We start from the raw sequence: 57671 nt of genomic DNA, 5'->3' as shown, positions 1-57671 counted from the left end.
TTACCGACGAAGAAGTCGAAGCAGCGACCTATGCTCATGGTTCTAAAGATATGCCAGAGCGGGATAAGGTTGAAGATATCAAGGCTGCTCAAGGTATTCTGGAACGCGGCGTTCAAGGGGCTGATTTGATCAAAGCCTTGGCTAATAATGGCTTCCCTGAAGTTGCCAATGAGCTGCTCAATTTGTTCAAGCAACGTGTAGCAGGGGATTTCCTGCAAACATCTGCTATCTTTGATCGAGATTGGAATGTTATTTCAGCGGTGAATTCACCGAATGACTATGTTGGTGTCGGTACAGGCCATCGTCTGGTCGGCGAAGAATGGGAAAAAGTCAAAGACATTCCTAAAGCGATTGACCCGCGTGATGTATAGGAGGAGCTAAGATGACAGAGATAAATGAAACTTTACTGCGCTCCATTATTGCAGAAGTGATGAAAGAGATGAGCGCCAATACCAACGAAACAGCTGCTGAAACAAGCGAAAAGCCTGTCACAAAGCCTGTGTCCAATGAAAAAGCTGTCATCCGTACAGTTGGTGTGGCTAAGCCTAGCCAGTCAACGGATGAAGTCGTTATTGCAGTTGGACCTGCCTTTGGAGAACAGCAGGTGAAGACGATGGTGGACATTCCTCATACGGAAGTGCTGCGTCAGCTGGTGGCTGGTATCGAAGAAGAAGGGCTCAAGGCTCGCATTGTCAAGGTCTATCGTTCTTCTGATGTTGCCTTTGTAGCGGTAGAAGGAGACCACTTGTCTGGTTCTGGCATTTCTATCGGTGTTCAGTCTAAGGGAACAACGGTTATTCACCAACGTGATTTGCCACCGCTCAGTAATCTGGAACTTTTCCCGCAGGCACCTTTGTTAACTCCTGAAACCTATCGTTTGATTGGTAAAAATGCTGCTAAGTATGCCAAGGGTGAAACACCAAATCCGGTACCAACCCTTAACGACCAAATGGCTCGTCCTAAGTATCAGGCCTACTCAGCTTTGCTGCATATCAAGGAAACGAAACTGGTTAAAAGAGGAAAACCAGCTGATGAATGTCAGGTGATTTGATGCATATGATGTCTACAAGGAGAAATCAGAATGAGTGAATCAGTAGAAACATTAGTAAAACAAATATTAGCCGAGCTAAGCGACAGCGGCTCAGCTAGTCAAGGAGCAGCCAATCGTCCGGTCAGTTCTGATGAAGCGACAGCGGCTGATTATCCTATTTCTAAAAAACATCCTGACTGGATAAAGGTTGGTCAGGATAAGAAATTCGAAGATATTACTCTGGAAAATATCTTGTCTGGCTATGTAAAAGCAGAGGATTTGCGGATTAAGCCAGAGATTTTGATCAAGCAAGGTGAAATTGCTAAGAATGCCGGCCGCGAAGCAATCCAGTATAACTTTTCTCGGGCTGCGGAACTGACCAAAGTTCCGGATGCGCGTGTGCTGGAAATCTACAATGCCCTGCGCCCTTACCGGTCTTCCAAACAGGAATTATTGGACATTGCCAATGAATTGGAAAACCAATATGGAGCTGTTATCTGTGCGGGCTTTGTCATAGAAGCTGCTGAAAATTATGAGCGCCGCAAGAAGTTGAAAGGCGACAACTAATCCGGTTTTACCAAGGCTATTTTGGGGTTGAAAAAATTATTGCCACTATTGTTGTAAAAGATTACTCAAAATAGCCTAATCTTGGTGGAGGTGAAAATGTGAAACGAATCATTGGAGTAGACATAGGAAATTCTTCGACCGAGTCTGCCTTAGCTGAAGTGCAAGATGATGGAAGCATTCACTTTCTTGCCTCAGCCATTGCGGATACAACAGGCATCAAGGGGACCAAGGAAAATGTCCACGGGATTTATCAATCTCTGAGAAAATTGATGGAGCAAACATCGCTTGAGTTGGGACAAGTTGATTTGATTCGGATCAATGAAGCGACGCCTGTTATCGGCGATGTTGCCATGGAAACCATCACAGAGACGGTCATTACTGAGTCTACCATGATTGGTCATAATCCCCGTACTCCAGGCGGTCTGGGTCTGGGGATTGGGCTCACGGTAGATATTCTCGACTTGGTTCATCATCCGATTGATGGGAAATACATCGTGGTAGTGCCGAAGATCATTGATTTTGACTTAGTTGCCCAGCTGATCAATGCCTATCTAGCCAAGGGCTATCAGATTACCGCTGCAATCTTGCAAGCGGATGATGGGGTTCTGGTCAATAACCGCATTAGCCAGAAGATTCCAATCGTGGATGAGATTCTCTTTATTGACAAGGTGCCTTTGGGAATGCAAGCTGCTGTTGAAGTGGTAGAGCAGGGGAAGGTGATTTCCCAATTGTCTAATCCCTATGGCATTGCTACGGTCTTTGGCTTGAGTGCAGAAGAGACGAAAAGCATCGTTCCCATTGCCCGTGCCCTCATTGGCAACCGCTCGGCTGTCGTGATTAAGACACCGGCAGGTGACGTTCAGGCTCGGACGATTCCAGCAGGCAGTATCCAAATTATCGGCAAGGAGCATACCTTAAAGGTGGATATTTCCAAGGGCGCCGATGAGATTATGGAAAAAATCGTCTACGCCGGCGAGATTAGCAATGTTGTCGGAGAAGCGGGCACCAATGTTGGAGGCATGCTGGAGAAGGTGCGCCAAACCATGGCTGACTTGACTGAGAAAGAGCCTTCCGACATTTATATCCGTGACTTACTGGCCGTCAATACTTTTGCTCCGATTTCTGTGCGCGGTGGTGTGGCTGGAGAATTTTCTATGGAGCAGGCTGTCGGCATTGCCTCTATGGTAAATTCTGACAAGCTGCAAATGTCCATCATTGCCCAAGAAGTCGAACGTGAGCTGGGGATTAGCGTGGAAATCGGTGGAGCAGAAGCTGAATCAGCTATCCTCGGGGCTCTGACTACACCAGGGACGGATCGCCCCTTAGCTATTTTGGATTTAGGAGCGGGCTCGACAGATGCTTCCATTATTGATAGCAGGGGTCAAATCTTGGCCGTCCATCTAGCTGGTGCCGGTGATATGGTCACCATGCTGATTAATTCAGAGTTGGGACTGGAAAATCATCATCTGGCAGAGGACATCAAACGATATCCTCTGGCCAAGGTAGAAAGTCTTTTCCATATCCGGCATGAAGACGGCACTGTTCAATTTTTTGACAAGCCGCTGTCTGGAGATTTGTTTGCCAGAGTCGTCATCGTCAAGGAAAATGATGAATTTGTTCCTATTGATGACGGAGACTATTCTATCGAGAAAATCAAACTCGTTCGGCAGTCAGCCAAGGAAAGAGTCTTTGTTACCAATGCGGTGCGAGCTCTCAAGCGTGTCAGCCCTACTCAGAATATTCGAGACATTCCTTTCGTTGTCATCGTGGGTGGCTCAGCTTTGGACTTTGAAATACCTCAGCTAGTGACTGAAGCCCTCTCTCAGAATGCCATTGTAGCTGGTCGAGGCAATGTGCGTGGCTTGGTAGGGCCTCGAAATGCAGTAGCGACCGGACTGATTTTGACCTATGTCAGAGAGAAATGGGGGGCCGACTATGGAATTAGCTTATACTAGAAAGCCCACCATTAGGCTGATAGCTACGGACAATGCTCCTGCGGATAAGGTGGCACAAATCGGCTACGGTATCGAAGAGGAAGGTATCCCTTTTAGTCTGGTCAGCCCAGATGAACTGAGTGATTCTGTATCACTAGCGCATGTGGCTGCAACTCAATCCCAGCTTTTAGTAGGGATTGCCTGTGACGGGCGAGACGCAGTCCTCCATTATCGTAACTTGCCGCTTGAAAAATTTATCTATCGTATCAAAGATTATTCTGCTATACCAGACCATGTCTTGCGCCTATTTGGCTCAAATGCAGCGCGTTTGGTCAAGGGAGTCCCGTTTAAAAAATCTGACCTGTTAGAAACATCTTTTTGACTTGTTCCGATCGATTCAAAAAGATGGCCGAGCTAACTACTGAAAAGAGGTGAAATGGATGGCTAGAGATAGAGAGAAAGACGAGCTCAGCAGTCCAGAACTATCAAGCTGGGAAGGAAACTCAGAATTTCAGGACATCATCATCCAAAAAGTCCTTGCCAGATGCCAAACCTTACTGGATAAAGAGCCTGTTCTTTTCACAAATATCTATCAGGATGCCTGGGAATTGGTAACAAGGGCCAGACACAAGGCTGAAGAGCTGGGACTAGCCGTCGTGATAACGGTGGTTGATCCAGCAGCACAAGTCGTGATGACCTATCGTATGGAAAATGCCTTGTTAGTGAGTAACGATATGGCTTATAAGAAAGCTTACACAGCTGTTGGCATGAGGATGCAGTCCAAGGATTTAGCACTTTTAACTCAGCCTGGCCAGTGGCTCTATCAGCTGGAAACGATGACTGACAATAAGGTTGTTAGTTTAGCTGGTGGCATTCCTGTTTATTGCCAGTCAGAGATGATTGGCGGTATCGGCGTCAGCGGAGGAAGTTCTGAGGAAGACCAGTCCATTGCTGAGTATGCTGTAGGACTGTAGAGAAGCAATCTAGCAAATTAAATAATATCAGAGGAGAGAATACCGCTTGCAATCCATGCTTTGGAGCTAGGGATTTTCTCCTATTTCACGAGCATATTTCTCTTATACTTTCTTAGACTCTATATTGCGCTGTAGAAGCAATATAGAGGAGAGAGTATAAAGTATTTCGAAATGAAGGAGTATGGAGTATGGAAAAATATCTAGGTGAATTTTTAGGCACCATGGTTCTGATGGTTTTTGGGAATGGAATCGGAGCGTCTATTAGTCTTAATAAGAGTCTTGCAAAAGGTTTCGCTCCCAATTGGTTTACCGTTGTATTTGGCTGGGGCTTGGCAGTGACCTTGGGTGTCTATACGGCAGGATTTTATAATACTGGCGGTCACCTTAACCCAGCTGTCACTATTGCCTTTGCGGTGGGTGGCATCTTCCCTTGGGAACAAGTGGTGGGCTATATCATCGCTCAGATTCTAGGGGCTTTTGTCGGAGCGGCTATTGTAGTGCTCTTCTATTATCCCCATTTCAAACAAACCAAGGCAGAAGAAGGCAACTCAGTTGGCGTATTTGCTACTGGACCAGCCATCCAGAATCCAGCATTTAATCTGCTCAGCGAAATCGTTGCGACTTTCTTCTTCATCTTTGCACTTTTAATGATAACGCACGGCGAAATCACGCCTGGACTCACTCCACTCTTAGTTGGCTTCCTCATTATGGCGGTCGGCTTGTCTTTGGGTTCGACGACAGGTTTTGCCCTCAACCCAGCTCGGGACTTCGGTCCGCGCCTTGCTTATGCCCTCTTGCCAGTTCCGAATAAAGGAGATGCAAACTGGGCTTATGCTTGGGTGCCAATTGTAGGACCGACTATCGGCGCTGTCTTGGCTGTCTTGGCAGTCAATGTTATGTAATATATAAAATAGTAAATAAGCTAGCCGACCAGTTGAAGCTAGCTTATTTATCTAACAAGTAGCAATGGAAAATTTCAGTTTTCAAAAAACGTTATTTGAAAAAATCACTGTTTTCATTGCTCAGGAGAAAAATATGTCTAAAAAAATTTTTGCGATTAATGCGGGCAGTTCGTCATTGAAATTTCAACTGCTCAGTATGCCCGACGAAAGCCTTTTGGTGAAAGGGATTTTTGAAAAGATTGGCTTAAAGGAAGGTATTTTTAAAATTGAATTTGAAGGTCAAAAAGAAAAGGAACTGTTGGTTATTCCTTCGCATCAATTTGCCGTGGATTACTTGCTGAACTTTCTTTTGGAGCGGAAGCTGATTGCTTCTCTGGACGAGATAGATGGAGTCGGTCATCGCGTAGCCCATGGCGGAGAATCCTTTGATGATTCTGCTTTGATAGACGAGCAAGTGCTATCCATCATTGAGAAGCTGTCCTTCTTGGCTCCTAGCCATAACCCTGTCAACTTGGTAGGGATTCGAGCTTTCCAAAAGGCCTTGCCGGAGATAGGACAAGTGGCTGTGTTTGATACAGCCTTTCATCAAAGCCTTTCAGAAGCTTATTATCTCTATCCCCTTTCCTGGGATTACTATCATAAATACGGTTTGAGAAAGTATGGTTTCCACGGAACGAGTCACAAGTATATTGCTCAAAAGGTACAGGAGATTTGGGAGGGCCAAGGAGAAGCTGCGGAGCATTTGAAGATTATCAACTGCCATTTGGGCAATGGTGCTAGTATCTGCGCCATTAAAAATGGTCGGTCTGTCAATACTTCGATGGGATTCACGCCCTTGGCTGGCCTGATGATGGGCTCCCGCTCAGGTGATATTGACCCTATGATTATCCCTTTCCTGCTAGAACAGGAAAAATTATCAGCTCAGCAATTAAGTGATGTCCTCAATAAAGAATCAGGCCTGCTGGCTGTCTCCCAACTTAGCAATGATTTAAGAGATGTTTTGGAGGCTTGTGACAGAGGCGATGAAAAAGCTAGTCTAGCAGTCAATATGTTTGTCAACCGTATCGCTCAGACCATTGCAAGCTTCATCACAGATTTAGATGGTCTGGATGCCTTGGTCTTTACCGCTGGAATCGGGGAGAATTCAGCCTTAATCCGCAGCTTGGTCGTTCAAAAGCTCAATTGCTTAGGACTTTCTTTAAATCCGGCAGCTAACGAGCAAGGTCAGCTCTTTATTCAAAATTCTCAGTCTCAGGCTAAAATTCTCATTCTTCCAACCAATGAAGAATTGATGATTGCCCAAGACACCATGCGCTTGCTGGAATTTAAGTAGCCAGAAGAGCGGTAGAGTGTCCAAGGAGTGATAGACACTATCGGAAAAAGGTCTCTTTATCAAAAAAACACTTGTTTATCCTTGTGCTGTTTGGACTCGAAAAGACAGAGTAAAACCTCTGCCTTTTCTTTTTTTAGCCTCTAATCTCCTGCCATCTCCCAGTTCTGTAAGCACAGTCTAATGAAGCTTTTTTGCTTTTTTCATTCTTGAAAGATATAGGAAAACATGCTATAATGAAAAGAACATTCTAAAAATCAGAAAGATTATTATATAGTAAGGAAAAAAATGGCGAATATTTTAAAGACTATCATTGAAAATGATAAAGGTGAATTAAGAAAATTAGAAAAAATGGCTGACAAGGTCTTGGCTTATGAAGACGACATGGCAGCCCTGTCTGATGAAGAACTTCAGGCAAAAACAGAAGAATTCAAGAAACGCTATGCTGATGGCGAAACTTTAGATCAGCTCTTATATGAAGCTTTTGCGGTTGTCCGTGAAGGAGCTAAGCGAGTGTTGGGCCTTTTCCCTTATAAGGTTCAGGTTATGGGAGGGATTGTTCTCCATCATGGTGATGTTCCAGAGATGCGTACCGGTGAAGGAAAAACCTTGACTGCGACAATGCCAGTTTACCTAAATGCCCTTGCAGGAAAAGGTGTGCACGTTGTCACAGTCAATGAATACCTGACTGAGCGTGACGCGACCGAAATGGGTGAACTCTACTCTTGGCTGGGGCTTTCTGTCGGTATTAATCTGGCAGCTAAGTCTCCATCTGAGAAGAAAGAAGCATATGCTTGCGACATTACCTATTCAACCAATGCTGAGATCGGCTTTGACTACCTGCGTGATAACATGGTAGTTCGTGCTGAAAACATGGTGCAGCGCCCACTCAATTATGCCTTGGTCGATGAGGTGGACTCAATCCTGATTGACGAAGCGCGGACACCGTTGATTGTATCAGGACCGGTTTCTTCAGATACCAACCAGCTTTATCATATGGCTGATCACTATGTCAAATCTCTGGATAAGGACGACTACATCATCGATGTTCAGTCTAAGACGATTGGTTTGTCTGACTCAGGTATTGACAAGGCAGAAAGTTACTTCAAGCTGGACAATCTCTATGATATTGAAAATGTTGCCCTGACTCACTTTATCGACAATGCCCTGCGAGCTAACTACATCATGCTCCTTGACATTGACTATGTGGTCAGTGAAGATCAGGAAATTCTGATTGTCGATCAGTTTACCGGTCGGACAATGGAAGGACGTCGTTACTCTGACGGTCTCCACCAAGCGATTGAAGCTAAAGAAGGTGTGCCGATTCAGGAAGAAACAAAGACTTCTGCTTCCATTACTTATCAGAACCTCTTCCGTATGTATAAGAAGCTGTCCGGTATGACAGGTACAGCTAAGACGGAGGAAGAAGAGTTCCGCGAAACATATAACATTCGTGTTATTCCGATTCCAACCAACCGTCCGGTAGCGCGTATTGACCATTCTGACCTGCTCTACCCAAGTATTGAGTCTAAGTTTAAGGCAGTTGTGCAGGATGTTAAAGAACGTCATGAAAAAGGGCAGCCAGTTCTGGTTGGTACTGTTGCGGTTGAGACTAGTGATTATATTTCTAAGAAATTGGTAGAAGCTGGGGTTCCTCACGAAGTTCTTAATGCGAAAAACCACTATAAAGAAGCACAAATTATCATGAACGCCGGCCAACGCGGTGCGGTTACTATTGCGACCAATATGGCCGGACGGGGAACTGACATCAAGTTGGGTGAAGGTGTCCGCGAACTGGGGGGACTCTGCGTTATTGGTACAGAGCGCCATGAAAGTCGCCGGATTGACAATCAGCTGCGCGGACGTTCAGGCCGTCAGGGTGATCCAGGTGAGTCACAATTCTACCTGTCACTGGAAGATGAGCTTATGCGTCGCTTTGGCTCAGAGCGCATTAAAGCCCTCTTGGATCGAATGAATCTTAGTGACGAAGATTCTGTTATCAAGTCTGGCATGCTGACCCGTCAGGTAGAGGCAGCTCAGAAGCGTGTCGAAGGAAATAACTACGATACGCGGAAACAAGTCCTGCAATATGATGATGTGATGCGTGAGCAACGGGAAATTATCTATGCTGAGCGCCACGATGTCATTACTGCTGACCGTGACCTCAGTCCTGAAATCCATGCTATGATTAAACGGACGATCAACCGTATCGTTGATGGTAGCAGCCACTCTGATCAGGATGATAAGATTGAAGCGATTTTAAACTTTGCTAAGTATAACTTAGTTTCAGAAGATTCTATTTCAGACAGCGATTTGGAAGGCAAGTCTGACCAAGAAATCAAAGATTATCTGTTTGAACGTGCATTGGAAGTCTACGACAGTCAGATTGCTAAGCTGCGAGACGAAGAAGCTGTGCGTGAATTCCAGAAGGTCTTGATTCTGCGCGTGGTGGACAGCAAGTGGACTGACCATATCGACGCCCTTGACCAGCTGCGCAATGCTGTTGGACTGCGCGGTTATGCACAAAATAACCCAGTTGTCGAATATCAAGCAGAAAGCTTCCGTATGTTCAACGACATGATTGGTTCTATTGAGTTTGATGTGACTCGTCTGATGATGAAAGCACAGATTCATGAGCAAGAGCGTCCTCGGACAGAGCGGGCTATCAGTACAACAGCTACCCGCAATATCTCTGCTAAGGCGCCAAATATGCCCGAGAATGTAGACCTGTCCAATGTAAAGAGAAATGACCCTTGTCCATGTGGTTCTGGCAAGAAGTTCAAGAACTGTCACGGCCGTAAAAAGTAAGCATAAAAGAAGGAGAATAGATGACCTTTAAAGCAACTAGTCAACCCATTGATGTGGCAGAAGTTCGCCAACTTGCTAAGCTAGAAGGCGACATGCTCGCTCGCAAGGAAAAGCGTGACCGAGAGTTAGAAGCAATTCTGCGTGGTCAAGATGACCGCATTCTCTTGGTTATCGGTCCCTGCTCTTCAGATAACGAAGAAGCGGTGCTAGAGTATGCCAAGCGTCTATCTGCTCTCCAAGAAGAAGTAAAAGACCGCATTTTCATGGTCATGCGGGTTTATACTGCCAAGCCTCGGACGAACGGAGATGGTTACAAAGGGCTTATTCATCAGCCCAATGCGACTGCCGCTCCTAGTCTGATTAACGGCATCAAGGCAGTCCGCAATCTGCACTATCGGGTTATTTCTGAGACAGGCATGACCACAGCTGATGAGATGCTCTATCCAGAAAATCTGCCTCTGGTAGATGATTTGATTTCTTACATGGCTGTCGGAGCTCGCTCGGTCGAAGACCAGCAGCACCGCTTTGTAGCTAGTGGGGCAGATCTGCCAACCGGCTTGAAAAACCCGACTTCTGGGAATCTCAATGTCATGTTTAACGGCATCTATGCAGCTCAGAACAAGCAGAGTTTCCTCTTTTCAGGTAAGGAAGTAGAAACATCTGGCAATCCTTTGGCGCATGCTATCTTGCGTGGTGCCTTGAATGAATACGGTAAGAATATTCCCAACTACTATTATGATAATCTGCTGGATACCATTGCCCAGTACGAAAAAATGGGCTTAGAAAATCCCTTTATCATCATTGACGCCAATCATGATAACTCTGGTAAGCAGTATCTGGAGCAGGTCCGTATCGTTCGCCAGACTCTGATTAACCGTGACTGGAATGAAAAGATTAAGGCTACAGTACGTGGCTTTATGATTGAGTCTTATCTGGAAGACGGTCGTCAGGACGAGCCGGAAGTCTTTGGCAAGTCCATTACTGACCCTTGTCTGGGCTGGGCTAATACAGAACAGCTAGTTCGTGAAATTTATGATACATTAGGAAAATAGTATGGCATTTATTGAAAAAGGTCAGAAGATTGACATTGAGCAGATTAAGTCCAGAACCAGGCTGACTGATCAGGCCTTGGCTCATAAAAATAAGCGAGATCAAGAACTAGCTGAGATTCTCAGTGGGGAAGACGAGCGTATTCTCTTGGTGATTGGTCCTTGCTCATCAGACAATGAAGAGGCTGTGCTGGAGTATGCCCGCCGTTTGTCAGAGCTGCAGAAGAAGGTCGCAGATAAGATTTTTATCGTCATGCGGGTCTATACTGCTAAGCCGCGGACCAATGGGGATGGTTATAAGGGCTTGGTTCACCAGCCGGATACTTCTAAAGCTCCTAGTCTTATCAATGGTTTGCAGGCAGTTCGTCAGCTGCACTACCGCGTCATTACAGAGACTGGTCTGACGACGGCTGATGAGATGCTCTATCCGTCCAATCTTGTGCTGGTGGACGACTTGGTAAGCTATCATGCTGTGGGTGCTCGCTCAGTTGAAGACCAGGAGCACCGCTTTGTGGCGTCAGGTATTGACGCTCCAGTCGGCATGAAGAATCCAACTTCTGGTAATCTGGGAGTTATGTTTAACGCTGTCTATGCGGCACAAAATAAGCAGACTTTCCTTTTTCATGGCCAGGAAGTAGAAACCTCTGGAAATCCTTTGGCTCATGTTATTCTGCGTGGGGCAACCAATGAATACGGTAAGAACATTCCAAATTTCTACTATGAAAATATGCTGGATGCCATTTCCTACTATGAAAAGATGGGCTTGGAGAATCCTTTCATCGTCATTGACACCAATCACGATAACTCTGGCAAGCAGTATCTGGATCAGATTAGGATTGTGCGTCAGACCTTGCTTAATCGGGATTGGAACGAAAAGATTAAGAGAGCGGTTCGTGGTTTTATGATTGAATCTTATCTGGAAGACGGTCGGCAAAATGAGCCTGAAGTCTTTGGTAAATCTATCACTGACCCTTGCCTGGGCTGGGACAATACTGTTCAGCTTATTGAAGAAATTTACAACACTTTAGATAAATAAGGAAAATTGAAAGGGACAGTCTTGACCTGTAAAGAGGACTAACTGTCGGGTGAAGACGAACTCAGCTGGCGGCCCAGCTGAGTTTTGTCGCCTTTCCAGAGAATGATATGATAAAAGGACACGGAATTGACATAGAAGAACTGGCTGCCATTGAGCGAGCCTATCTGAAAAATGCCCGTTTTGCAAAGAAGGTGCTGACCGAGGCGGAGCTTTCTCGTTTTGAGGAGTTATCCGGCAAGCGGAAAATCGAATTTCTAGCTGGCCGTTGGGCTGCCAAGGAGGCTTTTTCTAAAGCTTGGGGAACTGGTATCGGTAAGCTCAGGTTTCAGGACTTGGAGATTTTAAACGACCGTCAGGGAGCACCTTTTTTCAGCCGTTCACCTTTTGCTGGCAAGGTTTGGATTTCGATCAGCCATGCTGCTGGCCTAGTTACAGCCAGCGTTATTTTGGAGGAAAATGATGAAAGCTAGTCTGCATAGACCCAGCAAGGCAGTGATTGATTTAGCTGCTATTGCTTTTAATATTAGACAATTGAGTACCCATCTGCCTCAGACGACAGAGAAGTGGGCTGTCGCCAAGGCAAATGCTTATGGCCACGGAGCTATTGAGGTTTCTAGGCACATTGAGCCCCTTGTAGATGGCTTTTGTGTGTCTAATATCGATGAAGCTTTGGAGCTGCGCTCAGCTGGCATTGGCAAAAAAATTCTGGTGCTAGGAGTATCAAATCTGTCTGCGCTCCCGCTGGCTAGAAAGGGAAAGGTCTCTCTGACTGTAGCCAGTCTGGAGTGGTTGGATTTAGCTTTAGCTGCGGAAAAAGACTTAACAGGATTGAAGTTTCATATCAAGATTGACTCTGGTATGGGGCGGATTGGTTTTCGAGATAGTCAGGAAGCTCAGGAGGCAATCCATCGCTTGCAGGCTGCTGGGGCTGTCGCGGAGGGAATTTTTACCCACTTTGCAACGGCAGATGAAGCGGAGCACCATAAGTTTGAAGCCCAGCTGACTCGTTTTCATCAGATCTTATCTGAGCTGGACAGTGTTCCTCCTCTCGTTCACGCTAGTAATTCTGCTACCTCTCTCTGGCACAGTGAGACTGTTCTAAATGCCGTCCGGCTGGGTGACATCATTTATGGCCTCAACCCTAGCGGAACTGTTTTAGAACTTCCTTATGAATTCAAGCCAGCTCTGTCGCTGGTCTCAGAATTGGTGCATGTCAAGGAAGTTGAGGCTGGAGCAGATGTTGGCTATGGAGCCACCTACACCAGTAAGTCTCAAGAGTGGATTGGCACTATTCCTTTGGGTTATGCAGATGGCTGGACGCGCGATATGCAGGGCTTTGATATCTTGATTGATGGTCAGCGTTGTCCGATTGTCGGCCGCGTTTCCATGGACCAAATTACAGTGCGCCTGCCTCAGGCTTATCCCCTTGGCACGCCGGTTGTGTTGATTGGAAATAGCGGAGCGGAGACCATTACGGTGACAGATGTGGCAGAAAAGCGTGGCACCATTAACTATGAGGTAGTTTGCTTGATTAGCGACCGTGTACCGAGGGTATATAAAGACTAAGAAGATTAATGCAGGGAACCGCTTGAAGTATTTGATAATGCTCTAGCTTGGTCACCCTGTCTGTGATGCCAGCATCGCAGCAGTATCAGAACTGAAAGAGGAATTATGAATTTACACCAACCTTTGACGGTTCTGCCTGGTGTGGGACCGAAATCAGCAGAAAAATTTGCTAAGCTGGGTCTAGAGACCTTGCAGGATTTACTGCTTTATTTTCCTTTTCGTTATGAGGATTTTAAGAGTAAGAATGTCCTAGACTTGGAGGATGGAGAAAAGGCGGTTGTTTCTGGTCAGGTCGTAACCCCGGCCAATGTCCAGTATTACGGCTACAAACGCAACCGCCTGCGCTTTACCATCAAGCAGGGAGAAGTCGCTCTGGCAGTTAATTTCTTTAACCAGCCTTATCTGGCGGACAAGATTGAAGTAGGAGCGAATATAGCCGTCTTTGGCAAGTGGGACAAAGCCAAGGCCAGTCTGACTGGCATGAAACTGCTGGCTCAGGTAGAGGACGACTTGCAGCCTGTCTATCGGCTGGCTCAGGGAATTAGTCAGGCCAGTCTGGTCAAGCTGATTAAGACTGCCTTTGACCAAGGACTGGACTTGCTCTTAGAGGAAAATCTGCCCCAGCCCCTGTTGGAACGCTACCAGCTAGTGAGCAGAGTTGAGGCTGTGCGGGCTATGCATTTTCCAAAGGATTTGGCGGACTACAAGCAGGCTTTGAGGCGGGTCAAATTTGAAGAACTCTTTTATTTCCAAATGCAGCTGCAGGTCTTAAAGAGAGAAACCAAGGCTGTCAGCAATGGATTGAAGATTGATTGGCAGTTGGATGCTGTGGCCGAGAAAAAGAAGAGCTTACCTTTTGAACTGACTTCAGCTCAGGAGCGCAGTCTGACAGAGATTTTGCAGGATTTGCGATCGCCTGGCCACATGAATCGCCTGCTGCAGGGCGATGTGGGAAGCGGAAAGACAGTAGTCGCTGGTCTGGCTATGTATGCTGTTTATACAGCTGGCTTTCAGTCAGCTCTGATGGTTCCAACAGAAATTTTGGCTGAGCAGCATTTTGACAGCCTAGCTCAGCTATTTCCAGAATTGAATCTGGCCCTGCTAACTGGTGGGATGAAAGCAACAGAACGCAGAGAAACCTTGGCAGCGATTGAAAACGGTCAGGTGGACATGATTGTCGGAACCCATGCCCTGATTCAGGAAGGAGTCCGTTACCATGCATTGGGCTTGGTCATTATTGACGAGCAGCATCGCTTTGGGGTGGAGCAGCGCCGGATTTTACGGGAAAAGGGAGACAATCCTGATGTCCTCATGATGACGGCGACGCCTATTCCCAGAACCCTTGCAATTACAGCATTTGGTGATATGGATGTATCTATTATTGACCAGATGCCTGCGGGACGCAAGCCTATTATCACCCGCTGGGTCAAGCATGAGCAGCTGGAAGTCGTCCTGGACTGGCTGAAAAAAGAGCTCCACAAGGGCGCTCAGGTCTACTTTATTTCTCCTTTGATTGAGGAATCAGAAGCGCTGGATCTTAAGAATGCCATTGCCTTAGAAGAAGAACTGACAGCCTATTTTGAACAGCAGGCCAAAGTGGCTCTGCTTCATGGCAAGATGAAGAGTGAGGAAAAAGAGGCGATTATGCAGGACTTCAAGGAAGGACAGACTGATATTCTGGTCTCTACCACGGTCATTGAGGTCGGAGTCAACGTCCCTAATGCTACGGTGATGGTCATCATGGATGCGGACCGCTTTGGACTCAGCCAGCTTCATCAGCTAAGAGGCCGTGTTGGCCGAGGGAGCAAGCAGTCTTATGCCGTCCTTGTTGCCAATCCTAAGACGGAGTCGGGCAAGCGCCGCATGAAAATCATGACTGAGACGACCGACGGTTTCCTGCTGGCTGAGGAGGATCTGAAAATGCGAGGCTCTGGAGAAATCTTTGGCACTCGGCAGTCTGGTATTCCTGAGTTTCAAGTGGCAGACATCGTAGAAGATTATCCGATTTTAGAAGAAGCCAGAAAGGTTGCCAGCCAGATTACAGCTGATCCGAACTGGCGGACAGATCCTAATTGGCACTTGATTGCTCTTCATTTGGACAAGAAAGATTACCTAGATTAAGAGTTCTTTGGATTAAGTTTCCTGCAAGTTATTTATAAGTAGGCTTTAAGTTTGAGGGATTATACTATTGTCATATCAAAGAAGGAGGTAGGACCAATGACAATGTAAACATCCCTTAAAATCCTGTAACCAAAGCTTGAAGATTAGAAGACCTGCGAGGTATGAGCCACTCAAAGAATAAGAATAATTTAGAATTTTTTCATCATAAATCTCCTAACAAATCACAAGCTTCACCCAATCGGTGAAGTTTTTTTTGTATTTGGTTGAAAAGACTTGTTCGTTTCAAATAGTAGATAGGGATTGCTGCCGGATTTCTTTGACTATAAGCTTTCCCTAAGAAATCTATAAGAGATTCTTAAGTTTAGGGCTGTATCCTTATATCCAAGTAAGAACAAAAAGATTAGGGACCAAACTTGAGGTCAAACACTCCAAGAGATTCGTTTTTGCTCTTAAAGAATGAATGATAAGCGAGGTAAAAGTTATGAAAGTTACAATCAAAGTCCACTATCCGAAGACATTTAAGCAAGCTCAGAAAATGGAGGTGACCTATGGTAAGTGATTATATTTTTGAAATTCTAGAGTCTCTGTTTGAGGTTATCTTCTAAGTCCAGCGATTCAATGAAGTTTGCCCAGCTTTAGAATACGAAAGAGTCAAAAAAGTGCTAAGCAGTCTTAGCACTTTTTGATTTAAAAAACATAAATAGGAACTTTTTCTCTCAGCCTTCCATATAATCTCGGAGTTCTTGACCTTTGAGTCCAGCATTCAGGGCGATGAGCAGTTTGATTCTGGCTTTTTGGGCATTGAGCTCCTTGACGAAGAAGATACCAGCCTGGTGCAGTTGAACGCCACCTCCTTCATAAGCATAGACTGGCTCAGCAATCCCGTTGAAGCAGCGAGAGACCAGAGCGATTGGCAGTCCGGCTGCTATCATATCAGCCAGCTTGTCAGCTACTTCCTTGGGGAGGTTGCCAGCACCGAATGCTTCTATGATGAGGCCGTCTATCTTGTCTAAATCCAGCATGTCCAGAAGATCTGTCTTCATACCGGCATAAGCTGGAATGATGGGCACCAGACCAGAAATGCTGTTCAAGTCAAAGCGGACCCGAGGCTCTGCTGTTTTAAAGTAGAGAATTTCCTGCTTCATAATCAAGCCAAGCGGTCCGTGAGTCGGCGTTTGGAAGGTGCTGACATTGGTCGTGTGGGTTTTGGTTACATACTTGGCAGCATGTGCCTCATCATTCATAACGACAAGCACGCCTTTATCACTGGCTTTTTCATCACTAGCTACCCGCAGGGCTGTCAGGTAGTTATAGACTCCGTCACTCCCCAGCTCATTGGAACTGCGCATAGCTCCTGTCAGAACGACCGGAATCTTTGGCAGCTGCATAGTATCCAGAAAGTAAGCCGTCTCTTCTAAAGTGTCTGTCCCATGAGTAATGACTACTCCGTCAAATTGGTCAGCACTGGCTTTGATTTTCTGGTAAAGTTTGAGCATGTGCTGGGGCGTGATATGAGGACTGGGAATATTAAAAAAGTCAACGGCTTCCGTCTCAATCCCCTCAAGCGGAACAGTCACATGGTTCATAGGGTTATCAGCATTGGTAACGACAGCCCCAGAGCCGTCAGCCTGCATGGAAATGGTTCCTCCTGTGTGCAGGACCAAGATTTTCTTTGTCATAAATCCTTTTTCTCCTTGTAGTCATGATGCAGATTCGAAAACTTACATTCTGTTTTCATAGAGTTTTCAATCCTGTTGCATAGGTATTACTCCAGCTTTTCTTTTCTGCAATTCATGTGATTGTATGTCATTTTTGTGTTATAATTTATTGTATCATAAAAGGAAAGAATGAGAAAATCAATGGAAGTAAAGGCCGTCTTTTTTGATATTGATGGGACACTGGTCAATGACAGTCGAACGGTTTTGAAATCTACAGAAAAGGCTATTCAGAGTTTAAAGGAGCAAGGAATATTAGTCGGTTTGGCAACCGGCCGCGGTCCTTTCTTTGTCAAACCTTTTATGGAGCAATTGGACTTAGACTTTGCTGTGACCTATAATGGCCAATACATTTTTTCAAGAGACAGGGTAATTTCTGCCAGTCCTATTGACAAGCAGAGTTTGCGGAATTTAATCGCCTATGCTAAGAAGCATCGGAAAGAAATTTCCTTGGGGACGGCTGAGGCTATGCTGGGCTCCAAGATTATGTCCTTCGGCATGAGCCCTTTCTCCCAGTGGACTAGCCGCTTCATCCCTAAGCGAATGGCGCGAACAGTCAGTCATGGATTTAATAAGGTCATCAGCAAGGCCTTGCCCCAGCATGAAAAGGATCTTCTACAGCTGATACAAGAGCCGATTTACCAAGCATTGATTTTGGCCAGCCCGGAAGAAAGCCGTAAGATTGAAGCAGACTTTCCTGATTTGAAATTTACCCGCAGTAGCCCCTATGCGGTCGATATTATCAATAAAGACACGTCTAAGCTAGAGGGGATTCGCCGAGTAGGCAAGGAATATGGCTTTGACATTCATCAGGTCATGGCCTTCGGTGACTCTGACAATGACTTGGAAATGTTATCAGGAGTTGGTCTTTCCATTGCTATGGGAAATGGAACCAGCTCGGTCAAGGAAGTGGCCAAGCACACAACTAGTAGCAATAGTCAGGATGGGATTCATAAGGCTCTGGAGCATTTTGGCATCTTAGCGAGGGAAAAGGTCTTTACCAGCAGCGACCATCACTTTAATAAGGTTAAAGAGTTCCATAGTGTTATGGATGAAAGCACTCAGGAAGAGCCAATTGCTTGGTCGCCTCAGGACGCTCGCTATCGGGCAGGCTTCAAGCTAGAAGAGCTGGTCGAGTTTCTGCGAGCAGCTAGTAACTCAGAGGAAGACTTTGATAGCTCTGTAGCCTATCTCCATCAGGCTCTTGACAAGGCTGCCGACAAGGTTCGCTCCAAGAGTCAGGCTGAGGTTTCTCTAGTCGGTCAGGTGGATGCCTTGATTGATACTCTATACTTCACTTATGGCAGTTTTGTCCTGATGGGAGTGGATCCAGAGCAGCTGTTCGATATTGTCCATCGGGCTAATATGGGCAAAATTTTCCCAGATGGAAAAGCTCACTTTGACCCCGTTACCCATAAAATTCTCAAACCAGATGATTGGGAAGAAAAATACGCTCCCGAAGGAGCTATCAAAGAAGAACTGGAACGACAGATTCAGGCCTACCAGCGTACCTTAGAGCAGAAAGAAGAAAACAAAGAATAAATACTTTAAGAGCAGACTGTTTCTTGGAAATTTTTTGCTCTTTTTTTATTTTATGGTACAATAAGAAAAAAATGTAGAGGAGAGGACGGATGGATCAATACCAAGTTAAGAGCGACCTATCAACAGCAGCCCGACATGCGACGGCAATCGGAGATGCAAATTTCCTGCAGATGATGGCTATTACTCGAGATTCGCAGACAACTGTTGCTGGAAATTCTAATGCAAATGCAGGGATTTCAAATGTTGAGAACCTACAAGGGCAGCTCGGGGCACACATTACAAGTATTATTCAGAATGTTCATAGTGTAGCAGCAGAGTTTGAGGATAAGGATGCTATGATTCGTCAAAGTCTGACTACTAACTATTTACCGCCTAAAAAGGAACCGACAGTCACTAAAAAAGATTTAGGTCTGAGTACCTTGACTGCTTTGGAGGAATAATCAATGCAGGAAGATAAGCGATGGACTGCCTTGTTGGCCAAGGAGCGGAGGCTTGCTGATCATGAATGGGAACTCTATCAAAAGTTGGGACAGGCAAAAGCTCAAGAAGAAGATGTATTATGTCAGTTGGATTCTATGGGGACGTGGTTTCATGATCTGTCTTATGATTTCGAAGGAAGCCGATATTACAGTAAGATAGCAGATTGTCAGCTAGATTTTTCTCATCGAAGCAGACAGCTAAAGCTTGATATAGAGGATCAGATACAAAAACTGCGGAAAGATCATCAAAACGCAGAAAATCAACTAGAGGAAGTCTACAAAGAGAAGTGTACTTTAGCTAGCGAGGAGTAAAGATGAGTATTGATATGTATCTAGAAGCTGCGCGAACGCAGGCTGAAAGCCTTGGTCGAGCGGTTGAACAATGTTTGGGGCAGAATCTTAAACTAATAAGCGTTTTATCAGCTTTTCATAATGAGGATGAACTAAAAGGTAAAGCGTATGATTCTGCCAAAAATCATGTTGTCGGAACGGTCATCCCGATTGTTCAGGGAGTCATTCTCTATCAGGAAGCGATAGCCGTAGCTTGTCAAAATTTTGTTAGTAACTACACGGCAGAAGTAGACGGCAAGAGCTGGCGCCAATCAGAACTGGAAGAGAAAATTCGTTTTGCAGAACAGCAACTGGCAGAGTTGGAACGCAAATCGCAACTCTATGCAAATAATAAAGGTATGTCTATTGTGGATTTCAGTGCTTCCATCGCTGTTGCAGAAAGTGCTAGGCAAGTCTTTCAAGAAATTTTGGATAATTTGCTTGCTTTTAATGAGAGTTCGCCAACTATCTTCGTGGAAGCAGAGACTTATTTAGTAGCCGCATCTACTGGCCTGTCTCAGGCAGCACAGAGCTGGGATGCATCTACTCAGACTTATCTTCCTCCTCGCCGAGATGCTGATCTCAGCTGGAAAGGTACCATCAATACCGGATGGACTAAGCGGCAGGAGAGAATAGAGGAGACGAAGAGTCAACAGTCTTTCGTGAAATATATTGACGAATTGTCATTTTCCGAGATGGAAGAGCGGTACGGTAAACTTATCAGTGAGTACGAAAGCTATCTCAATACTGGTTATAATTTTCCTCAAAGAGCCGATTTGACTGCAGAACAAATTAATTATATTTATTCTCGATATCAGTATTTGAGAGCAGGGGGAGGTGCGATATATATTGAAAGTGAAAGTTCAAAAAAAATGAAGGCAAATCTTCTAGCATCTGATAAAGAAGAAGTAGATGGTATGTCGTTAGTTGAGCTAGCGGATAAGTATCCAGAATTTTTACGTGGAAGAATAAGTATCGAATTTGACTATATCTTCATGTCAGATGAGGAAAAAGCAAAGAAAGATTATAGTTATGTTCGCTTCAACCAATTAATGAACGCTGAACCGATTGATTGGCGTGATCCAGATTACGCTGCAAAGCGGAATAAATATATTCTTGAAACAGGAAAAAATCCAAGTACTAATGAACCGGCTACAGAAGCTGAAATCATCACAGCAAAAAACTACGGATGGGTCAAAGCTATTCCAGATACGGTTGCTTGGACAGATATGATGGTTGGATCTTATGTGGGGCATCAAGTCTACAATGGGAAGCCTGTTTATGGAATTGATACAAATTTTGCAGGTGAGTTAAGGAATCCAATCGTAAGTAGTCAGACAGTTTTTGGTCCTCAACTTCCATCAAAGAATTGGACACTAGAATTGCCGAAAGTTGAAACTAAGACAATTATGGGAAGTCAGTCGATGGTGTCGGAGATTAATCCAGGAGGGAATACTGATGCTCCTGCTATAAACACTGGAGGCGTAGAAGTTTCCAATAATTTGAAGTTTAATTTGAATGATATAGATAGCTTTGATAACGCGAATATTAAAAGTGTTGAAGCTTTTTTAGACAATGAACTTCAAGGTTATAGGAAAGCGCCTTTGAAAAGGGGCGATGGAGTGAGATATTATGACGGTAAAGGAAATTCATGGCAATTAAATTATGGATATGAGAATGCGACAGATAATATACATGGAAAGCCATATTTGAAGACTACCTATAATGGGGAAATTGTTAGAATTCCATTACAAAAATAAAGGAAATTAAGATGGATAAAATAGATTTAATTGAATTACTACAATCATTTTTAGAAGAAGATGCAATAGTGAGTAGAATATTTTCATACTTTTGCCTAAAGAAAAATTATAACATTGCTTTATTGAATGATATTATCTCAATTGGATTGAGAGAGAATATACTTATTATTATTAATTCTAGCGATGAGCAAATTGAATACGACCGTATTGAATGGAAAAAAGATAATACTTATCAGGAAGTGGTTTTTAGAAATCCAGAAAAATATGTTCCAGTTTTGTTTTCAGAAGCTATTTTAATTCCTGAGCCTTTCTCACAATTTTTAAAGTCTTGTTGAGTGAATTGTATTTATGAAAGATAAGGGTGTCTTAGATACTTACTAATAAAGAGGTAAATTATGAACAAAACAGAATTCAAAAAAATTGTTGGCGAAATTTTGAAATCACATAGTTTTGCTTATGAAAATAAATATTATACATTTGAAAATACTGATTTAAAGGTATTTATTGGCTTTCAAAAATCTAACTTTGAGAACTCTTTCTATATCAATTACGGCTTTTTAATCAAAGGCATTTATGATGGGAAATTACCTCTATATAAACAAGGTTTGGAAGACTTTGGTGGTAGATTTGTTTATCAGAACCTAGATAGCTATAATCTAGAGAAGATAACCTCAGAAAGTTTAGTGGCTTCTATTAATAGTAATATCAAAATGTTGATTCATCCTGCCTTTGATGATGGACTAGCAAACTATTTTGAGTTGTACCCTCACTTCAAGTTTCTTTGTAAAAAACGTGTGAAAGAATATCTGGGCTTCTAATTTTTAATGAATAATACAGAATTCAAAAAAATTGTTGGCGAAACTTTGAAATCACAAAATTTTGCTTATGAAAATAAATATTATACATTTGAAAATACTGATTTAAAGGTATTTGTTGGCTTTCAAAAATCTAACTTTGAGAACTCTTTTTATATCAATTACGGCTTTTTTATAAAAAAGCTTCATGAAAAATTAGAGAAGTTGAGTCATGGCTTTGGAGATTTTGGAGGTCGCTTTGTTTACAATGATAACGACAAAATGCTTGGAGATTATAAACTATCTGATCTGACGAAGGAAAGTCTTTCAGAGAATACAGAGAAGTTTATTAAACCAGCCTTTGAGAAAGGGATTGATGACTATTTGGAAATGTATCCTCACTTAAAACGAAGACTTCCTTTGACAGTAAAGGAATATTTAGATTCCGCCTACAAATGAACAAAGCAGAATTCAAAAAAATTGTTAGTGAAACTTTAAAATCACAGGATTTTGCTTATGAAAATAAATGGAAGAAAAAATGCACAGAGGGGAAGATACTTTTCCTGTGATTTTAGAAGATTAATCTAGTATAAAGAATTTAGGGTAGGATGCTTTCCTTGCCCTTTTCGTATCATTGATTTGTTAAGCAAACACGATCCTAACTTCGAGCAAAAACGTTTTGAGTATATCGCTGAAATGGGCCTTGATCCAGTCACAGGCAAAGAGGCTGATGAGGAACTCCTGAATTATGCCACAAACTATACCAGGTACGCACCGAGTATAAAAGCGGGTTATGACTTCCTAATGGTAAGTGCAGCAGCTTGGAGTACTCGGGCTTATAATAAGGATTTACAAATACAAAGGGCTGATACCCAGATTAATGAGTATTATCAGATTAAGGATGCGGTAAGGACTCAGAGCGTGGTGCCGGCTGCTAAAGTGAATACTAGAGCTTTTACTGAAAAAACTGTTCCGGATTTTGTAACTCGAAACGATAACAATTTCTATGATACTCGAAATTATAAAGGAAACCCTAAAGCTTATATCAATGAGGATGGTTATCTAGTGTCAGTAAATCCTGAGGGAGATCTTCCTATCCATTCTCAAATACGAGGTGGTAATTCTGATCGTACACCTTATATTTCAACAACAGATCCAGAATTCAGTACAACTCCCAAAAATTATGGATCAGATAGGATAAGGATTGATTCCAAGCAAATTCAGCATGATATTGAGACAGGAAAACTTAAAAACGTAGAAGTTATAACACACCAAGAAATAGTTGACCATTTGCAAAAACGAGTTGTCCAAGCACAAGTGAGATATAATAAAAATCCAAATGATATAAATACGAGAAGGCTAAATGATGCTAAAAAAGATTTATTCAATACTAAACGTGATGGGGAAGTATTGATAAAAGGAAGTATTCCACCCGAATATTTTACTTTTGAATAAGGAGAAAAAATGACTAGAGAAGAACTTGATAATCTATTTTACAAAGTCCCTAATGGTGTAGACTACGCAGACTTGCTTGAAGAAGTTGACTTAGAAGATGTGCCAGAAGAAACGATTAACAAACTTATCTCTTTATTATCTAGCGATGATGATTTTTTGCGCTATAAAGCTTCTAGGCTTTTAACTATTTGGGGGCTGAAAGAAGGTTTTGATGTGTTGACTCAGATGTTTGTTGAAGGGAAATTGGAAGGCTACATTCCTCATCGGCTATATAGTTATGATGATACAAATCGAATTATATTAGATGCTCTTACTAGCTATTGGGCTAATCAATCAGATATTGGCAATGGTGATAAAGCAAGGCAAGACATATTCCCTTATGTCTGCAAAATTATAGAGCAGGCGGAAAAAGGTTATTATGATCTTTCATATTTTTACTATCTAGTTGAAGATAATGGCTTTTCTGAATATATCCCTTACCTAAAGCACTTTCTATCTGTTATTATGGATAAGCCAGAAGATAATTATTGGCGAATTCATGATACTTTGAAACTGTTTTTAGAGATAGAACCTGATTATGTGGAAAAACTTCTGGAGGAGAAGGATAAAACACTAGCTGATTTCGGATTGGAGGAAGAGAATGAAGGAAATTAAATTCTATAAGGTAAACGATGCTTACGGTTATATGTCCAATTTTGCTCCTTATCCTTTTTCGGATGGAAATAAAATCTGGCCTACATCGGAACATTATTTCCAGGCTCAGAAATTCTTGGTTCCAGAAATTCAGGAAAAAATTCGCCTGCTGGAGTCACCTATGGATGCTGCTTTGGAGGGACGCAATCGCCATAATCCGTTACGAAAGGACTGGGAAGATGTCAAGGATGATATTATGCGTTATGCTGTTCGTGAGAAATTCCGTCAAAACACAGTAATTATGGAAGATTTATTAGAGACTGGAGATAGTATCATCATTGAACATACGAAAAATGATAGCTACTGGGCTGATGGTGGCGATGGTACAGGAAAAAATATGCTGGGGAAAATTCTGATGGAAGTACGGGCAGAACTTCGTTAAATACAAACTACTAACAAAGACAATCTATTCAGTTAGGTTTTAAATTCCCCTAGTTCAGTCTGTAAAGATAAAAAAATCCCGATAAATAGATATATATGTGTTTGTTGTCGTAAAAAGTGAAAGGGCGAGATAAATCTTTTGCCCTTTTCCTCTAAGTTTAGAGCTGATTAGCCGCTATTTCACAGATAGTCTGCAGGTTTTGGGTTTAGCTATTCAAGGAGCGACGCAGCTTAGTCAGGTATTGGTAGGCAGTGAGGGTAATTACTCTACTGATGGCATAGATATGAGTTGGTCTGCTAAGATGAAGGCTCAAGAGATTCAGACTGTTTCAAAGAGTGATTGTCGGACACCACAAGAACATGCTATAGACAAGGCTGTCAATGATATGAAGTTATCCGGTGCTGCTGAAATCTATTATCGAAGTAAGCTCGCAGAGAATCTGTAGATACCATTAATGAGGCATATTCTAATAAAGTTTTAGCTTATGGAAACACATACATTGGAAAAAGTCATAATGGATTAAAGATTGGAATGTATATAAGAGAATCTGATGGAAAGATTATATCAGCATTCCCAATGGAGTAAAATGAGTTTAGAGGTAAGGTTAATGGAGAGAACATATTCAGTTTTGGTTTTTGGAAATGAAGAAAATGATATAATGTTAATTTTGAAGTTTACTGATCAAAAATTTCAATCATTGTCAGACTTTTTAAATTCTGAGGTTCATAATTTTTACACCCATATTCAAAAAGAATTAGAGGCAGTTGTTACTGGTCAAAAAGAAGAATCAGACTTTGGCGGTAATATGCTAAATATTGATATAGGTAAAGAAGAAACAGAAGTATACTATCAAATGGATGATGAAAGTCTTGGGGAACCTTGCTTTATTTCAACTGATGAACTATATAAATTGGTTTTAGAGTGGAAAGAAATGGAAGAAAAAATGCATAGAGGGGAAGATATTTTTCCTGTGATTTTAGAAGATTGATATAGTATAAAGAATTTTAGGGTAGGATGCTTTCCTTGCCCTTTTCGTCTCGTAGATTTGTTAAGCAAACACGATCCTAACTTCGAGTAAAAACGTTTTGAATATGACTCTAGGACAGGAAAATATTAGTATGTTAGAAACAGTTTTAAAAGCAATTGATGATTTGTTATCAATAATTGACAGATATAAGATTAAAAACGTTCATCCGCAAGTAGAGGATTTAAAATATTTAAAAAAATCTTTGAATACCAATGACGAGCTAAGTACAAGGGAAAAATTTACTCTTTATCAAGAACTTTTTCCACCACGCGGTGGTTTATCAGATATTCATTATTGGCATAACGACTTTGGAACAAGAAAAACAGTTAATGAAGTCATATCAGATTCAACGAAAACAATTGCTGATTATTTGCTGGAACAGTAACAAAATAATTTAATGGTGAATATTCTTAAAAAAATTAAAACTAAAGCCTATAAAAATAATGATTTAATAAATAATATAGATTTAAATCCAATTGTGTCTTATCACATAATAAGAGAAGTCGTTGATAGTGATATCTGTGATGTTGATGTTATAAATAAACTAAAAGAAATTTCAGTCAGACTTTCGATGGAAGATTCAGTTTTAGGTCCAATTTGTTTGGAGCATATGTCCTTAGCCGCATTAAGAAAATTAGGGATTGACTTAAGAGAAACAAAAAATAGTTCAGCTATTTCTGATTACGACTGGGGATAGTTGATAAATTTTATCACGAAAATGGGTGGTGAGTATATAAATTATTTTTTCAAACATGGAAATCAATTTAATAATTTACAGTCTAATTCTAAAAAATATTTGCAAAATGTAAACGAAGTCTTCAGAAATGGAATACAGATTAAGATAGATAAAAATACCTCGCATAAACGAAAAACTAGAGCAGTCATTGAACTGCTCTAGTTTTTATAAAGTCTTTTCTGGGTCTCTGACCACCAGCAAGTCAACCTTGGCGTGGCGCAGGATATATTCGGAGGAAGAACCGACTAGCAGCCGTTCAAAGGCATTGAGACCGGTAGCACCAACCATAATCAGATCTACCTTGTGCTCTTCTGGGATATCTGTAGCCAAGAGAGTCTTAGGATTGCCCATCTCAATGACAATGTCAACATATTTGATACCGGATTTTTGAGCCTTTTCTTTCAACTCAGCTGTCAGCTTTTTGGCATCTTCCTGCAAGTCCTCGTAGACATCTGCATCAAAGGTTGAGACACTTTGCAAAGCCCGGGTGTCAATGACGTGGGCGATAGTGAGACGAGAGCCGTTTCGGAGAGCTACGTTAACACCTTTTTCAAAAGCTAGTTCGGATTCGTGAGAACCATCCACAGCAACCATAATGTTTTCATATTTCTGAGTCATAGAGCTACCTCCTCTAAAATGGTCGGCAAAGGACGTCGCATCATTCACAGAATGATTGGGCTGACCAAAAATCAATCAGTCCATAACGTCCGAGTGATTTGCAACTATTTTCTTGTTTCTATTGTAACCCTTTTCAGAAAAAAAGTAAAGATAAAATGGAAATGCTGTCAGAAAATTGCAAGCAGAAAAAGATTCCTTTACTTTGAGGGGTTAGAAAAGGAATAGTGCTCTTTATCTTATAAATCGCTTCATAATCGCGTGAAAAGTGAGCTTATTTTTTTGTTGTCAATCGCTTTTTCTGGTGGTATAATGATAACATTCTGATGAATAGAGGAAAAATAAGAATGAAAGAATTTGACAAGTCCAGCAAGCTGGAACATGTTGCCTATGATATTCGCGGTCCGGTTTTGGATGAAGCTATGCGCATGCGGGCCAATGGTGAAAAGATTCTCCGCCTCAATACAGGGAATCCGGCTGAATTTGGTTTTACCGCTCCGGATGAGGTCATTCATGATTTGATTATGAATGCGCGTGACAGTGAGGGCTACTCTGACTCCAAGGGAATTTTTTCAGCCCGTAAGGCCATTATGCAATATTGCCAGCTTAAGAATTTTCCTAATGTAGATATTGATGACATTTATCTGGGAAATGGTGTCAGCGAGCTGATTGTCATGTCCATGCAGGGATTGCTGGATGACGGGGACGAGGTGCTGGTACCGATGCCAGACTACCCACTCTGGACGGCTGCAGTCAGTCTGGCTGGTGGGAATGCTGTTCACTATGTTTGTGATGAGCAGTCAGAATGGTATCCAGATATTGACGATATCAAGTCAAAAATCACATCTAATACCAAAGCTATCATTATCATCAACCCTAATAATCCAACAGGAGCACTTTACCCTAAGGAACTGCTGCTGGAAATTGTGGAAATTGCTCGCCAGAACAATCTCATTATCTTTGCGGATGAAATTTATGACCGCATGGTGATGGACGGCAATGTCCATACGTCTGTAGCTAGTCTGGCTCCTGATATCTTCTGTGTCAGTATGAATGGTCTTTCTAAGTCGCACCGAATCGCAGGCTTCCGTGTTGGCTGGATGGTATTATCTGGACCTAAGCACCATGTTAAGGGGTATATCGAAGGGTTAAACATGCTCTCCAACATGCGCCTGTGCTCCAATGTCTTGGCTCAGCAAGTCGTCCAAACCTCACTTGGCGGTCACCAATCTGTGGATGAACTGCTTTTGCCAGGTGGTCGTATCTATGAGCAGCGTAATTTCATCTATCAGGCTATTCAGGACATCCCGGGACTGTCAGCTGTAAAACCTAAAGCTGGTCTCTATATTTTCCCGAAAATTGACCGGAACATGTATCATATCGACGATGATGAGCAGTTTGTGCTCAATTTCCTCAAGCAGGAAAAAGTCCTTCTCGTCCATGGACGAGGCTTTAACTGGAAGGACCCAGATCATTTCCGAATCGTTTATCTGCCTCGAGTAGATGAGTTAGCTCAAATCCAAGAAAAAATGACGCGCTTCTTGCGCCAATATCGCCGTTAATAAGCGGATGCTACAAAAAGGCTGGACAAAGTTCCGGCCTTTTTCTTATCAATCTTACATATTTTTTAGTTTTATGGCTGTCTTTGAATTGCAAAAATAAAAAAATTAAGATGCTCTGGAAATTGAATTTGAGGTCGATTGGTAAAAATTATAGGTGGTTTTACCGACATTTTTTAGGATTTTGTCCAACATTTTTTATGTATCTGTCCAAAAATGCTTAAAAAAATGTGTTAGCGTCTTCCTTCCAGAAGACAAACATGGTAGAATGTGTTTGTCAATGTTTTTAACAATGATGAAAAAGTGGAGGAGATTATATTGACAATGAAAAAGACACTTAGTGCTTTTTCTGTCAGTGCAGCGGCATTGTCTTTGGTGCTCGCAGAAGGAGTTCAGGCTGATCAATTAGTTGATAATCAGTCTTATTCTGATGCGCCCGTTAGTCAAAGCCAACCACAGGCAGAAAACACACAAAAGGATGAATCTGTTTCGAAAGAACAGGTAGATGCTGCTCAGGCTCTTGTACAAGAAGCCGACAGCAATGTTGCACAAGGGAAAGCTGATTTGGCTCAAGCTCAAGCAAATACTGCTGCCGCTCAAAGTCAGGTCGAGCAAGCACAAGCTGAAGCTAACCGGGCACAGGAGGCAGCTGATAAAGCTGGTCCGGAAGCTATTGAAACAGCTAAGCAAGAAGAGAGCAATCAAAAAGCTCAAGTGGACAGCAACAAGTCAGAATTGGCTAAAGCTGACCAAGCAACTAAGACGGCTGAAGCTGAGCGCGATGCCCAGGCAGCCAAGACTAAAGAAGCTCAAGAGCAAGCGAAAACTCAAGAAGGACGTCTTGCTAAAGCTCAAAATGACGTGAAGGAAGCTCAGGCCAACCTAAGTGGGGACGCTACAGCTAAAGCAGAAAAAAATGTGAAAGCAGCCCAAGACAAGGTGGCAGCTGACCAGTCTGCTGTTGAAACAGCTCAAGCAAAAGTAGCTACAGCTCGTCAGACTGACAGTCAGAAGCAGGCTGAGGTTGCAAAAGCTCAGACCAACCAGACTCAAGCTAAGACGGCTCGTGATGCTTCTCAAAAGAACTTGCAGGAAAAAACTGCTGCGACTGAGAAGACACAGTCAGACTTGAACCAAGCTCAACAGGCTTTGCAAAAGGCTCAAGCTGGAAAAATTACTACTGAAGCTTCTAGCAATAAAAACCGTGTGTCTATGACGCCGGAATACATTGCAGCCTTGAGAGAGCTAATCGCACCGAATTTATCAAAGCAAAAAACTAATGAGATTCAAAATAGACTGGCTGCACTTAATGCCAGTGCTAAGGCTCTCAATCGTTATGTAGCAGATCCTACAGATAGCAAAGCTTTGATTGATACCAACAATATTCCACAGAATGTTCGTCAGGAACTTTCACAGTTTGCTTCAGAACTCATCAACCAGTTGCGTGCTCAGATGGGAACAGGCGAAGTAGTTGTGACACCGTCTTCAATTGATTTCGCTGATAAGGTGGCGACAGAATACCGCAAAGACAACTGGAACTGGGATTTGATGGAGAAATACCATCACGATGCTAAAGCAATTAACCGCGTAGCGCGTGAATATGGTTTAATGACCACAAGTGCTGAGCAAGAGAGCAAAGGTCTCCAGTATTATGAAAACGCTTATATTTGGAGAGAAAAAGCTGGCCAAATGAGTGTGGCTGAAATGAAGAGACGAATCTATGATTCCGTTGTTGAATTCATGTTTAATGGCTATGAATGGCTGCATGCTACATCTATCTCTGGTCTCAATACTGGTCGTCAGAAAAACTATCTGGGTGTTGATTTCTCAATGGAAAGCGACATCACTATGGCTCATTTCACTATGGTGTCAGAAGATCAGGTCAAATATGCCAGCAAAAAGAACTTCAATGACAGCCCGATTACAGGCAAAGCTGCAACAGCAAAAGTAGATCCGCAGGAAGTAGCTCAGGCTCAAACTGCCTATGACGCTGCCTTCAAGGCTAATCAACTGGCTCTGGCATCTAAAGGAGTTGCTCAAACCACTTACAATCGGAAGGCTGCAGCTCTAGAACAAGCCAACCAGCAACTGGCTCAGGCCCAAGCTCAAGCAGGTGAGTCAGCAACTGCTCAGGCTCAAGCAGCTCTTGCTGCAGCTCAAGAGAAGTTGGCAGCTGATCAAGCGGCTTTAGCAGTAGCACAAGTAGCCCTGCAAAACTCAAACTTGGATGACAAGACTAAAGCAGAAAAATTAACTCAGGCCCAAGAAGCTCTGACTGCTGTTCAAGCGACAGTTGCCGCAGCTCAAGAAGCTCTAAAAACTGAATCAGATAAGTTGGCTCAGCTAGACGCAGCTTTGAATGCAGCAAAAGAAAGAAAGACTACTCTTGAAAAAGCTGTTACAGATGCTGAAGCAGCTTTGCAAATGGCTAAAGAGTCATTGTCAAATCTTGAAAATGCAGAAGAAAACTTGGAACAAGCTAAAACTAAACTAGCCGCAGTTCAGGCTGCTTACCAAGCAGCTCTTACAGCCCAAACAGATCAAGAAGCAAAAGTAGCAGTTTTAACTGCAGTTCAAGCACAAGCTAAGGCGACATACGACTTGCTAGCTCAAACATATGCTGAGCAAAATAAGGAAGAAGATATTCGTTATTACCAATCTGTTTTGGCTCACACAGAGGAGCGTTTCGCTCGCTCTCCGCTTACTGGACAAGCAGGAGATCCTCAGCATACAGCTCTTGGAACTACTGGAAATGCTGGAAGTGCTGGAAGTGCTAGCCCTGGAAATCATAAGCAGGCAGCTGCTTCAGGTCATGCCTTGCCTAAGACAGGGGAAAACTCTTCTTGGCTCATTTTTGCAGGCCAAATGCTTCTGCTCATGGCTATGAAATTATTCTACAAGAAACGTTCTCTTGATTAGAAAGAACAAAAGCAATCAAAAACAGTCAAATTCTTGACTGTTTTTTGTTTAATATGGCTTGATATATCAAGTCATATACTTGAAAAATTCTTTATTTTATGGAATTGTATGTAATTGTTTTTCAATAAAAAATTTTCAGATAATTATTGAAATTTCACTGCTTTTATGTTACAATGAAGCTAATAAATATGAGGTAAAAATATGGCCGATTTACTAGAAAAAACACGAAAAATTACGTCTATTCTGAAACGCTCGGAAGAGCAGATGCAGGAAGATTTGCCCTATAATGCTATTACGCGCCAGTTGGCTGATATTATCCACTGCAATGCCTGCATTATCAATAGCAAGGGACGTCTTCTAGGCTATTTCATGCGCTATAAGACCAATAATGACCGCGTAGAAGCTTTTTTCCAAGATAAGAATTTCCCAGAGGAGTATGTCCAAGAAGCCAACCTGGTTTATGAAACGGAGGCTAATCTGCCGGTTACGCATGATTTGACGATTTTTCCGGTAGAGACCAAGGACGATTTTCCAGATGGCCTGACTACTATTGCTCCCATCCATGTTTCAGGGATTCGTTTGGGCTCATTGATTATCTGGCGCAATGACAAGGAATTTGCGGACGATGATCTGATTTTGGTTGAGATTGCCAGCACAGTGGTTGGTATCCAGCTGCTTAACTTCCAGCGGGAAGAGGATGAGAAAAATATCCGCCGCCGGACAGCTGTGACCATGGCGGTCAATACTCTGTCTTACTCAGAACTGAGAGCTGTTTCAGCAATTTTGGGAGAGCTCAATGGCAATGAAGGCCAGCTGACAGCATCTGTCATTGCTGACCGTATCGGGATTACCCGCTCAGTGATTGTTAATGCCTTGCGTAAGCTGGAGAGTGCAGGGATTATTGAAAGCCGCTCGCTGGGAATGAAGGGAACTTATCTAAAAGTCCTGATTCCGGATGTCTTTGATGAAATTAAAAAGAGGGACTACTAATGGCTAAAGCACTGATTTCCATTGATTATACAGTTGATTTTGTCGCAGATGAGGGCAAGTTGACAGCAGGAGCGCCCGCTCAGGCAATTTCTGAAGCCATTGCTCAAGTGACTGAGGCAGCTTTTGACAGAGGCGATTATATCTTCTTTGCTATTGATGCCCATGATGAGAATGATGCCTTTCACCCAGAAAGCAAGCTGTTTCCGCCTCACAATATCAAAGGAACTAGCGGTCGCAATCTTTATGGTCCTTTGGCTGATTTTTATGACAAGTATCAAGCAGATTCGCGGGTCTTTTGGATGGATAAGCGACATTATTCTGCTTTTTCTGGTACGGATTTAGATATCCGCCTGCGGGAAAGAAAGGTAGATACGGTTATTTTGACAGGGGTCTTGACGGATATTTGCGTCTTGCATACAGCGATTGATGCCTATAATCTTGGTTATCAGATTCAGGTGGTAGAGCCAGCTGTAGCTTCTCTGTCAGAGGAAAATCACAAATTTGCCTTAAACCACTTGCAAAATGTTCTGGGTTCGACTATAATAGATACAATTTAAGAGTAAAAGAGAAGCAGAGTAGGCTTGCTGACTTGCACAGAGAGTGCTGATAGCTGAGAGCAGTACCAAGAAAGCAAAAACCGAAGAACATGTTTCGTAATCTTTTGTGTGATTAAGCACAAACGTCGCTCACGTTACGAGTTCAGAGGCTGCCTTTTAGGGCGGCGAATAACAGTGGTACCACGGCTTTCGTCTGTTTTAGAGACGGAAGCTTTTTATTTTGCAGTAGGTCCAGTGAAGACGATGGGGAAATATAGCTAATATCCTGAACAATAGGGCGGAGCTACTAATTGTTTTGAAAGGGAAAGAACATGAAAGAAATTTTTATCGGAAACTATGGTTTAGAACAGGTCGGACAGACCATGACCGCAACTGGCTGGGTGGCCAATATCCGCAATCACGGTAAGCTGGCCTTTATTGAATTGCGGGATCGCGAGGGCTTGCTTCAGGTCTTCGTTGGCGGTGAGATTGAAGATTTTGCTAAGCTGGAAGACATTGGCAAAGAGGATGTCATTGCAGTGACGGGGCAAGTGGTTCAGCGGGAAGAGCGCTTTGTCAACAAGGCCATCAAGTCTGGCCAGATTGAGCTGAGGGCAGAGAAGATTGAGGTTATTGCTAGCAGTAAGGCCCTGCCTTTTGAGCTGGACCAGCATGCCCATACAGGGGAAGACCTGCGTCAGAAATACCGCTACCTGGACTTGCGGCGTGAGAAGATGACACATAACCTCAAACTGCGTCACCAGGTCACCTCAACCATTCGGGAATATTTGAACCGTTTGGACTTTTTGGAAGTGGAGACGCCTTATCTGACCAAGTCAACTCCTGAAGGAGCTAGGGATTTCTTGGTGCCTAGTCGGGTCTTTAAAAACCAATTCTACGCGCTGCCTCAGAGCCCTCAGATGCTCAAGCAGTTACTGATGGGCGCTGGCCTCGAGCGCTATTATCAGCTTGTTCGTTGTTTCCGTGACGAAGACCTGCGGGGGGATCGCCAGCCAGAGTTTACCCAGGTGGACTTGGAGCTGAGTTTTGCCAGCGAGGAAGAAATCCGAGCTCTGGTTGAAGCTATGCTCAAGGCTGTCGTCAAGAAAACTCACGGTTTAGAGTTGACAGAAGCTTTTCCGACTATCAGTTATGAAGAGGCTATGAGCCGCTTCGGCTCTGATAAGCCGGATACGCGCTTTGGTCTGGAGCTAAAGAATTTGACGGATTTATGCCAGTCCAATGACTCTCTTCTCATCAAGAAAGCCTTGGATAGCCAAGAGGAAGTGATGGGAATTTGTGTGCCGGATGCGGCTAGCGCTTTTAGTAAGAAACAACTGAGTCATTACTATCAGGAAATGAAGGAATTTGGCTGCAGTCGTTTTGCCAGCCTCAAGGTTGAAAATAGTCAGTTAGTTGGTGATTTGGCTAGCACCTTTGAGGCTGAGAGTCGGGATTTACTAGCACGTTTTGAGGCCAAGGATGGAGACCTCATACTGCTAGTCATGGCCAAGAAGCGTCGGGCTCAGGAAGCTTTAGGACATCTGCGTATAGAAGTCGCGAAAGCTTTAGATTTGATTGATCCGAGTCTGCTTCATTTTCTCTGGGTTGTGGATTGGCCGCTGCTGGAGTGGAATGAAGACCAAAACCGCTATCAAGCCATGCACCATCCTTTCACACAGGGCATTTTTGAAGAAGGTCAGGAGCCAGATCAATTCCGCAGTCACGCTTACGACATCGTCTTGAATGGCTATGAAATCGGCGGTGGGAGTCTACGGATTCATGACAGGAAGGCTCAGGAAGCGATGTTTGAGCTATTGGGCATGAGCCGGGAAGACTATGAGCGGGACTTTGGTTTCTTCCTGGAAGCCTTAGAATACGGCTTCCCACCACACGGCGGCTTGGCTCTAGGCTTGGATCGCTTGGTTATGATTTTGGCTGGGGAAGAAAATATCCGGCAAGTCATCGCCTTTCCGAAAAATGGTACTGGCTTTGACCCTATGCTGGAAAGTCCGAGTTTGGTAGACCAAAGACAGCTCAAAGAACTGCATTTGGAATTGAAGAATTAGCCTGAAATATGGTAAAATGAAATGATGCGAATTCCTGAAGAATAGCAGGAAGATGCTGAAGAAAAGGGCTAGCGGATGTCAAATAAATCAGCGTCCCTGGCTTGTCAAAGTAAAGGTGAGCTGAAGCTTGGAAATAAAGATGTCATCTAGAAATTGTTATTTTCAGTCGCTAAAGCTCACATATCTTATGAAAGGAATCAGAGATGAAGATTACTCAAGAAGAAGTAAGTCACGTTGCTAAGCTGTCAAAACTGGCTTTCTCACCAGAAGAAACGGCTGAGTTTGCGACGACCTTAACCAAGATTGTCGATATGGTCGAATTGCTCAATGAAGTGGACACGGAGGGTGTGCCTTTCACTTCCAATGTAGCTGCCAATATCAACTATATGAGAGAAGATGTGGCACAGCCAGGCTGGAATCGGGAAGAGCTTTTCCAAAATGTACCTGAAAAAGAGCGGGGCTACATCAAAGTGCCTGCCATCCTAGATGACGGAGGAGATGCCTAATGACTTTTAATCACAAGACTATTGAAGAGCTGCACGATTTGTTGGTCAAGAAAGAAATTTCTGCAGTAGAGTTAACTCAGGCAACTTTAGCAGACATCAAAGAACGTGAAGCGGCTGTGGACAGCTTCATTACTGTCAGCGAAGAGGAGGCTTTAGCTCAGGCTGCGGCTCTAGACGCCAAGGGCATTGATGCGGACAATCTTATGAGCGGAATTCCGCTGGCAGTCAAGGATAATATCTCAACCAAGGGGATTTTGACGACGGCTGCTTCTAAGATACTCTACAATTACAAGCCGATTTTCGATGCGACTAGCGTAGAGAAGCTTTACGGTAAGGACATGATTATCGTTGGTAAGACCAACATGGACGAGTTTGCCATGGGGGGTTCTAGCGAAAACTCTTACTTTAAGACGACTAAGAATGCTTGGGACAGCAGCAAGGTTCCTGGTGGATCATCTGGTGGTTCAGCGACAGCTGTTGCCTCTGGTCAGGTTCGTCTGTCACTGGGTTCAGATACGGGTGGTTCTATTCGTCAACCGGCTTCCTTTAACGGTGTAGTCGGCCTCAAGCCAACTTATGGACGGGTTTCGCGTTTTGGTCTCATTGCCTTTGGCTCTTCTTTAGACCAGATTGGGCCTTTCTCTCAGACAGTGAAGGAAAATGCCCAGCTTTTGAATGTTATTTCTGGTAATGATCCTAAGGACTCTACATCATCACAAGAAGCAGTACCAGACTTTACCAGCAAGATTGGCCAAGATATCAAGGGGATGAAGATTGCCTTGCCTAAGGAATACATGGGTGAGGGAATTGACAGCAAGGTCAAGGAAACGATTTTAGCAGCAGCGAAGCACTTGGAAAGTCTAGGAGCTATCGTTGAAGAGGTTAGCCTGCCTCACAGCAAGTACGGCGTGGCTGTTTACTATATCATTGCTTCCTCTGAAGCCAGCTCTAACCTGCAACGTTTTGACGGTATTCGCTATGGCTACCGCGCAGAAGGCATTGAAAATCTAGAAGATGTCTATGTCAAATCTCGTAGTGAAGGCTTTGGTGAAGAGGTGAAACGCCGCATCATGCTGGGAACTTTCAGTTTGTCATCTGGTTACTACGATGCTTATTTCAAGAAAGCTGGTCAGGTTCGGACCTTGATTATGCAAGATTTTGCTAAGGTTTTTGAAAAATACGACTTGATCTTAGGCCCAACTGCACCAACGGTTGCTTATGACTTGGGCAGTCAAAACCAAGATCCAGTGGCCATGTATCTGGCTGACCTTTTGACCATTCCAGTCAATCTGGCTGGCCTGCCGGGCATTTCAATCCCAGCTGGCTTTGTAGATGGTCTTCCTGTCGGCCTGCAGCTGATTGGGAACCACTTCGATGAAGCGACTATCTATCAAGCAGCCGCAGCATTTGAAGCGACGACTGACTACCACAAACAGCAGCCAGTTATCTTTGGAGGTGAAAAATAATGAACTTTGAAACAGTTATCGGACTGGAAGTCCATGTTGAATTGAAGACCAATTCAAAAATTTTCTCACCGGCTCCAGCTCACTTCGGTGAAGATCCAAATGCCAACACCAATATCATTGACTGGTCCTTCCCGGGTGTTCTGCCTGTTATGAACAAGGGTGTTATTGACTATGGTATCAAGGCTGCTCTGGCTTTGAACATGGATATTCACCAGAAGATGCACTTTGACCGCAAGAATTACTTTTATCCGGACAATCCAAAAGCCTATCAAATTTCTCAGTTTGATGAGCCAATTGGCTACAATGGCTGGATTGAGATTGAACTAGAAGATGGCACGACCAAGAAAATCCGTATCGAGCGAGCCCACTTGGAAGAAGATGCAGGAAAGAATACCCACGGCAGCGATGGCTACTCTTATGTGGACCTCAACCGCCAAGGGGTGCCGCTGATTGAGATTGTATCGGAAGCAGATATGCGCAGTCCAGAAGAAGCTTATGCCTATCTGACTGCCCTCAAGGAAATCATCCAGTACACGGGTATTTCGGATGTCAAGATGGAAGAGGGTTCCATGCGGGTTGATGCCAATATTTCTATCCGTCCTTACGGTCAGGAAGAGTTTGGTACTAAGACTGAGCTGAAAAACCTCAACTCTTTCAACTTTGTCCGTAAGGGTCTGGCATTTGAGGAAAAACGCCAAGCTGAAATCCTACGCAGTGGTGGCCAAATCCGTCAGGAAACCCGTCGTTATGACGAAGCGACTGGCGAAACCCTGCTCATGCGGGTCAAGGAAGGTTCAGCGGACTACCGTTACTTCCCAGAGCCTGATCTGCCTATCTTTGAGATTGAAGATGCTTGGATTGAGCAAGTGCGCAGCAGTCTGCCAGCCTTTCCAAAAGAACGACGTGCCAAGTATGTGGGAAACTACGGCCTGTCTGACTACGATGCCAAACAGTTGACAGCGACGAAAGCAGTTTCAGATTTCTTTGAAGCAGCTGTTGCCGCAGGAGGTGACGCTAAGGCTGTCTCTAACTGGCTCCAAGGAGATGTAGCCCAATATCTCAATGCCGAAGGCAAGACTATCTCTGAGATTGAGCTGACACCCGAGAATCTGACTGAGATGATTGCTCTGATTGCAGATGGCACGATTTCCTCTAAGATTGCTAAGAAGGTCTTTGTCCATCTGGCTAAAAATGGTGGCTCTGCTAAGGAATATGTACAAAAAGCAGGCCTGATTCAAATCTCAGACCCTGCCCAGCTTCTGCCAATCATCCAAGAAGTATTTGCCAACAACGAAAAAGCTATCAATGACTATAAGGGTGGCAATAAGAATGCGGCTAAGTCCCTGATTGGCCAGCTCATGAAGGCTACTAAGGGCCAAGCCAACCCACAAGTAGCACAAAAACTGCTCAATGAAGAGTTGGAGAAATTATAGAAATAAGTAGAAAACCAGTCGTGAGGCTGGTTTTTTATGTAGAAATCTAAAAAATTCAACTGTATAAAGCGTTGACCAAGTGACAACTTTGGATTATAATTAAGGAGTAAACACAAATAAAATTGTTTTTTAGGGAGGAAGATTATGGAAGGAAAAATTTTGTTGAAGGATATTCTAGATTTCGATGATAAAGAAATCTCAAGAGTTAAAATAAAGTTTAATAATTGGACAGGGGAGAATCCAGTTGAAACTTATTTAAGAGAGCCAGAATTATTAAATAGTTTCAATTTATTTTGGAGAAACCAAAGACGATATTATAATATAGATGACATTGCAGTTAATCTTGTTCAAATGAGTTATGATACTTGGCTTTTGACAACTATAAAAGAAGTCACTAAAGAATTGGGTGTTACATTTGGTCAAAATTATGAAGGAAGAGAGTTAATTAAATATTCTGGTTTATATGGACGTTTGATTGTTCGTTGCAAAAGGCCTAGTAGAGCACCTGTGTTTCATTTCAAAAATATCGTGGAAAAAATAGAAGTATTTCAAATTTTGCCGGATGTATATGGAGGTGATGATTTTCCTGGTTATGATAATATAAGTTTGTCCTACCATCAATTAGAAACAATTTTACGATTTAAAAAGAAAGATTGGATTACTGCTCTTTCAAATCAGAAAGCAGTATACTTACTTACTGATAAACAGAATGGTAAATTATATGTTGGTTCTGCAACAGGAGATAACGGAATGTTGCTACAAAGATGGCAATCCTATATTGATAGCATACATGGAAATAATAAAGAGCTTAAGGAGCTCGTCTCTCATGAAGGAGTTGAATATATAAAAGAAAATTTTCAATACTCGGTTTTAGAGAATTATAATGGTAAAGTTGATGATTCATTTGTGTTGAAAAGAGAATCTTGGTGGAAGAATATTTTGAAGTCAAGAGAATTTGGCTATAATGCAAATTAGGATAAAAATAAAACGGGAGATATTATAATGGGAAGTTACAATAATTGGGAAAGAGACATGCGTGAACAGGAGAGAAACGCAGAATTAAAACGGCAAGGTGATCTTTTACAACAACAAACAAACCTCCAACACACTCAATTGATATTGCAAGAAAGACAGGCTGAAAAAGAAGAAGAGAGATTCTATGAAGATAGAATTCATCAGTTACGTGTCCTCATGGCACAAACAGATAATCCTGAGAAATTGACGAAATTACAAAGTCTGCTTGATGATGCGGTTGAAGAATATAATGAAGTTGAAGCAAGAAATAGAAAAAAGGAGAGGTGGAGAAAAATTTACTTTCTAGTTCCTAGTGTAATAATGATATGTTTTGGAATTTATGCTTTTATAGCTATACAGCATGACTCTTCTAAAAATAATCAAAATGGGAAATCACCATCATCTGTGTTGAAAAGTTCTTCATCAAAGAAGGATTCAAAAATAGACAAGACAAAAAATATTAGTGCTCCAAGTGTAACTAATCAAAAAACATTTACTATGGAGAACTATGTTGGTCAAACAAGATCAGCCGTGGTTGAAAATCTGAAAACAAACTATAATGTTTCTGAGAAATTGATTGAGATTGTTGAGGAAGAATCAGACGAGTACGAGCCAGGTCAGGTGATTCGTCAGTCACCGGCAGCTGGTTCGACCTATGATTTGTCTTCTAATCATAAGATCAAGCTGACCGTAGCGAAAGAAGTGCCTAGTATGCTTATGCCTGACTTTGGCAGCATGCAGTACACCTATGCCAATGCTCGTAGTTACTTAATTCAAATGGGAGTTTCTTCGTCTCGGATTGAGCGGGTTGTTGATCGAAAGGTTACTTCGACACAAGCGGATTTGGTGACTTCTCAGTCGCCAAAGGCAGGTCAGAAAATTGACCTCAAGTCTAATAAAAAAATCACTCTTTACGTGACAGAAGCAACGACACCATCATCATCTAGCTCGTCATCATCATCTAGCAGTTCGAAAAATAGCTCATCATCTGATGATGAAAATCATTCTAGTAGTTCTAGTTCTTCCGACTATTGATATTTTTGCTATATCATAATTCCCTTATTTGTAGTCTCAAGTTTTCTATGTTAAAATAATAGAAAAAACAAAGGAGTCTTTTATGTCAGAAATTAAAATCAAACGCGAGACAGGTTTTGTAGGGATTATTGGTAAGTTTCCAGTCTTTATCGATGGTCAGAAAGTTGGCGCAATCAAAAACGGAGAAGAGGTTGTTTTTCCAATTGCGGCTAATGAAGCAGAAGTCCGTGCGGGATCTGCTCCTATGAAAACCAAGCCAGTGACAGTTAAAGCAGGCCAAACCTTGCTGATTGAAACTAATTTTACTAATTTTTCCGTTTATTTAGTAACTTTAGTGGTTGCGCTTCTATTTGGCGGATGGCTTCGTGTGATTCTCTTGATTCTGTGCATTAGCTTCCTCTTCCTTCTGCCTTTTTATACTGCTAGAATTGCAGAATAAGTCTATGACCAGCTGATGCTGGTTTTTTGTATGCTATTTTTTGAAAATGTAGCTAATCTTTTGACAAGATTTCTGAAAGGGTTTACAATAAAACTAATAAATTATAAAGCGAGGTATGTTTATGGCAAAAATGAATGCTGCGCGTTGGTATGGCGCTAAAGATGTTCGTATTGAAGAAGTGGATGTACCGGAAGTCCAACCGCATCAGGTCAAAATTGCGGTCAAGTATACAGGAATTTGTGGAACTGACTTGCATGAATATCTGGACGGACCGATTTTTATTCCGACAGAAACAGAGCACGTCTACTCTGGCCAGAAAGCGCCTGTAACTTTGGGACATGAGTTTGCTGGGGAAATTGTTGAGGTCGGCAGTGCTGTGACACGGGTCAAAGTTGGCGATCGGGTAACAGTTGAGCCCATTTTAGCTAAGCATAATCTTGTCGGTGACTATAATCTGGACCCTAATCTAAACTTTGTTGGTCTGGCGGCAGACGGCGGTTTTGCCAAATACTGTGTTTTGGACGGAGACATTGTTCACAAAGTTCCAGACAGCCTTAGCTATGAGCAGGCGGCCTTGACAGAACCAGCTGCTGTGGCTGTTTACGCGGTCCGTCAGTCGGCTCTTAAGACAGGCGATACAGCAGTTGTCTTCGGTTTGGGACCAATCGGACTCTTGATTATTGAGGCTTTGCGGGCAGCCGGTGCCTCTAAGATTTATGGAGTTGAATTATCTCCAGAACGCCAAGCCAAGGCAGAGGAGCTTGGGGCCATCATTGTGCGACCAGAAGAAGGCGAAGATGTGGTAGCTGCTATTCAGCGTTTAACTGGTGGCGGGGCAGATGTGTCTTATGAAGTGACTGGGGTGCCGGTTGTGCTGGGACAAGCTTTAGCTGCTGTCCACAAGGCTGGAGAATGTATGGTGGTTTCTATCTGGGAACGAGAAGCTAACATTAATCCAAATGAATTTGCCATTCAAGAGAAATCGCTTAAGGGCATTATCGCTTACCGGCATATTTTCCCTAAGGTGCTGGAGCTGATGGAGCAGGGCTATTTCTCTGCTGACAAGCTTGTGACCAAGAAGATTAAGCTAGAGGATATTGTGCAAGAAGGCTTTATCGAGCTGACTCAGGACAAGGCGCAGATCAAGATTTTGGTATCGCCAGAATAAAATCTTTGCTTAATCATGAGACGAAAATCAGTCAAAACTGGCTGATTTTTCTTTATGGTTTGTGCTGTAATAAGTAAAGTTTTAGAAAGAGGTTGGGATGTCAAAAGTTTTGAAAGGTTCATTTCATATTTTTCTGAAAGTCGCTTTAAGCTGATTCCTTGTTTTCTTAGTTCATAGATTCGAACTTTATCCTCATAAGTTAGTTTCATTTTAACCCCCCAAAAAGTTAGATTTTTTCTGTCTAACTTTTGGGGTGCGGTGCAATTCAACTTCTTTTCATTTGGAGACCATTTTCCAGAAAAAATCAATGATATAGGTCAATCCGTAGGTATAGATGACGAGAGTGATAGGCTTGCAGAGAAGGATAATCAGCATGTACTTTTTAAAAGTCATCTTGGTCAGGGCGGCCAGCATACATAGAAAGTCGGCTGGACTGATGGGCCAAATCATCATGAAAATAAAGAAGCGCTCAAATCGGTTGCCCTTATCCAGCCAGCTGATATATTTATCATAAGTACGCTTGCTGACAACAGACTGAACAAAAGCTGGACCGTAGGTGCGCGCCAGGTGAAATATAATGGCGCAACCAATGACAATACCGATATAGTTATAAATGGTGCCGATGATATGACCGTAGATGAAAACGCCAGCGACAGAGGTCAGGGCGCCAGGGATAATGGGCACGACTGTCTGTAGAATCTGCAAGAAGATAAAGAGGGGTGGACCCCAAATGCCCGCCTGCTGGATAAAGGCTGAGAGAGTTTCCTTGGACTGGAGGATGCCAGCGAAATAGGCCCAGAGACAAAAGGCTACCGTTCCTAGAGCGCCAATAGCGGACGACCAGTTGATAATCTTTTGCAAAAGAGGGGAAACAGCCTGCATCTGCCTGTTTTTTTCTGCCATACAAACCTCCAGAACATTTATACTATCACTACTATATCATCTTTTGCCCTTTTTGTAATCTTTGAGGCTGTAAGTGCCAAAAAGCCCATTTTATGCTATAATAATGAGAATACGAATTTTTGGAGAGAGATGTGGCGATTGAAGATTATATGCCGGACTTTGCGGTTGAGGCAGTTTACGATTTGACAGTAGAGAGTTTGAAAAGACAGGGGATCAAAGCGGTTTTGGTGGATTTGGATAATACCCTGATTGCTTGGAATAATCCTGATGGGACCCCAGAGATGAAGAAGTGGCTCCATGATTTGCGGGACGCGGGCATTCGGATTATCGTGGTGTCCAATAATAACCAAAAACGGGTCAAACGGGCTGTTGAAAAGTTTGAAATTGACTATATCTACTGGGCGATGAAACCCTTCACTTGGGGAATTGAACGGGCACTCAAGCTTTTTCATTTTGAAAAAAATGAAGTGGTCATGGTGGGTGACCAGCTCATGACGGATATTCGGGCAGCTCATCGGGCCGGGATTCGTTCGATTTTGGTTAAGCCACTGGTTGAGCACGACTCTATCAAGACTCAAATCAATCGGGCGCGTGAACGCCGTGTGCTCAAAAAAATCACTGAAAAATACGGCCCAATTCAATACAAAAAAGGAATTTAAGTATGGAAGAACTTCTCTGTATCGGCTGCGGTGCCACTATTCAGACAGAAGATAAGGGCAAGCTAGGCTACACGCCCCAGTCAGCTCTAGAAAAAGGCTTGGAGACAGGCGAACTCTATTGTCAGCGCTGTTTCCGCCTGCGCCATTATAATGAAATCAGCGATGTTCAGCTGACGGATGATGACTTTCTGCGGCTTCTCCATGAGGTTGGAGATAGCGACGCTTTGGTCGTCAATGTTGTCGATATTTTTGACTTTAATGGCTCGGTCATTCCTGGCCTACCTCGCTTTGTCGCAGGAAATGATGTTCTCTTGGTCGGGAATAAAAAAGATATTCTGCCTAAGTCAGTCAAGGATAGCAAGGTGACCCAATGGCTGACGGAGCGAGCTCACGAAGAAGGTCTGCGTCCAGTCAATGTGGTCTTGACCTCTGCTCAGAACAAGCAGGCAATCAAGGACTTGATTGACAAGATTGAGCATTGCCGCAAGGGACGTGACGTTTATGTAGTCGGCGTGACCAATGTGGGCAAGTCCACTCTGATTAACGCCATTATTCAGGAAATCACGGGCGATAAGGATATTATTACGACTTCGCGTTTCCCGGGTACAACTCTGGACAAAATCGAGATTCCTTTAGCGGACGGCAGTCATATCTATGATACGCCGGGCATTATCCATCGTCACCAGATGGCTCACTATCTTTCTGCTAAGAATCTCAAATACATCAGTCCTAAAAAGGAAATCAAGCCCAAAACTTACCAGCTCAATCCAGAGCAAACCCTCTTTTTGGGTGGCCTAGGCCGCTTTGACTTTGTGGCAGGTGATAAGCAAGGCTTCACGGCTTATTTTGACAATGAGCTCAAGCTCCACCGGACCAAGTTGGAAGGTGCCAGCGGCTTTTATGACAAGCATGTCGGCGGTCTCTTAGTGCCGCCAGTTGGCAAGGAAAAGGAAGAATTTCCAACCTTGGTCAAGCATGAATTTACCATCAAGGACAAGACGGATATCGTCTTCTCTGGTCTGGGTTGGATTCGCGTCAGTGGACCTGCCCGAGTAGCTGGTTGGGCGCCAGAGGGTGTAGCGGTTGTCACTCGGAAAGCTATTATATAATACTCAAGAAACCAAGGGGAATAAATCCCCTTAAAATAAGGAAGGAAAAGGCCGTGAACAGTGATGAGACAAGCAAGTCCCAACTGTCTCAAGCCTTATAGAAGAACATGACACTAACATCAAAACAACGGGCCTTTCTCAACAGTCAGGCACATAGTCTCAAACCTATCATTCAGATTGGGAAAAATGGACTCAATGACCAAATCAAAACCAGCGTACGTCAAGCACTGGACGCACGAGAACTGATTAAGGTTACGCTTTTGCAGAATACGGATGAGAATATCCACGAGGTCGCAGAGATTCTGGAAGAAGAAATCGGAGTGGATACGGTGCAGAAGATTGGCCGGATCTTGATTCTCTACAAGCAGTCCAGCAAAAAGGAAAATCGCAAACTCTCTGTCAAAGTCAAGCAAATTTAAGGAAAAATTTCTGTGGAGATGTCAGCCTATGGCTATTGAATTACTGACCCCCTTTACCAAGGTAGAATTAGAACCAGAAGTTAAAGATAAAAAACGCAAGCAGATTGGCATACTAGGTGGGAATTTCAACCCTGTCCACAATGCTCATTTGGTCGTGGCGGATCAGGTCCGGCAACAGTTAGGCTTGGATCAGGTTCTGCTCATGCCAGAGTACGAGCCGCCTCATGTGGATAAGAAAGAGACCATCGATGAAAAGCATCGGCTGAAAATGCTGGAGCTGGCTATCGAAGGCATTGAAGGCTTGGGAATTGAGCCCATTGAGCTGGAGCGCAAGGGAATTTCTTACAGCTACGACACCATGAAGCTCCTGACAGAGCAGCATCCAGATACGGACTATTACTTTATCATCGGTGCGGATATGGTGGACTATCTTCCCAAGTGGTACCGGATTGATGAGCTGGTTGAGCTGGTTCAGTTTGTCGGTGTTCAGCGGCCGCGCTACAAGGCGGGGACTTCTTACCCTGTCATCTGGGTGGATGTGCCGCTTATGGATATTTCCTCCAGTATGGTGCGGGATTTTCTTGCTCAGGGACGGACTCCAAATTTCCTGCTGCCTCAGCCAGTCTTAGACTATATCGAGAAAGAGGGGCTTTACCTATGACCTATGAAAGCTATATCAGCATGAGCCGTGAGGCCTTGCTGGCTAAGATGGAAACAATCATGTCTGATAAGCGCCTGCGGCATTGTCTAGGTGTGGAAAAGGCTGCCCGTGAATTAGCGGAGCGCTTCAGTCTTGACATCGAAAAAGCGGGTCTTGCAGGTCTTCTACACGACTATGCCAAAAAGGTCTCGGATGAGGATTTCCTATCCTTGATTGACAAATACCAGCTGAATCCTGACCTCAAAAATTGGGGTAATAATGTCTGGCATGGCATGGTGGGGATTTACAAGATTCAGGAAGATTTAGGAATCGAAGATGCAGAGATTCTCCGAGCCATCGAGATTCATACAGTAGGCAGTGGCACCATGTCTGAACTGGACAAGGTCGTCTATGTCGCTGACTATATCGAGCACAACCGAGATTTTCCGGGAGTAGACAAGGCCAGAGAGCTGGCTCAGCGGTCGCTTAATCAGGCTGTGGCCTACGAAACAGCAAGAACTGTGGAGCATCTAGCCCGTAAGGGGATGCCTATCTATCCCCAGACCTTGGAGACCTACAATGCCTTTGTAGGATATTTGAAGGAAATAGAAGAATGAAAATAGCTCTAATTATTATAGATGTACAAAATATCTTAGTGGAGACAGGTTTTCAGTCTGATAAAATGATGGATAAAATTTCCTTTCTGCAGCATCAGGCTAGGAGTAAAGGTGTCGAAATTATCTATATTCAGCATATTGAAAATCCAGAAGACAGTGCATTGGAAGATTGGCAGTTGTCTCCTCTCTTGAATAGAAAGTCAGACGAAAAGGTCTTTCAGAAGAAATATAATAGTATATTTAAAGAGACAGGTTTGAAGGATTACTTGGATAAAGAAGATATTGGTCGTCTAGTTTTATGTGGAATGCAGACGGAATATTGTGTAGATGCATCAGTTAAAGTTGGATTTGAATTTGATTATAAACTTGTCATTCCAGAAGGTGCTTTTACAACTTTTGATGGAGAAGACGCTTCGGCAGAAAAAATAAATACTTTTTACCAAACAATTTGGGACGGACGTTTTGCGGATGTTCTAGATTACAAAAACATTTTTAATTAAAGAGGAACTATGAAAGAACAAGAATTATTGGAACTGGTCGTGAAAGCGGCCGATGAAAAGCGTGCAGAAGATATTGTGGCGTTGGACCTGCAAGGTTTGACTACTGTGACAGATTACTTTGTCATCGTCAGCTCGATGAACAGTCGTCAGCTGGATGCAGTCGCTGAAAATATCCGTGAAAAAGCTGCTGCGGCGGGTGTGTCTGCTGGTCATGTTGAGGGGGATGCAGCTGGTGGCTGGGTGCTCTTGGACTTAGGCGGCGTGGTCGTCCATGTCTTTTCTGAGGAGATGCGTGCGCATTACAATCTGGAAAAACTCTGGCACGAAGCAACTGGTGTAGATGTTGCAGCCTTATTGGAAGAAAAAAACAAGTGATTTTTTGCCCTTGGGCAGAAAGCAGAATTCGGCTCAGTCAGCCTGCTGGCTGGGCTATTTTTGAAAGGAAAAGTATGGCAACTTATGAAACCTTCGCGTCGGTTTACGATGCGATTATGGATGATTCTTTGTATGAGAAGTGGACGGATTTCAGCCTGCGTCATTTTCCCAAGGATAAGAAAAAGCTGCTGGAGTTGGCCTGTGGTACGGGCATTCTGTCTATTTATTTTAAGCAGGCAGGTTTTGATGTGACGGGGTTGGACTTGAGTCAGGAAATGCTAGATTTGGCAGAGAAGCGCAGCAGAGAGGCCGGTTTGGACATTCCCTTTATTCAGAGCAATATGCTGGATTTGAGTGGCATAGGTCAGTTTGATTTGGTGACTTGTTATTCAGACTCAATTTGCTATATGGAGGACGAAGTGGATGTCGGTCAGGTCTTCACTCAAGTTTACCAGCATCTAAATGAGGGGGGGCGCTTTATCTTTGACGTACACTCGATTTACCAGATTGACGAGGTTTTTTCAGGCTATTCTTATCATGAAAATGCTGAAACTTTTGCCATGGTATGGGATTCTTATGCGGACGAACCGCCTCATTCTATTGTGCATGAGTTGACCTTCTTTGTCCAAGAGGAGGATGGGCGCTTCACGCGCCATGATGAGGTGCATGAGGAGCGGACCTATGAGATCCTGACCTATGATATCTTGCTGGAGCAGGCTGGCTTTAAGAATGTCAAGGTTTACGCGGACTTTGAGGACAAGGAGCCAACAGAAACAAGTAGACGTTGGTTCTTTGTAGCGGAGAAATAGAAGGAGCTTTTTATTATGTCAAATAATGATAGGATTTTATTTTGGCTAGTCATTTTGTATTTTCTGTTCTATTTAGTTAAATTTTATGTTAAAAACTGGAACAGAAAAAAAATAGAGAATTTTTTAAATTCACTGATAGATAAGTTGAAAGAAATATATTCAAGTGACTGGGATTTTATCAATAAATTACTTTCTGCAAAAATAGTAAAAAAATTTTTAGGGGTTATGCTAGGAGTAATTATTCTAATAGTATTACTCTGTTTATATTTAGTTAGGTTGATATTGGGATATCCAATTTCATTTTTTAATAAGATATTAGACGTAGAGAAAGAAAATGGATTTGAGTTGTTAAAATATATAATATTCCCTATTTTTTTAGCTTTTTGTTTTGTTAAATACTCAAAATCAGTAAAAATTAATAGCAAAGTGTTGGAATTAATTATAAAATTTTATGATGAAATTTTGATACTATTGTCAAATAATATGTTCTTGATATTCACTATTATCTCTCTACTTTTAATACCTAATCTACTTAAGTTTATCTTAAGAAAGGAACCACCGATAATAAGAGATATTTCTATTTATTTTTCTAAATGGATTCAAGCTGTTACAATTATACTATTATTTATTTTAATTGTCGGGGCTTATTTCCTTTTATTGGATGATTTAAATAATAATCAGGTTGATTCGTATACAATTATCCCTATGTTTATTGCAGGTTGTGTGATTTGCTCAAATATTATCATTAAATTATTAGCTGCTATACATAATGGTGAGACAGAATGACAGTTACCGGTATTATCGCAGAGTTTAATCCTTTTCATAATGGGCACAAATATCTGCTGGAGCAGGCTTCTGGTCTGAAAATTATCGCTATGAGCGGCAATTTTGTCCAGCGAGGCGAGCCGGCTATCGTGGATAAGTGGACTCGGGCACAGATGGCTTTGGAAGCTGGAGCGGATCTGGTTCTTGAGCTGCCTTTATTGGTCAGTGTTCAGGCGGCGGACTTTTTCGCTAAGGGGGCAGTAGACATCCTAGAGAGGCTGGGCATCGAACAGCTGACTTTTGGGACTGAGGAAGTGTTGGACTATGAGAGTATTTCGAGGGTCTATGGTCAAAAGGCAGAGCAGATGGAGGCTTATCTGTCTAGCCTGCCTGGTTCCCTATCCTATCCTCAAAAGACTCAGGCAATGTGGCAGGAGTTTGCAGGGCTCAATTTCTCAGGCTCTACGCCCAATCATATCTTGGGCTTGGCCTATGCCAAGGCTGTGACGGGAAAGGTTATAAAGCTGTGCCCGATTCAACGTCAGGGCGCTGGTTATCATTCCTTATCAGCTAATCAGGAATTTGCTTCCGCAACTGCCCTTCGTCAGAATCTGGACCAGCCAGACTTTCTCAAAAAATTCACCCCAGCCCATCACTTGCTGGAAACGGCTCCCAAGGTGATCTGGTCGGACCTCTTTCCTTATCTCCGTTACCAGATAGTGACCTGTCCGGATTTGACAGACTTTTATCAGGTCAATCAGGAGTTGGCCGTCAGGATTAGAGTGGCCTTGAAAAGCAGTGAGACCATAGAAGAGCTAGTTGAACAGGTGGCGACCAAGCGCTATACCAAGGCTCGGGTCCGGCGTCTGCTGACCTATATCCTGGTCGGAGCTAGGCAAGAAGAGCTTCCGTCAGGTGTTCATATTTTAGGCTTTTCCGAGCAGGGGCGTCAGCATTTGTCCCAGCTTAAGGGAAATGTTGAATTGGTCAGCCGTATCGGCAAGGAACCGTGGGACAGTTTGACCCAGCAGGCCGACAAGGTCTATCAGCTAGGCAATCCTGCACTTAGGGAACAGAATTTTGGACGGGTTCCGATTATGAAAGACAAGTAAGGCTGAATATTCAGCCTTTTTGCTTTGTTTGCGACGGTAAATAAAAAATGGTATAATAAACAAATAAACTTGTTTTCACTAAGGAGCATGATTTGCTTTTTAGTGGTTTGACTGTGGGTATGAAAGCTAGTATTCGGTCAATAAAACATTGCTGGGCTTGATTGAATGATTATCTTTCCTATCCATGTTTTAAAGGAGGAAGACTCATGAAATTCAAAAAGATTACCTTTATGGCCCTTACAGCTTTGCTTACGCTTAGTTTAGGTGCTTGTAGCTTGATTGGGCAGAAGCATTCTCAAAAGAATCAGGGTGGAACTGAGAATAGCTCCCGTGAGAGCCAAAAGAATACTTCTTCTGACGATATTGAAGAACTCTTGGAGAAAGCAGAAACTGCGAATGAAGATCTAACTTCAATGAAAATGAAGGTGAAATTATCTATCACTGTAGATGGTTCCAATAAAACTCAAACGATGAGCGGAGATCTTCTGTATGATAAAAGCACGGATGAGCTGGCCAAGGGGCATTTAGTCATAGATGGAAAAGAGAGCAGTCAGGAGAGTTATCAAGAAGCGATTATGCCAGGCGGAGAGGATAAACTTTTGTATACTCGTTCTTCTAAAAATGGAACATGGTCTAAGCAAGAAATGGGAAGCGGGGCAGATTATTATGTTCAGCCCGATTATTTCAAACTCATGGATGGCTTTTATCAAATGGCTGATGATGTCACTGTAAAGGAAAGCGGTGATGAATATATCTTTAAATTAAGCAGTAAAAACGCTGACTTGCTGGGGCTTTTTGGTGAAGAATTCAAACTAGAGCTAACAGGTGTTACTCAGGCTGATATGGATAAGAAGTTAGAAGTACGCTTGGATAAAAAGACCTTATTCTTAAAAGACTTCAAGCTAGGTCTATCTTATAAGGGTGAAGAAGGTAGTTTGGATGTTCAAACAGATACTCAATATTCTGACTGGAATAAGGTAGAGGAAGATGAGTTTAAGGCGCCTCAGTAAAGCATAAGCAAAACTATTAGCTGAGAAAGGAAAAGCCATGCCTTTATTGTTTGCTTTTCGCTATCGTAGAGGACTCTATTTGACCATAGTCATCTTGGCCTCTGTCTTCTTGGTCTCAGGCATCATTTTTGGCGCTTTAGCTTCCTTGCTCTTGTTTTCAATTGATAAAGCCATGCCTGGAGCAGGAATACGCTCGTTCAGTTTGCCTTTTATACTTGCTTTTTTCATGACTGCTGTAGTCGAAATCTTTGCAATAGTCCATGCGGGGCGCAAGCTGAGTAAAAATTGCTTTGTTCTTGCGGGAACAGAGTGGGGCTTGACCGTGCGAGGCGCTTTGTTGAAAGAGCATAGCTTTGCTTGGAATCAACTGGAAAGTGTTTTTTACCGGCCGGCTTGGGGCAGAACTTCTGATGGGCAGCCTTCTTTTCGATTGGGGGTCAGGTACTATCGGAGAGACTACTTATATGTCAAGCCTTATAATGGCAAGTCCGTTCGTGTAGATGTCACTTTTTTAGATGGCAGAATAGAGGATTTTTTTGCTTGCTTAAGCAGGTGCAAACCGGATTTGCCTATTGTGAAAAATTATCAGTGATATTTTTAATGGATTTTGATAAAGTTCTGCTATGACAGACCTGCCAGTTTCAGGAAATAGAATGTACCGTCCAGTTGCTTTTTTAGCGACTGGATTTTTTATGGAAGGAAAACTGAAATCAATTTTGTCTCGATTTCAGGCTAACAAGAGTTGAAGAATGCAAGCTGAATCTTCTAGAAGCTATCATTTTTTCTTAGTGATTTTTCTGATTCCCTGTGTTATAATAAGAAAGATTAAAAATGTAATTTATCAAAAGGAGAATCTCCAATGGGACGTAAATGGGCCAATATTGTGGCAAAGAAAACGGCCAAAGACGGCGCGAACTCAAAAGTATATGCTAAGTTTGGTGTGGAAATCTATGTAGCAGCTAAAAAAGGTGATCCAGATCCAGAGTCTAACACAGCTTTGAAATTTGTTATTGACCGAGCTAAGCAGGCTCAGGTGCCGAAGCATGTCATTGACAAGGCCATCGATAAGGCAAAAGGAAACACTGACGAAACCTTTACTGAAGGCCGCTATGAAGGATTTGGGCCGAACGGTTCTATGCTGATTGTCGATACCCTGACTTCAAATGTCAATCGGACTGCAGCCAATGTTCGTGCTGCCTTTGGGAAAAATGGCGGTAATATGGGAGCTAGTGGCTCTGTATCTTATCTTTTTGATAATAAAGGCGTGATTGTCTTTGCTGGGGACGACGCTGACAGTGTCTTTGAACAGCTGCTGGAAGCGGATGTGGATGTTGATGATGTTGAAGCAGAAGAAGGAAGCATCACTGTTTATACAGCGCCAACTGACCTTCACAAGGCTATCGTGGCTCTGCGTGAATCTGGCATTCAAGAATTCCAAGTAACCGAGCTTGAAATGATTCCTCAGTCTGAAGTAGAGTTGACCGGTGAAGACCTCGAAACCTTTGAAAAACTCTATAGCGTTTTGGAAGACGATGAAGATGTCCAAAAAATCTATACGAATGTAGATGGATTCTAAAGATACTTGACCTGTAGTTGGAGCTACAGGTTTTTCTGTGATGAGAAGTCTCAAACTGTATTTACCAATGCAGCTAAGTATGGTAAAATAGAAAGGTCATATTATTAAGTTATTAAGGAGACAATGATGAAAAAAGTATTTCAATACACAACCTTGCTTTTAGCAGGAATGAGCTTAACTGCCTGTGCCTTGCTTCCGACTTCAAATCAGGATATTCCAAGTAAGCAAAGTCAGGAGAAGAAGGACAAGAAAGCAGCCAGCAATGGGCAAGTAGAGGTCAAGATTAAGGAAGGCCAGTTTATTTTGCCAAGCAATGGGGCCGCTGATTCAAAATACTTAGCTTTGTCATTGGAAATTAAGAATAAAACGGATGAAAAAATCATGATTTCCTCTTCAGACATTGGCTTTTATGATTCAGAAGGTGAGAAAATCCAGCCGGTCGGAGTTTATGATGATGCAGAAAACTTTAAAATACTGAAATATGAAGATTTAGCTAAGGGAAAGACTCTTTCTGGTTATCTTGTATTTAAGGTTGAAAAGGATAAAAAATATGAGCTGCACTATGAGAAGAAAACTTATGATGCTGATGAGAAAACAGAAGAAATCAAGCTAAATGTTGATCCTTCTAGCTATCCTGATCAAGTCGAAGAGTCAAAGAAATTAGCTTCTGATTATCTGAATGATGTTTTCTTGGGTGGAGACGCCAAAAGCAAAGACAAGGCAAAGTCATCCAAGGGCAAGGAAGATTTTGTCTTAGGCGGTAATTTGGAGCAAGATAAAAATGACTTTAGAGCAGCTTTTGCTGAAGACTTTAAACGTAAATTGCATGACTATCCCTTTACTGATAAGGAAGTCAATACCTTTATCGATGCCTATGTGGAAAATAATGCAAAACGCTCCGAAATTTCTTATACAGTAGCCCAGTACATGCCGAATGAGATAGTGATCAAGATTAAACCGAGAACGGTCAGTCTAAGCAAAACCATCCTGAACTACAGTAAAGAGTTTTCTGATAAGCATCGTTCTGAGTATGCGAATCTTTCGGAATTCTATAAAGCACAAGATAAGAATTATGCTGATGACATGATGGCTGGATTGGACTCACGGCCGCTTCTCACCCCAGAACGAGATTATCAGCTGAAATTTGTCAAGACAGATGGCAAATGGGTCTTGGAGCGTGATTTTTCTTATGAATCCATTGTCATTTCTTTCGAAGGCGATATCTCATAATAGCAAAATTAGAGGGCTGATTATTGATTATTTGCTCTCTATTTTTGTGCCCTCGTCTTGCTTTGTGCTATACTGGATGGTAGATAGGTGTATTCGAGTAAAGGAGTCTGCCATGAAAAAATTTTATGATAAACTGATGCAAACGCGGCATTATCTTCATCAGCATCCAGAACTGTCTGGGCAGGAATTTGAAACGACAGCTTTCCTAAGAAGCTATCTGGAAGATTTAGAGATTAGGATTTTAGAATCCGGTCTGAAAACGGGCTTGGTTGCCGAGGTTGGCTCTGGCAAGCCGATTATTGCCCTGAGGGCTGATATCGATGCTCTGCCTATTTTGGAGCAGACAGGTCTGCCTTACGCCAGTCAGAATGCAGGCGTTATGCACGCTTGCGGCCATGATTTTCATCAGACCAGCCTTTTGGGGGCAGCGGAGCTGCTCAAGGCTATGGAAGGAGATTTGAGAGGGACGGTTCGTCTGATTTTCCAGCCGGCTGAGGAAACTTCTCTGGGAGCCAGTCAGGTACTTGCGACTGGTTTGCTGGACGATGTGTCTGCGATTATCGGCTTTCACAATATGCCCCAGCTTAAGGCGGGGCAGCTGGCACTTAAAGCTGGAGCCATGATGGCTGGGGTTGAGAAGTTCAAGGTTGAAGTAGAAGGTGTCAGCAGCCATGCGGCTAGACCGGATTTGGGGGTTGATACAGTATTGACCTTAACCAGTATGATTCAAAATCTGCAGGCTCTAGTGGCCCGCACAGTATCTCCTTTTGAAGCGGCTGTCTTATCTGTGACTCATATCGAAGCTGGAGCGACCTGGAATGTACTGCCGCAGTCGGGCTTTTTTGAAGGAACGATTCGCAGCTTCAATCCGACCTTGCAGCAGCGTCTCAAGGAAGACTTTATCCGAATTGTAGAGAATACAGCTGAGAATTTTGGAGCTCAGGTCAGGATTTCTTGGGACCATACTCCTCCAGTGACCTATAATGATCCCGAATTGGCTGAGCTGCTCTATGAGCACTCACGGAATCTGGCAGAGGTTCTGCCAGCCAATCCATCCTCGGCTGGAGAAGATTTTGCCTTTTATCAGGAGAAGCTTCCAGGTGTCTTTGCCTTTATCGGCTCAAATGGGGCAGAAAATGCTCCTGACCTCCATCACGACAGCATGGTCATTGACGACGAAGCTTTCAAAGTTTCCGTTCCTTACTATGTGGAGAGCGCCCTCTTTCTCCTGCAGCACTACAGGCAGAAAGTCGAGTGAATGACTGCCTCAAAGCTGATAAAGAAAAGCTATCACCTCCATAAAAAATATATAATGGTCAAGCTTCTCCTTATTTGATATGATAAAGAAAGACTTTTTAGGAGGAATTCGAAATATGAACCTGAAGAAAACCTTGAAATACTTCTCTTTGACAGCTGTCAGTGTCTTGGCCATTGGTGCCTTGGTGGCTTGCTCATCATCAAGTAATAAGAAAACAGAGAAAACAAAGGTAGAAGTCGGAACAGTAGGAACGACCAAACCATTTTCATACGAGGATAAAGACGGTAAACTGACTGGATATGATATCGAAGTCCTTCGTGCTATCTTTAAGGACTCAGACAAGTATGAAGTCAATTTCAATAAGACCAAGTGGGCTTCTATTTTCTCAGGTCTGGACAGCGACCGCTACCAGATCGGTGCCAATAATATCAGCTACTCTGAAGAACGAGCTAACAAATATCTCTATGCTAGTCCATATGCGAAAAATCCAACAGTTTTAGTTGTCCGTAAAGGTGAGGGGATTAAATCGCTGGATGACATTGGCGGCAAGTCTACTGAGGTTGTTCAGGGGACTTCAACAGCTCAGCAACTAGAGGACTACAACAAGGAACATAGCGATAATCCGACAAAAATCAATTATACGGACGGAACCATTCAGCAAATCTTGGCCAATCTGAATGACGGCCGTACGGACTATAAAGTTTTTGAGCGCATAACTGTAGAGTCTATTATCAAGGACCAAGGCTTGAAAAATCTGGAAGTGATTGAGCTTCCAAGTGATCAGCAGCCTTATGTCTATCCGATTATCGCAAGCGGTCAGGAAGACCTGCAAAAATTTGTCAACAAGCGAATCAAGGAACTCTATGAGGACGGTACGCTTGAAAAACTATCACAAGAATTCTTTGGCGGTTCTTACCTGCCAGATGCAAAAGACATCAAGTAAGAAATCCCATCAAGTCCAGTCTGCATTTGGCTGACTAGACTTTGATACAAGAAATACGATAAGGGCGGGGAAGCTTATTTCCCCAGCCCTTTATCTGCTGTTAATAGGAGTAACGCATGCCTTTCTCAACTGAGACTGAACAAATCAAGAAATTTGAAAACGACGAGGTGGCCCAGCACTATTTTGAAGTGCTGCGAACCTTGATTTCTAAAAAATCAATCTTTGCCCAGCGGGTTGGTCTGCAGGAAGTAGCCAACTATTTGGGAGAGATTTTTACAGCTGCAGGTGCCAAGGTCATGATTGACGACAGCTATACTGCTCCATTTATTTTGGCGGAGTTTCTTTCTTCAAATCCTGCTGCTAAGACTATTATTTTCTACAACCACTACGATACAGTGCCGGCAGACGATGACCAGCCATGGACAAATGATCCCTTTACACTGTCGGTTCATTACGGGGTTATGTATGGGCGAGGAGTGGATGATGACAAGGGGCACATTACCGCTCGTCTGACGGCCGTTCGCAAGTATATTCGAGAGCACGGTGATTTGCCGGTCAATATCATCTTTATGATGGAAGGGGCAGAAGAGTCCGCTTCAACAGACTTGGATAAATATTTGGCCAAGCATCGCAAACACCTGCGAGGAGCGGATTTGCTGGTCTGGGAGCAAGGCAGCCGCAACAATTTAGGTCAGCTGGAAATCTCAGGCGGCAACAAGGGAATTGTTACCTTTGACATGACGGTCAAAAGTGCAGATGTAGACATCCATTCCAGCTTCGGTGGGGTTATCAATTCAGCTTCTTGGTATTTGCTCAATGCTTTATCCAGCTTGCGCAGTCCAGACGGCCGCATTCTAGTTGAAGGCATTCATGAGCAGATTCAAGAGCCAAATGAACGAGAGCTGGCCTTGATTGAGGAATATGCCCTGCGGACTCCTGAAGAGTTGAGTCAAGTCTATGGCTTGAAATTGCCGGTTTTGTTGGGCGAACGGAAGGAATTTCTCCGTCGCTTTTACTTTGAGCCCTCGCTGAATATTGAAGGTTTCGGATCAGGCTATCAAGGCCAAGGGGTTAAAACCATTTTGCCTTCAGATGCCCAGGCCAAGATGGAGGTTCGTCTGGTGCCAGGTCTGGAACCACAAGATGTTTTGGACAAGATTCGTCAGCAGCTGGATAAAAATGGCTATCCAGCGGTTGAGCTGACCTATACCTTGGGAGAGATGAGCTATCGAAGCGACATGAGTGCACCTTCCATTCTCAATCTTATCGAACTGGCTAAAGATTATTACCAAGAGGGCATATCTGTTCTGCCGACTTCAGCTGGAACTGGTCCGATGCACACGGTCTATGAGGCCTTGGAGGTTCCTATGGCGGCTTTCGGACTCGGCAATGCCAATAGTCGAGATCATGGCGGAGATGAGAATGTGAAAATTGCTGACTACTATACTCACATAGAGCTCATTCAGGAGCTGATTGGCAGTTATCGTCGAGCTGACTAGCGGGAAAGGAAGGCTTATGCTATACTCTATAAGAAAAGACAAACTGAAGCAGGCTGGCTTCTTTTACCTCTTTTATTTCCTAGCCATGATCTTAGGCGTCTTGGTTGGGCTTCTATTTGACCGCTCAGGCAATATGTTTTACGCTCCAGCTTTTACAGCTTTCTTTGGCGGAGTTCTGTTCATCTTCTATACAGAGAAAATAAAGACCTTCGGTCTGATCAGCGGCTTAGGCTGTCTGCTAGGTTTCTTCTTTCTGCTCAGTCGACAT

Annotated in this window: 61 protein-coding genes and 2 pseudogenes (2 of these 63 cut by a window edge); 59 read left to right on the top strand and 4 right to left on the bottom strand. The window is 43.1% G+C overall.

Annotated elements, in window-relative coordinates:
* From J1C91_RS09050 to recG, 14 genes are all read left to right on the top strand, one after another.
* Window positions 1-371 carry the final stretch of a propanediol/glycerol family dehydratase large subunit gene (locus J1C91_RS09050; protein WP_002910470.1) on the top strand. It extends 1291 nt beyond the left edge of the window, so the window shows 371 of its 1662 coding nt (coding positions 1292-1662); its start codon lies off the left edge, out of view; its stop codon occupies window positions 369-371.
* 11 nt (window positions 372-382) lie between these two features.
* Window positions 383-1051 carry a propanediol/glycerol family dehydratase medium subunit gene (locus tag J1C91_RS09045; protein WP_002896346.1) on the top strand — a complete coding sequence of 223 codons (669 nt, stop codon included), beginning with the start codon at window positions 383-385 and terminating at the stop codon, window positions 1049-1051.
* A gap of 30 nt (window positions 1052-1081) precedes the next feature.
* On the top strand, window positions 1082-1597 hold the full coding sequence (locus tag J1C91_RS09040) for a diol dehydratase small subunit (RefSeq protein ID WP_002910469.1): 516 nt from the start codon (window positions 1082-1084) through the stop codon (window positions 1595-1597).
* A gap of 98 nt (window positions 1598-1695) precedes the next feature.
* Entirely contained in the window at window positions 1696-3552 is a 1857-nt protein-coding gene (locus J1C91_RS09035; protein ID WP_002910468.1) for a diol dehydratase reactivase subunit alpha, read from the top strand.
* Complete coding sequence (locus J1C91_RS09030; protein ID WP_125438332.1) at window positions 3533-3913, top strand: glycerol dehydratase reactivase beta/small subunit family protein; 381 nt, start codon at window positions 3533-3535, stop codon at window positions 3911-3913. Before J1C91_RS09035 ends, J1C91_RS09030 begins: the two co-directional genes overlap by 20 nt.
* A gap of 58 nt (window positions 3914-3971) precedes the next feature.
* Entirely contained in the window at window positions 3972-4505 is a 534-nt protein-coding gene (locus tag J1C91_RS09025) for a GlcG/HbpS family heme-binding protein (RefSeq protein WP_048774151.1), read from the top strand.
* 188 nt (window positions 4506-4693) lie between these two features.
* Entirely contained in the window at window positions 4694-5407 is a 714-nt protein-coding gene (locus J1C91_RS09020; protein WP_125438329.1) for an MIP/aquaporin family protein, read from the top strand.
* Between the two features lie 133 nt (window positions 5408-5540).
* On the top strand, window positions 5541-6740 hold the full coding sequence (locus J1C91_RS09015; RefSeq protein ID WP_125438326.1) for an acetate/propionate family kinase: 1200 nt from the start codon (window positions 5541-5543) through the stop codon (window positions 6738-6740).
* A gap of 285 nt (window positions 6741-7025) precedes the next feature.
* A complete protein-coding gene (secA, locus tag J1C91_RS09010) occupies window positions 7026-9545 on the top strand; it encodes a preprotein translocase subunit SecA (RefSeq protein ID WP_125438323.1) in 2520 nt (839 codons plus the stop codon).
* A gap of 20 nt (window positions 9546-9565) precedes the next feature.
* Window positions 9566-10597 carry a 3-deoxy-7-phosphoheptulonate synthase gene (locus tag J1C91_RS09005; protein ID WP_009659775.1) on the top strand — a complete coding sequence of 344 codons (1032 nt, stop codon included), beginning with the start codon at window positions 9566-9568 and terminating at the stop codon, window positions 10595-10597.
* A gap of 1 nt (window position 10598) precedes the next feature.
* Entirely contained in the window at window positions 10599-11630 is a 1032-nt protein-coding gene (locus J1C91_RS09000) for a 3-deoxy-7-phosphoheptulonate synthase (RefSeq protein ID WP_009659751.1), read from the top strand.
* A 107-nt stretch (window positions 11631-11737) separates the two neighbouring features.
* Window positions 11738-12100, top strand: coding sequence for a holo-ACP synthase (acpS, locus tag J1C91_RS08995; RefSeq protein WP_002903921.1), 363 nt, complete (start codon window positions 11738-11740; stop codon window positions 12098-12100).
* Window positions 12090-13196 carry an alanine racemase gene (gene alr / locus J1C91_RS08990; protein ID WP_009659698.1) on the top strand — a complete coding sequence of 369 codons (1107 nt, stop codon included), beginning with the start codon at window positions 12090-12092 and terminating at the stop codon, window positions 13194-13196. The genes acpS and alr overlap by 11 nt, the downstream gene beginning before the upstream one ends.
* A 105-nt stretch (window positions 13197-13301) precedes the next feature.
* Window positions 13302-15317: an ATP-dependent DNA helicase RecG gene (recG, locus tag J1C91_RS08985; RefSeq protein ID WP_125435118.1), complete on the top strand. Its 2016-nt coding sequence runs from the start codon at window positions 13302-13304 to the stop codon at window positions 15315-15317.
* A 716-nt stretch (window positions 15318-16033) separates the two neighbouring features.
* Here recG and J1C91_RS08980 read toward each other — a convergent pair.
* Window positions 16034-16996, bottom strand: a complete 963-nt coding sequence (locus tag J1C91_RS08980; protein ID WP_125435120.1) for an asparaginase — start codon at window positions 16994-16996, stop codon at window positions 16034-16036.
* A gap of 180 nt (window positions 16997-17176) precedes the next feature.
* Between J1C91_RS08980 and J1C91_RS08975 the strand changes: the two genes are divergently transcribed.
* The 15 genes from J1C91_RS08975 to J1C91_RS08905 all read left to right on the top strand — a co-directional run bounded on the left by J1C91_RS08975 (window position 17177) and on the right by J1C91_RS08905 (window position 26191).
* Window positions 17177-18574, top strand: a complete 1398-nt coding sequence (locus tag J1C91_RS08975; RefSeq protein WP_125438559.1) for a Cof-type HAD-IIB family hydrolase — start codon at window positions 17177-17179, stop codon at window positions 18572-18574.
* An 89-nt stretch (window positions 18575-18663) separates the two neighbouring features.
* Complete coding sequence (locus tag J1C91_RS08970; RefSeq protein ID WP_125438320.1) at window positions 18664-19014, top strand: TIGR04197 family type VII secretion effector; 351 nt, start codon at window positions 18664-18666, stop codon at window positions 19012-19014.
* Between the two features lie 3 nt (window positions 19015-19017).
* Complete coding sequence (locus tag J1C91_RS08965; RefSeq protein ID WP_125438317.1) at window positions 19018-19365, top strand: DUF3958 family protein; 348 nt, start codon at window positions 19018-19020, stop codon at window positions 19363-19365.
* Window positions 19366-19367: 2 nt separating this feature from the next.
* Entirely contained in the window at window positions 19368-21143 is a 1776-nt protein-coding gene (locus tag J1C91_RS08960) for a hypothetical protein (RefSeq protein WP_125445301.1), read from the top strand.
* Between the two features lie 11 nt (window positions 21144-21154).
* On the top strand, window positions 21155-21478 hold the full coding sequence (locus tag J1C91_RS08955; RefSeq protein WP_002898147.1) for a hypothetical protein: 324 nt from the start codon (window positions 21155-21157) through the stop codon (window positions 21476-21478).
* Window positions 21479-21538: 60 nt separating this feature from the next.
* Window positions 21539-21961 carry a DUF4304 domain-containing protein gene (locus J1C91_RS08950; protein WP_002910450.1) on the top strand — a complete coding sequence of 141 codons (423 nt, stop codon included), beginning with the start codon at window positions 21539-21541 and terminating at the stop codon, window positions 21959-21961.
* A 6-nt stretch (window positions 21962-21967) separates the two neighbouring features.
* Window positions 21968-22396: a DUF4304 domain-containing protein gene (locus J1C91_RS08945; RefSeq protein WP_002898143.1), complete on the top strand. Its 429-nt coding sequence runs from the start codon at window positions 21968-21970 to the stop codon at window positions 22394-22396.
* A 180-nt stretch (window positions 22397-22576) separates the two neighbouring features.
* Entirely contained in the window at window positions 22577-23392 is an 816-nt protein-coding gene (locus J1C91_RS08940; RefSeq protein WP_002910448.1) for a hypothetical protein, read from the top strand.
* Window positions 23393-23401: 9 nt separating this feature from the next.
* Window positions 23402-24046, top strand: coding sequence for a hypothetical protein (locus J1C91_RS08935; protein ID WP_125438311.1), 645 nt, complete (start codon window positions 23402-23404; stop codon window positions 24044-24046).
* Window positions 24033-24467: an NADAR family protein gene (locus J1C91_RS08930; RefSeq protein ID WP_002910445.1), complete on the top strand. Its 435-nt coding sequence runs from the start codon at window positions 24033-24035 to the stop codon at window positions 24465-24467. The genes J1C91_RS08935 and J1C91_RS08930 overlap by 14 nt, the downstream gene beginning before the upstream one ends.
* 199 nt (window positions 24468-24666) lie before the next feature.
* Entirely contained in the window at window positions 24667-24912 is a 246-nt protein-coding gene (locus J1C91_RS08925) for a hypothetical protein (RefSeq protein ID WP_002910442.1), read from the top strand.
* Between the two features lie 5 nt (window positions 24913-24917).
* Complete coding sequence (locus tag J1C91_RS08920; RefSeq protein WP_080556616.1) at window positions 24918-25052, top strand: EndoU domain-containing protein; 135 nt, start codon at window positions 24918-24920, stop codon at window positions 25050-25052.
* 22 nt (window positions 25053-25074) lie between these two features.
* Window positions 25075-25455 (top strand): hypothetical protein, encoded by a 381-nt coding sequence (locus J1C91_RS08915; protein WP_125342768.1) that lies wholly within the window; start codon window positions 25075-25077, stop codon window positions 25453-25455.
* A 130-nt stretch (window positions 25456-25585) separates the two neighbouring features.
* Complete coding sequence (locus tag J1C91_RS08910; RefSeq protein ID WP_032912520.1) at window positions 25586-25879, top strand: hypothetical protein; 294 nt, start codon at window positions 25586-25588, stop codon at window positions 25877-25879.
* Between the two features lie 12 nt (window positions 25880-25891).
* On the top strand, window positions 25892-26191 hold the full coding sequence (locus J1C91_RS08905; RefSeq protein ID WP_002910434.1) for a hypothetical protein: 300 nt from the start codon (window positions 25892-25894) through the stop codon (window positions 26189-26191).
* A gap of 204 nt (window positions 26192-26395) precedes the next feature.
* On the opposite strand, the gene J1C91_RS08900 is transcribed toward J1C91_RS08905, so the two are convergent.
* Window positions 26396-26848 (bottom strand): universal stress protein, encoded by a 453-nt coding sequence (locus tag J1C91_RS08900; protein ID WP_002896311.1) that lies wholly within the window; start codon window positions 26846-26848, stop codon window positions 26396-26398.
* Window positions 26849-27192: 344 nt separating this feature from the next.
* On the opposite strand from J1C91_RS08900, the gene J1C91_RS08895 reads away from it, so the two are divergent.
* The 12 genes and pseudogenes from J1C91_RS08895 (at window position 27193) to J1C91_RS08840 (ending at window position 41979) form a co-directional block, all read left to right on the top strand.
* Complete coding sequence (locus J1C91_RS08895) at window positions 27193-28407, top strand: pyridoxal phosphate-dependent aminotransferase (protein WP_032912518.1); 1215 nt, start codon at window positions 27193-27195, stop codon at window positions 28405-28407.
* A 321-nt stretch (window positions 28408-28728) separates the two neighbouring features.
* Window positions 28729-31323: an SEC10/PgrA surface exclusion domain-containing protein gene (locus J1C91_RS08890; RefSeq protein WP_080556583.1), complete on the top strand. Its 2595-nt coding sequence runs from the start codon at window positions 28729-28731 to the stop codon at window positions 31321-31323.
* A 201-nt stretch (window positions 31324-31524) separates the two neighbouring features.
* Window positions 31525-32313: a GTP-sensing pleiotropic transcriptional regulator CodY gene (codY, locus tag J1C91_RS08885; protein ID WP_002896308.1), complete on the top strand. Its 789-nt coding sequence runs from the start codon at window positions 31525-31527 to the stop codon at window positions 32311-32313.
* On the top strand, window positions 32313-32870 hold the full coding sequence (locus J1C91_RS08880) for a cysteine hydrolase family protein (RefSeq protein ID WP_002910427.1): 558 nt from the start codon (window positions 32313-32315) through the stop codon (window positions 32868-32870). The genes codY and J1C91_RS08880 overlap by 1 nt, the downstream gene beginning before the upstream one ends.
* 311 nt (window positions 32871-33181) lie before the next feature.
* Window positions 33182-34918 (top strand): aspartate--tRNA ligase, encoded by a 1737-nt coding sequence (aspS, locus tag J1C91_RS08875; protein WP_002910426.1) that lies wholly within the window; start codon window positions 33182-33184, stop codon window positions 34916-34918.
* A gap of 203 nt (window positions 34919-35121) precedes the next feature.
* On the top strand, window positions 35122-35424 hold the full coding sequence (gene gatC, locus J1C91_RS08870) for an Asp-tRNA(Asn)/Glu-tRNA(Gln) amidotransferase subunit GatC (protein ID WP_002896305.1): 303 nt from the start codon (window positions 35122-35124) through the stop codon (window positions 35422-35424).
* Window positions 35424-36890 (top strand): Asp-tRNA(Asn)/Glu-tRNA(Gln) amidotransferase subunit GatA, encoded by a 1467-nt coding sequence (gene gatA, locus J1C91_RS08865; protein ID WP_009659366.1) that lies wholly within the window; start codon window positions 35424-35426, stop codon window positions 36888-36890. Before gatC ends, gatA begins: the two co-directional genes overlap by 1 nt.
* Complete coding sequence (gatB, locus tag J1C91_RS08860) at window positions 36890-38323, top strand: Asp-tRNA(Asn)/Glu-tRNA(Gln) amidotransferase subunit GatB (RefSeq protein ID WP_009659360.1); 1434 nt, start codon at window positions 36890-36892, stop codon at window positions 38321-38323. The genes gatA and gatB overlap by 1 nt, the downstream gene beginning before the upstream one ends.
* A 144-nt stretch (window positions 38324-38467) precedes the next feature.
* The gene (locus J1C91_RS08855) at window positions 38468-39298 is read left to right on the top strand and encodes a GIY-YIG nuclease family protein (RefSeq protein ID WP_009659362.1); all 831 of its coding nucleotides are present in this window, start codon (window positions 38468-38470) and stop codon (window positions 39296-39298) included.
* Window positions 39299-39823: 525 nt separating this feature from the next.
* Window positions 39824-40372 (top strand): annotated as a pseudogene (locus J1C91_RS08850) (PASTA domain-containing protein); the annotation flags it as partial.
* Between the two features lie 82 nt (window positions 40373-40454).
* Entirely contained in the window at window positions 40455-40811 is a 357-nt protein-coding gene (locus J1C91_RS08845; protein WP_002907115.1) for a hypothetical protein, read from the top strand.
* 121 nt (window positions 40812-40932) lie between these two features.
* A complete protein-coding gene (locus J1C91_RS08840; RefSeq protein ID WP_009659357.1) occupies window positions 40933-41979 on the top strand; it encodes a 2,3-butanediol dehydrogenase in 1047 nt (348 codons plus the stop codon).
* A 104-nt stretch (window positions 41980-42083) separates the two neighbouring features.
* Here the strand turns inward: J1C91_RS08840 and J1C91_RS08835 are convergent.
* Together J1C91_RS08835 and J1C91_RS08830 are read right to left on the bottom strand one after the other, a co-directional pair.
* A pseudogene (locus J1C91_RS08835) lies at window positions 42084-42188 on the bottom strand (transposase); the annotation flags it as partial.
* 67 nt (window positions 42189-42255) lie between these two features.
* Window positions 42256-42882, bottom strand: coding sequence for a TVP38/TMEM64 family protein (locus J1C91_RS08830; protein WP_009659851.1), 627 nt, complete (start codon window positions 42880-42882; stop codon window positions 42256-42258).
* 131 nt (window positions 42883-43013) lie between these two features.
* On the opposite strand from J1C91_RS08830, the gene J1C91_RS08825 reads away from it, so the two are divergent.
* The 18 genes from J1C91_RS08825 to J1C91_RS08740 all read left to right on the top strand — a co-directional run.
* Entirely contained in the window at window positions 43014-43541 is a 528-nt protein-coding gene (locus J1C91_RS08825; RefSeq protein ID WP_185761341.1) for a YqeG family HAD IIIA-type phosphatase, read from the top strand.
* 2 nt (window positions 43542-43543) lie between these two features.
* Entirely contained in the window at window positions 43544-44650 is a 1107-nt protein-coding gene (gene yqeH / locus J1C91_RS08820) for a ribosome biogenesis GTPase YqeH (protein ID WP_125439134.1), read from the top strand.
* Between the two features lie 107 nt (window positions 44651-44757).
* Window positions 44758-45069, top strand: a complete 312-nt coding sequence (yhbY, locus tag J1C91_RS08815) for a ribosome assembly RNA-binding protein YhbY (protein WP_002896287.1) — start codon at window positions 44758-44760, stop codon at window positions 45067-45069.
* A gap of 28 nt (window positions 45070-45097) precedes the next feature.
* On the top strand, window positions 45098-45730 hold the full coding sequence (locus tag J1C91_RS08810) for a nicotinate-nucleotide adenylyltransferase (protein WP_125439136.1): 633 nt from the start codon (window positions 45098-45100) through the stop codon (window positions 45728-45730).
* Window positions 45727-46326 carry a bis(5'-nucleosyl)-tetraphosphatase (symmetrical) YqeK gene (gene yqeK / locus J1C91_RS08805; RefSeq protein ID WP_125439138.1) on the top strand — a complete coding sequence of 200 codons (600 nt, stop codon included), beginning with the start codon at window positions 45727-45729 and terminating at the stop codon, window positions 46324-46326. Before J1C91_RS08810 ends, yqeK begins: the two co-directional genes overlap by 4 nt.
* A complete protein-coding gene (locus J1C91_RS08800) occupies window positions 46323-46826 on the top strand; it encodes a cysteine hydrolase family protein (protein WP_125439140.1) in 504 nt (167 codons plus the stop codon). Before yqeK ends, J1C91_RS08800 begins: the two co-directional genes overlap by 4 nt.
* Before the next feature lie 9 nt (window positions 46827-46835).
* The gene (rsfS, locus tag J1C91_RS08795; protein ID WP_002901020.1) at window positions 46836-47201 is read left to right on the top strand and encodes a ribosome silencing factor; all 366 of its coding nucleotides are present in this window, start codon (window positions 46836-46838) and stop codon (window positions 47199-47201) included.
* 74 nt (window positions 47202-47275) lie between these two features.
* On the top strand, window positions 47276-48010 hold the full coding sequence (locus J1C91_RS08790) for a class I SAM-dependent DNA methyltransferase (RefSeq protein ID WP_125439142.1): 735 nt from the start codon (window positions 47276-47278) through the stop codon (window positions 48008-48010).
* Between the two features lie 15 nt (window positions 48011-48025).
* A complete protein-coding gene (locus J1C91_RS08785) occupies window positions 48026-48796 on the top strand; it encodes a hypothetical protein (RefSeq protein ID WP_125439144.1) in 771 nt (256 codons plus the stop codon).
* The gene (locus tag J1C91_RS08780) at window positions 48793-49887 is read left to right on the top strand and encodes a nucleotidyltransferase (protein ID WP_125439146.1); all 1095 of its coding nucleotides are present in this window, start codon (window positions 48793-48795) and stop codon (window positions 49885-49887) included. The genes J1C91_RS08785 and J1C91_RS08780 overlap by 4 nt, the downstream gene beginning before the upstream one ends.
* A 206-nt stretch (window positions 49888-50093) precedes the next feature.
* The gene (locus tag J1C91_RS08775) at window positions 50094-50897 is read left to right on the top strand and encodes a DUF6612 family protein (RefSeq protein ID WP_125439148.1); all 804 of its coding nucleotides are present in this window, start codon (window positions 50094-50096) and stop codon (window positions 50895-50897) included.
* Between the two features lie 226 nt (window positions 50898-51123).
* The gene (locus tag J1C91_RS08770) at window positions 51124-51489 is read left to right on the top strand and encodes a hypothetical protein (RefSeq protein WP_185761345.1); all 366 of its coding nucleotides are present in this window, start codon (window positions 51124-51126) and stop codon (window positions 51487-51489) included.
* A gap of 267 nt (window positions 51490-51756) precedes the next feature.
* Window positions 51757-52473, top strand: coding sequence for a YebC/PmpR family DNA-binding transcriptional regulator (locus tag J1C91_RS08765; protein WP_002901009.1), 717 nt, complete (start codon window positions 51757-51759; stop codon window positions 52471-52473).
* A gap of 123 nt (window positions 52474-52596) precedes the next feature.
* Window positions 52597-53703, top strand: coding sequence for a DUF4352 domain-containing protein (locus J1C91_RS08760; RefSeq protein WP_185761342.1), 1107 nt, complete (start codon window positions 52597-52599; stop codon window positions 53701-53703).
* Between the two features lie 112 nt (window positions 53704-53815).
* Window positions 53816-54961, top strand: a complete 1146-nt coding sequence (locus tag J1C91_RS08755; RefSeq protein WP_048772601.1) for a M20 peptidase aminoacylase family protein — start codon at window positions 53816-53818, stop codon at window positions 54959-54961.
* A 115-nt stretch (window positions 54962-55076) separates the two neighbouring features.
* Complete coding sequence (locus tag J1C91_RS08750) at window positions 55077-55904, top strand: amino acid ABC transporter substrate-binding protein (protein ID WP_048772603.1); 828 nt, start codon at window positions 55077-55079, stop codon at window positions 55902-55904.
* A gap of 116 nt (window positions 55905-56020) precedes the next feature.
* On the top strand, window positions 56021-57403 hold the full coding sequence (locus J1C91_RS08745) for a M20/M25/M40 family metallo-hydrolase (RefSeq protein ID WP_125439150.1): 1383 nt from the start codon (window positions 56021-56023) through the stop codon (window positions 57401-57403).
* Window positions 57404-57419: 16 nt separating this feature from the next.
* A protein-coding gene (locus J1C91_RS08740; protein WP_125439152.1) for an MptD family putative ECF transporter S component crosses the window boundary here: on the top strand, window positions 57420-57671 show its 5' end (the start). 342 nt of this gene lie beyond the right edge of the window; only the first 252 of its 594 coding nucleotides appear in the window; its start codon is at window positions 57420-57422; its stop codon lies beyond the right edge, outside the window.

The sequence above is a fragment of the Streptococcus sanguinis genome (assembly GCF_050222175.1).
Taxonomy (GTDB): domain Bacteria; phylum Bacillota; class Bacilli; order Lactobacillales; family Streptococcaceae; genus Streptococcus; species Streptococcus sanguinis_M.
Note: the sequence above shows the minus strand (reverse complement) of the source record. Positions and strands in the feature narration are given on the sequence as shown.

Coding starts and splice junctions, on each gene's coding strand:
- J1C91_RS09045 (WP_002896346.1), top strand. CDS start 383: ATGACAGAGATAAATGAAACTTTACTGCGCTCCATTATTGCAGAAGTG.
- J1C91_RS09040 (WP_002910469.1), top strand. CDS start 1,082: ATGAGTGAATCAGTAGAAACATTAGTAAAACAAATATTAGCCGAGCTA.
- J1C91_RS09030 (WP_125438332.1), top strand. CDS start 3,533: ATGGAATTAGCTTATACTAGAAAGCCCACCATTAGGCTGATAGCTACG.
- J1C91_RS09025 (WP_048774151.1), top strand. CDS start 3,972: ATGGCTAGAGATAGAGAGAAAGACGAGCTCAGCAGTCCAGAACTATCA.
- J1C91_RS09020 (WP_125438329.1), top strand. CDS start 4,694: ATGGAAAAATATCTAGGTGAATTTTTAGGCACCATGGTTCTGATGGTT.
- J1C91_RS09015 (WP_125438326.1), top strand. CDS start 5,541: ATGTCTAAAAAAATTTTTGCGATTAATGCGGGCAGTTCGTCATTGAAA.
- secA (WP_125438323.1), top strand. CDS start 7,026: ATGGCGAATATTTTAAAGACTATCATTGAAAATGATAAAGGTGAATTA.
- J1C91_RS09005 (WP_009659775.1), top strand. CDS start 9,566: ATGACCTTTAAAGCAACTAGTCAACCCATTGATGTGGCAGAAGTTCGC.
- J1C91_RS09000 (WP_009659751.1), top strand. CDS start 10,599: ATGGCATTTATTGAAAAAGGTCAGAAGATTGACATTGAGCAGATTAAG.
- acpS (WP_002903921.1), top strand. CDS start 11,738: ATGATAAAAGGACACGGAATTGACATAGAAGAACTGGCTGCCATTGAG.
- alr (WP_009659698.1), top strand. CDS start 12,090: ATGAAAGCTAGTCTGCATAGACCCAGCAAGGCAGTGATTGATTTAGCT.
- recG (WP_125435118.1), top strand. CDS start 13,302: ATGAATTTACACCAACCTTTGACGGTTCTGCCTGGTGTGGGACCGAAA.
- J1C91_RS08980 (WP_125435120.1), bottom strand. CDS start 16,996: ATGACAAAGAAAATCTTGGTCCTGCACACAGGAGGAACCATTTCCATG.
- J1C91_RS08975 (WP_125438559.1), top strand. CDS start 17,177: ATGGAAGTAAAGGCCGTCTTTTTTGATATTGATGGGACACTGGTCAAT.
- J1C91_RS08970 (WP_125438320.1), top strand. CDS start 18,664: ATGGATCAATACCAAGTTAAGAGCGACCTATCAACAGCAGCCCGACAT.
- J1C91_RS08965 (WP_125438317.1), top strand. CDS start 19,018: ATGCAGGAAGATAAGCGATGGACTGCCTTGTTGGCCAAGGAGCGGAGG.
- J1C91_RS08960 (WP_125445301.1), top strand. CDS start 19,368: ATGAGTATTGATATGTATCTAGAAGCTGCGCGAACGCAGGCTGAAAGC.
- J1C91_RS08955 (WP_002898147.1), top strand. CDS start 21,155: ATGGATAAAATAGATTTAATTGAATTACTACAATCATTTTTAGAAGAA.
- J1C91_RS08950 (WP_002910450.1), top strand. CDS start 21,539: ATGAACAAAACAGAATTCAAAAAAATTGTTGGCGAAATTTTGAAATCA.
- J1C91_RS08945 (WP_002898143.1), top strand. CDS start 21,968: ATGAATAATACAGAATTCAAAAAAATTGTTGGCGAAACTTTGAAATCA.
- J1C91_RS08935 (WP_125438311.1), top strand. CDS start 23,402: ATGACTAGAGAAGAACTTGATAATCTATTTTACAAAGTCCCTAATGGT.
- J1C91_RS08930 (WP_002910445.1), top strand. CDS start 24,033: ATGAAGGAAATTAAATTCTATAAGGTAAACGATGCTTACGGTTATATG.
- J1C91_RS08915 (WP_125342768.1), top strand. CDS start 25,075: ATGGAGAGAACATATTCAGTTTTGGTTTTTGGAAATGAAGAAAATGAT.
- J1C91_RS08910 (WP_032912520.1), top strand. CDS start 25,586: ATGTTAGAAACAGTTTTAAAAGCAATTGATGATTTGTTATCAATAATT.
- J1C91_RS08905 (WP_002910434.1), top strand. CDS start 25,892: ATGGTGAATATTCTTAAAAAAATTAAAACTAAAGCCTATAAAAATAAT.
- J1C91_RS08900 (WP_002896311.1), bottom strand. CDS start 26,848: ATGACTCAGAAATATGAAAACATTATGGTTGCTGTGGATGGTTCTCAC.
- J1C91_RS08895 (WP_032912518.1), top strand. CDS start 27,193: ATGAAAGAATTTGACAAGTCCAGCAAGCTGGAACATGTTGCCTATGAT.
- J1C91_RS08890 (WP_080556583.1), top strand. CDS start 28,729: ATGAAAAAGACACTTAGTGCTTTTTCTGTCAGTGCAGCGGCATTGTCT.
- codY (WP_002896308.1), top strand. CDS start 31,525: ATGGCCGATTTACTAGAAAAAACACGAAAAATTACGTCTATTCTGAAA.
- J1C91_RS08880 (WP_002910427.1), top strand. CDS start 32,313: ATGGCTAAAGCACTGATTTCCATTGATTATACAGTTGATTTTGTCGCA.
- aspS (WP_002910426.1), top strand. CDS start 33,182: ATGAAAGAAATTTTTATCGGAAACTATGGTTTAGAACAGGTCGGACAG.
- gatC (WP_002896305.1), top strand. CDS start 35,122: ATGAAGATTACTCAAGAAGAAGTAAGTCACGTTGCTAAGCTGTCAAAA.
- gatA (WP_009659366.1), top strand. CDS start 35,424: ATGACTTTTAATCACAAGACTATTGAAGAGCTGCACGATTTGTTGGTC.
- gatB (WP_009659360.1), top strand. CDS start 36,890: ATGAACTTTGAAACAGTTATCGGACTGGAAGTCCATGTTGAATTGAAG.
- J1C91_RS08855 (WP_009659362.1), top strand. CDS start 38,468: ATGGAAGGAAAAATTTTGTTGAAGGATATTCTAGATTTCGATGATAAA.
- J1C91_RS08845 (WP_002907115.1), top strand. CDS start 40,455: ATGTCAGAAATTAAAATCAAACGCGAGACAGGTTTTGTAGGGATTATT.
- J1C91_RS08840 (WP_009659357.1), top strand. CDS start 40,933: ATGGCAAAAATGAATGCTGCGCGTTGGTATGGCGCTAAAGATGTTCGT.
- J1C91_RS08830 (WP_009659851.1), bottom strand. CDS start 42,882: ATGGCAGAAAAAAACAGGCAGATGCAGGCTGTTTCCCCTCTTTTGCAA.
- yqeH (WP_125439134.1), top strand. CDS start 43,544: ATGGAAGAACTTCTCTGTATCGGCTGCGGTGCCACTATTCAGACAGAA.
- yhbY (WP_002896287.1), top strand. CDS start 44,758: ATGACACTAACATCAAAACAACGGGCCTTTCTCAACAGTCAGGCACAT.
- J1C91_RS08810 (WP_125439136.1), top strand. CDS start 45,098: ATGGCTATTGAATTACTGACCCCCTTTACCAAGGTAGAATTAGAACCA.
- yqeK (WP_125439138.1), top strand. CDS start 45,727: ATGACCTATGAAAGCTATATCAGCATGAGCCGTGAGGCCTTGCTGGCT.
- J1C91_RS08800 (WP_125439140.1), top strand. CDS start 46,323: ATGAAAATAGCTCTAATTATTATAGATGTACAAAATATCTTAGTGGAG.
- rsfS (WP_002901020.1), top strand. CDS start 46,836: ATGAAAGAACAAGAATTATTGGAACTGGTCGTGAAAGCGGCCGATGAA.
- J1C91_RS08790 (WP_125439142.1), top strand. CDS start 47,276: ATGGCAACTTATGAAACCTTCGCGTCGGTTTACGATGCGATTATGGAT.
- J1C91_RS08785 (WP_125439144.1), top strand. CDS start 48,026: ATGTCAAATAATGATAGGATTTTATTTTGGCTAGTCATTTTGTATTTT.
- J1C91_RS08780 (WP_125439146.1), top strand. CDS start 48,793: ATGACAGTTACCGGTATTATCGCAGAGTTTAATCCTTTTCATAATGGG.
- J1C91_RS08775 (WP_125439148.1), top strand. CDS start 50,094: ATGAAATTCAAAAAGATTACCTTTATGGCCCTTACAGCTTTGCTTACG.
- J1C91_RS08770 (WP_185761345.1), top strand. CDS start 51,124: ATGACTGCTGTAGTCGAAATCTTTGCAATAGTCCATGCGGGGCGCAAG.
- J1C91_RS08765 (WP_002901009.1), top strand. CDS start 51,757: ATGGGACGTAAATGGGCCAATATTGTGGCAAAGAAAACGGCCAAAGAC.
- J1C91_RS08760 (WP_185761342.1), top strand. CDS start 52,597: ATGATGAAAAAAGTATTTCAATACACAACCTTGCTTTTAGCAGGAATG.
- J1C91_RS08755 (WP_048772601.1), top strand. CDS start 53,816: ATGAAAAAATTTTATGATAAACTGATGCAAACGCGGCATTATCTTCAT.
- J1C91_RS08750 (WP_048772603.1), top strand. CDS start 55,077: ATGAACCTGAAGAAAACCTTGAAATACTTCTCTTTGACAGCTGTCAGT.
- J1C91_RS08745 (WP_125439150.1), top strand. CDS start 56,021: ATGCCTTTCTCAACTGAGACTGAACAAATCAAGAAATTTGAAAACGAC.